This window comes from Granulicatella sp. zg-ZJ (assembly GCF_010892355.1).
Taxonomy (GTDB): domain Bacteria; phylum Bacillota; class Bacilli; order Lactobacillales; family Aerococcaceae; genus WM01.
Genome location: NZ_WNJY01000001.1, coordinates 57,672 through 115,342, shown reverse-complemented (window position 1 = coordinate 115,342; position 57,671 = coordinate 57,672). Strand labels below are relative to the sequence as shown.

Genomic DNA, 57,671 nt, shown 5'->3' with positions numbered 1-57,671 from the left:
TTTCTAAAAATGCTACCGATTTTTCAGATGCATTAGCAGAAAAAGCTATTAAACTTGTTTTTGAATATTTGCCTAAAGCGTATGCAAATGGACATGATGTAGAAGCACGTGAAAAAATGCATGCAGCGTCAACATTGGCTGGTATGGCATTTAATACAGCATCTTTAGGATTAAATCATGGTATTGCTCATGCAGCAGGTGCTAAATTCCATGTGCCACATGGACGTTTAAATAGTATTTTAATGCCACATATTATCCAATATAATGCGAATATGACGAGCGTTGGTAAAATTGGATATGATAAATCAACAGCAATACGCTATCAACAAATTGCAAAATTATTAGGTTGTAATGCCTCTAATCCTGCAATGGCAGTTAGACAATTAGTAAGTGCTATAAAACAATTACAGAAAAAATTGAATATGCCAACAACATTAAGAGAATATGGTGTGGCATCACAAGATTTTCTTGCACATAAAGATGAGATAGCTCTTGCGGCTATTAAAGATCGTTGTACAGATACAAACCCAAGAACACCTTCACCAGAAGATGTGGCTAAAATTTTAGAAAATGCATTTTAGATTGCTAGATATACCATTTTCTAATATAATAGATGAGCTACATAATCTAACAAAATGAAGGGTGTGACAAAATGGAAGAAAAACAAAGAATGATACAGGAATATGTACCTGGTAAACAGGTCACATTAGCGCATTTAATTGCCAATCCTGATCCAGTCATTTATGAAAAGCTTGGTTTAATTACTGAGAAAAAAGGTGCAATAGGTATTTTAACCATAACCCCAAGTGAAGCAGCCATTATTGCAGTAGATATTGCAACAAAAGCTGCAGATGTTCAAGTTGGATTTGTAGATCGCTTTAGCGGTTCTGTTGTGTTAACAGGAGATGTTGCTTCAGTTGAGGCTTCTCTTGTAGCTGTTTTACAAGGCTTAGAAGATATTTTAAGTTTTTCAAGTACAGTTGTAACACGCACATAATTTGAACAAATCTTAAGGAGAGCGTGATGAAGGGTAGAATACTAATTGTTGATGATGAACCTATGGCAAGATTAGACATTAAAGACATTTTGGAAGAAGCGGGATATGAAGTTGTTGGAGAGGCTGCAGATGGCTTTGAAGCAATTGATATGTGTCAAAAGTTTACTCCAGATCTTGTTTTAATGGATATTAAAATGCCGTTATTAGATGGATTAACTGCAAGTAAAAAAATATTAGATGATAAATTAGCATATAGCGTTATTTTGTTATCTGCATATAGTGATGAAGCATATACAAATAAAGCCAAACTATATGGAGCAAGTGCTTATTTAGTGAAACCACTAGATGTAAAATCTTTGGTACCAATGGTTGAAGTTTGTGTTGAAAAAGGAAAAGAGTTAAGAGAACTTTCACAAGATATGGAGAAATTAGCTAAAAAATTGGAAGATCGAATTATTATAGAAAAGGCGAAAGGTCTACTTATGGAGCAAGAGCATTTAAGTGAGCCTGATGCTTTCAAAAAAATTCGAACAATTAGTATGCAAAAGCGTGTTCCAATGGTTGAAATAGCTAAATTGTTAGTGTTACATGATGACTTATAAAGATGATATTATTCGTATTTGTAAAGAGCAAACAACTTTGGATGAGTTTGATATAGAGTGGATTTTATCTCAAGCAGATAGATTGATGCGAAGCTCAATGTATGCATTAGAAGATGTATTCATCGATGTGAAGGATGCTTATTCCGAAAATGCAATCGTTATTTTTCATAAAAAACCGCAAAAAAAACAAAGTTTATATGAAAAAAATGTTGTTGGAAGCATTGCTTATTTACATAATGAACCAGGTGTGATTCGAACATTACAAACGGGTGCAAAAACAAATGGATTGTCGGCCTTATCTCAAGAAGGTGTATCCATTCAGCAAAAAGTATTTCCGATAACAAGAGAAAGTAAAGTCATAGCTGTAATTATTATTGAAACGGATGTGACCGAAAAAATCTTGTCAACTTTTTCGATAGACAATGATAAAAATAGCGTTTATGAATTAACGAATGCTTTGCAAGTTTCTCAACTTGAACAAATTACATTATCAGATTATATAGATGATGCCATTTTAATTTTTGATGGGCAAGGTTATTTAAAATATTATAACCATGCAGCTAATAATTACTATCGTAAAAAATTAGGTTATCGAGATTCAATTACTGGTATGCACTATGATAATTTAGTTTTGGACAGTTTCCAGTTTAAAGCCATTCAAAAGAAAATTCTTAATGGACGTTGGGAAAATAATAAAATAGTAGAAATCAAGTATGGACAATATTATTTTTCAGTAAAACGACACTTTATTCAAGACAGTAATATTTTTGTGATGATTTTTAAAGACATTACAGAAATTAAGCAAAAAGAATCGAGGTTGTTAACTGAAGCAACTGTTATTCGTGAAATTCATCATCGTGTTAAAAATAATTTACAAACCGTTGTGTCATTGCTTCGTCTTCAAGCAAGACGAAGTAAAAATCCTGAAGTGAAAAAGACGTTAAATGATAGTGTAAATCGCGTTTTATCTATTGCGATGACGCATGAATTGTTATCTTCACAAACTGAGGACGAAATTGTACTGGCTAAAGTCTTAGAAGAAACACTTGGAAATATTCAACGTTTCTTCATGGGCCAATCAGATGTTCGATTGACGTATAATATTGATACGAGCATTTTATTGGATAGTAATAGAGCAGTAGCAACTGCTCTTGTTGTGAATGAATTGGTCCAAAATAGTTATGACCATGCTTTTGAAAAAATAAATCGAAAAAATTTATATATTCATTTGCATGTTAGCCTAGAAAATGGTATGATACGTTTAGAAGTTGCCGATAATGGAAAAGGTTACAAAATTCAAGAGCATGAGGAAAGCCGATTAGGTTTAACGATTGTGAATCAATTTGTAAAAAGTAAATTATCGGGTAAAATTTCTGTTCAGTCCGACAGAAATGGAACGGTAACAACTATTACATTTAAAAAATAACAACTAACAATGATGTTAGAATAAAGCAATGACGCTTCAAGGTAAGGTAGTAGACTAGTAGTCTAACTATATGTCTTTGAGTGTCTTTTTTTTGGAGGTGTTACGCACATGTCGGATAAAATTTTAAGTGTAGGGATTGACTTAGGGACAGCAACTACGCAGCTAGTTTTATCAGAGTTAACCATTGAAAATATCGCATCTGTATTTACCATACCGCGTGTGTATATTACAGATAAAAAGGTTCTATATAAAAGCGATATTATTTTTACCCCTATTTCTGAAAATCACTTGATTGAAGCTGAAAAAATTAAGCAGTTCGTGACAAGCGAATATGCAAAAGCAGGCATTGAAAAAAGTGATATTCAAATGGGTGCTGTTATCATTACTGGTGAAACGGCACGAAAAGATAATGCAAGTCATGTGCTTGAGGTTTTAAGTGGTTATGCAGGTGACTTTGTTGTTGCAACCGCCGGTCCTGACTTAGAAAGCATTATCGCAGCTAAAGGTGCATGTAGTCATATTTACTCAGAAGAGCACCATACATCAGTAGCCAATATTGATATTGGTGGTGGGACATCTAATTTAGCTGTTTTTAGAGAAGGTGACTTGATTGATACAGGGTGTTTTGATATAGGTGGCCGTTTAATTAAATTGGATCCTAAAACACATGTGATCAGTTATATCGCACCAAAATTACTTGATATTGTAGCTGAATTAAAATTAGATTTAGCTGTTGGAAAACCGGCTAATCGAAAAGATTTAGATACAATTATTCAAATTATGGTAACCGTTTTAGAACAGTCTGTTGGTATTGAAAACAATAGTCCGTACTACGAAATGTTGCAAACAAATCATGGTTTAAAATTAAACTATGAAATACGTTGCGTATCATTCTCTGGTGGTGTAGCCGATCAGGTTTATGGCACTGATGTTGATGAATTCGCTTACGGTGATATTGGTGTTTTATTAGGACGTGCTTTACAAAAATCTAAAATTTTCACAGAACGTAAAGTAATTGTTTCTGAAGAAACCATTCGTGCAACAGTGGTAGGGGCAGGAAGTCATACAACAGATGTGAGTGGTAGTACAATCACTTATATTTCAAATGTATTGCCAATTAAAAATATTCCTGTTCTAAAATTAGCTGTATCTGATGAAAAAGAATCAGCAATGGAAATGGCACAAATCATTCACGATAAAGTGAATTGGTTTACGTTAGAAAACGAAGTGCAACAAGTTGCTTTAGCTCTTGAAGGAGAGAAAAGTCCGTCATTTACAAGAGTTGTGGACATAGCAAGTGCTATTGTAAAAGGTATGGATGAAAGCATTCGTAAAAACATTCCGTTGATTATTGTTGTTCGTCAAGATATGGCAAAAGCACTGGGACAATGCTTATTTGCTCAGTTGCCAAAAGACTATCCATTTGTATGTATTGACTCTGTTGATGTACAAAATGGAGATTATATCGATATTGGTAATCCGGTCATCGAAGGCTCGGTATTGCCAGTCGTTGTAAAAACGTTAGTATTTAACTAAAAAAAGAAAACCAAGGAGGAATTTCAGATGATTCTGAAAACTAAATTGTTCGGCAGAAGCTATGAATTCAAATCAGTAAAAGAAGTAATGGCTAAAGCTAACGAAGAAAAATCTGGTGACCAATTAGCAGGAGTTGCAGCTCAATCTGCTGAGGAACGTGTTGCGGCTAAAGTTGTTTTAGCACAATTAAAATTATCAGATATATTTAACAATCCAGCTGTTCCATACGAAGAAGACGAAGTAACTCGTATTATCGTTGACGATGTTAACTTACGTACTTATGAAAAAATCAAAAACTGGACAGTTGAAGAATTACGTGAATGGATTTTAGATACAAATACAACAAGTAATGATATTCACTGGTTATCTCGTGGTTTAACTTCAGAAATGGTTGCTGCAGTAACAAAACTAATGTCAAACATGGACTTAGTTGTTGGTGCACAAAAAATTATCATTACAAAAACAGCTAACACAACAGTTGGTGAACCTGGAACATTCTCATCTCGTTTACAACCAAACCATACAACAGATGATCCAGATGGTATCATGGCTTCTACAATGGAAGGTTTTGCTTATGGATGTGGAGATGCGTTATTAGGTTTAAACCCAGTTGACGATTCAACTGAAAGTGTTAAACGTGTTTTACATAAATTCAATGACTTTATTGAAGAATTTAAAATCCCAACACAACACTGTGTATTAGCACATATTACAACACAAATGGAAGCAATGAACCAAGGTGCTCCTTCTGGACTTGTTTTCCAATCTATCGCTGGTTCAGAAAAAGGAAATACAGCATTCGGTTTAGATGGAAAAATTGTTCAAGAAGCATATGATACAGCACTTAAAGTAGGTACTGCTGCTGGTCCTAACGTGATGTACTTTGAAACAGGTCAAGGTTCAGAATTATCTTCTGATGCTCACCACGATGCTGACCAAGTAACAATGGAAGCTCGTTGTTATGGATTTGCAAAACGCTTTGATCCATTCTTAGTAAACACAGTAGTAGGGTTCATCGGACCTGAGTATTTATATGATGCAAAACAAGTTATCCGTGCTGGTTTAGAAGATCACTTCATGGGTAAACTAACAGGTATTTCTATGGGTTGTGACATTTGTTATACAAACCACATGAAAGCTGACCAAAATGATGCTGAAAACTTAACATTATTATTAGGTTTAGCAGGTATCAACTATATCATGGCTATTCCTCATGGTGATGACATCATGTTAAACTACCAAACAACTGGTTACCATGAATCAGCATCAATGCGTGAGTTATTAAACAAACGTCCAATTAAAGAATTTGAAATTTGGATGAAAAACATGGGCTTATTAGATGAAAAAGGTAACATGACTGAATTATTCGGTGATGGATCTGTATTCATGAAGAAAAATATTTAGGAGGTGTCTTTGATGAATGAAGCACAATTAAAAGAAATGATTCGCTCTTTATTAAGTGAAATGTCGTCTGATGATGCTAACACATCTAAAGATACTGTTACATCAGAATCAAATGGTGGTACAGTAGTATTTAAACCTGCTGGGTCTTCACCAGTGAATACTAACGAAAGTGTTATTGAAGAAGGTTGTATTCCTGATATTTCAGAAGTAGATATTCAAACACAATTCTTAATTCCAAATGCTGCAAATAAAGAAGCATACTTAAAAATGAAAAAATTCACGCCTGCTCGTTTAGGATTATGGAGAGCTGGTACTCGTTATAAAACACAATCTGTTTTACGTTTCAGAGCAGACCATGCGGCAGCTCAAGATGCTGTTTTCTCTTATGTTGATGAAGACTTCGTAAAAGAAATGGGATTTGTTCCAACTGAAACAAAATGTACTTCAAAAGATGAATATTTAACACGTCCAGACTTAGGTCGTTTCTTCAATGAAGATCAACAACAATTCATTAAACAAAACTGTGCACTTAACCAAAAAGTACAAGTTGTTGTTGGTGACGGATTAAGTTCTGCTGCTATTGAAGCAAATATTAAAGACTTGTTACCATCATTGAAACAAGGTCTAAAAATGTTTGGTTTAGATTTCAATGAAGTATTATTTGTAAAACATTGTCGTGTTGCTGCAATGGACCAAATTGCTGAATTGACTGGTGCTGAAGTAGTGTGCTTATTGATTGGTGAACGTCCAGGTTTAGTAACTGCTGAGTCAATGAGTGCTTATATCGTTTATAAACCAACTGTTGGTATGCCAGAATCAAGAAGAACAGTTGTATCTAACATTCATAAAGGTGGTACACCTGCTGTTGAAGCGGGGGCTTACATCGCTGAAATTATCAAAAAAATGTTAGAAAATAAAAAATCTGGTATTGAATTAAAATAATTTTTAGGAGGTAAACGTTGTGAAAAACGAACGTCTTGGAGCAAATGTTTTAAGTACACAAATTATTTCTAACGTAGACGCTGGATTGGCTGCATCATTAGACTTAAAGCCACATCACAGAAGTTTAGGGATTGTATCATCTGACTGTGACGATGTAACATACGTTGCATTAGATGAAGCAACAAAAGCAGCAGATGTAGAAGTTGTGTACGCACGTAGTATGTATGCTGGTGCAGGTAATGCATCAACAAAATTAGCAGGGGAAGTTATCGGTATTATTGCTGGTCCTAACCCAGAAGAAGTACGCAGCGGTTTAGATGTTGTTGTGTATGAAATTGAAAATGGTGCAAGTTTCTATAGTGCAAATGACGATAATTCAATTCCTTACTTTGCACATTGTATTTCACGTGCTGGTTCTTACTTATCAGCAGGTGCTAATGCAGAAGAAGGAACAGCAATTGCTTACCTAATTGCACCTCCAGTTGAAGCAATGATTGGATTAGATGCAGCTCTAAAAGCAGCAGATGTACAAGTTGGTGCTTTCTATGGTCCACCAAGTGAAACAAACTTTGCGGGTGGCTTATTAGTAGGATCACAATCAGCATGTCGTGCAGCTTGTGATGCATTCGCAAGAACTGTTCAAACAGTTGCAGACGATCCTAAAAATTATTAAGAGGATGAATTAAATGACAAAAGAAGCTCTAGGGTTAGTTGAGGTTCGTGGCTATATCGGTGCTGTTGTAGCTGCTGACGCAGCATTAAAAGCAGCTAATGTGTCATTATTAAATGTTGAACGTATCAAAGCCGGATTACATACTGTACAATTAGTGGGTGATGTAGGTGCTGTTAAAGCAGCCGTTGATTCAGCTGTTGCATCTATTTCAGACTTAGGTTGTTTGATGAGCAGTCATGTTATTCCTAGACTTGATTCACAGACCGAAATTTTATTTACGGATATTCGTAAAAAAGACATTCAAAAACCAGCTAAGGTTGTTGAAGAAGTTGAAGAAGTTATAGAAGAGGCTGTTGTTGTTTCAGAAGTTGTTGAGGAAAAACCTTTAGTGGTTGAATCAATTTCAGAAGAAGTGATTGTGGCGCAAGAAGCATCTTCAAGCTATTCTTTAGAAGAATTAGAAAAATTAAAAGTTGTTGAATTACGCTCAATAGCATATCGTGAACCTAATATTGGCTTAACTAAAAAACAAATAAAATTTGCAAACAAAAAAACATTGCTAGACGCATTGTTAAAAAAATAGGAAGGGAGTGACATTTAGTGAAACTATTGGATAAAGACTTAGTGTCTATTCAAGAAACACGTGATTTAATTCGTGAAGCAAAACAAGCACAACAAGAATTAGCAAAAATGAGTCAAGAACAAATTGATACTATTGTTAAAGTTGTTGCAAAAGCATGTTATGATGAGCGTGAACGTTTAGCTAAAATGGCGTCAGAAGAAACAGGTTTTGGACGCTGGCAAGATAAAGTATTAAAGAATGCATTGGCTTCTAAAGGCATTCTTGAAGAAATCAAAGATATGAGAACAGTAGGTATCTTGAGTGAAGATAAAGAAAATAAAGTGATGGAAGTGGCTGTACCAGTTGGTGTGGTTGCAGGTTTGATTCCGTCAACAAACCCAACATCTACTGTTATGTATAAAGCGTTGATTTCATTAAAAGCTGGTAACAGTATCGTCTTCTCTCCACATCCAAATGCTTTGAAATCTATTGAAGCGACTGTTGATGTCATCAAACGTGCTGCGAAAAGTGCAGGTTGCCCAGAGGGTGCTATTGGGGTTATCCATAATGTATCATTACAAGCAACAAATGAATTGATGAAAAATAAAGACACTAACTTGATTTTAGCCACTGGTGGTTCAGCAATGGTTAAAGCGGCTTATTCATCAGGGACACCTGCTATTGGTGTAGGTCCTGGTAATGGTCCAGCATTTATCGAAAGAACAGCTGATGTACCAACAGCAATCAGACAAATTCTTGATTCTAAAACATTTGATAATGGTGTTATCTGTGCTTCAGAACAATCTATTATCGTTGAAGAAGATATGAAAGCGACTGTTGTAGCAGAATTCAAAAAACAAGGTGCATACTTTGTTCCAGAAGAAGATGCTAAAAAATTAGGAGCATTCATCATTTTACCAAGTGGTGCAATGAATCCAAAAATGGTAGGTAAATCTCCACAAGTCATTGGTAAATTAGCAGGTATTTATGTACCAGAAGATGCTCGTGTGTTAATTGCAGAAGAAACAGGTGTTGGTAAACACGCACCTTATTCAATGGAAAAATTAGCACCAGTATTAGGCTTCTATACTGTTAAAACTTGGGAAGAAGCATGCGAATTGAGCATGAAAATCTTACACCATGAAGGTGTTGGTCATACAATGACAATTCATACACAAAACGAAAAAATTGTTCGTGAATTTGCATTGAAAAAACCAGTATCAAGATTATTGGTAAATACAGCAGCTGCTTTAGGTGGTGTAGGTGCAACAACTGGATTATTCCCAGCCTTTACTTTAGGTTGTGGTGCTGTTGGAGGAAGTGCTACTTCTGATAACGTAAGTCCATTAAACTTATTTAACGTACGTCGTATTGCTTACGGTACATCTGAATTAGCAGATTTACGTCGTGCTGAAAATCAACAAGTAGAAGTAAACACTACTTCTGTAAGTAATACAGACGAAGAACAACTTATTAACTTACTTGTTCAACGTGTATTATCAAAATTAAACTAGGTTTGTTAAAATAAAAAACAATAACATATTTTAGGAGGAAATTTATTATGGCAAACACAAACGCATTAGGTATGGTAGAAACAAAAGGTTTAGTAGGAGCAATCGAAGCAGCAGATGCAATGGTTAAAGCAGCTAACGTTACTTTAATTGGTAAAGAACAAATCGGTGCTGGATTAGTAACAGTTATGGTTCGTGGTGATGTAGGTGCTGTTAAAGCTGCAACTGATGCAGGTGCTGCAGCTGCTGAAAACGTTGGTGAATTAGTATCTGTTCACGTAATTCCACGTCCACATTCAGAAGTTGAAGTTATCTTACCAAAATAATTGATACGATTATTTGAAAATAAAGGTAAAATAAACAGATAGAACGCAACGAGCGTTTTACTCGTTGCGTTGCCTGTCTGTATGCAAGGATGTGAAAGTGTGTCAGTTTTAACAGAATCCAAAGTTAGAAAAATGCTGAAAGAGTATAACTACTTAGAAAGTGGTATTTTTGAACTCCGTGCAGGAGAAAAATTGACACCGGCTGCAAAAGGCTTTTTGAATGACCGTCACGTCAAAGTTGTAAACTCTAACAAAAGTAGTAGTGCTGCATCGCATACAGCAAATGCTGTTGTGGTCCATAAATCTGTTACATGTGTTGAAGAATCAGCTGTTTTACCACACTTATCAAAATTGATGACTTTGTATCCTTTATTGTTAAAAAATCAACGTGAATTATATCAAGAGTATCAACCAGAAAAGTGTCATCAAATAGGACATTTATTAAATGTTATTGAAAGTATTGTTTCTCATCGTATTCACGATGATATTTGTGAATATCATGAAACATTACCAAATAATGTTGAATTACAAGCTATTCGAGTAGCTAAACAGTTGGACCAAAGAAGTGTTATGTTAAATTACACTGCTGCTAGTTGGCAGCTTAGCTGTTATGAAACATATATTGCTTGTGTGGTGTTACGCAAAGAGTTAGAGGAAGCATTATCATCACAAGATGATTCATTTGCAATTCAAACAATTAACTTGTTAAAAGCTATTGAAGTCTTATTATGGCTTATCACAAGTGAATAAAAATAATGGAGGTATGAGATGTCTTTAAATGGATTAGATCAATTAGTGGATAAAGTTCTAGAATTGGTTCAAACAGAACTCACTGGAACTTTTGAAGTAGAAGCTAGTGGACGCCATGTGCATTTAAGTCAAAAAGATTTAGACGCATTATTTGGACCAGGTTATCAACTGACAAAATTAAAAGACCTTTCTCAACCTGGACAATTTGCATGTAAAGAACGTATTACAGTATTAGGCCCTAAAGGTGCATTACACAATGTTATTATTTTAGGACCAGTTCGTAGTGAATCTCAAGTTGAAGTATCATTAACGGACTGTTTAGCACTAGGTACGCAAGCTCCAGTTCGTGAAAGTGGAGATATTGAAGGTACACCGGGTGTTGTTTTATTAAACGGTACAAAAAATGTTGTTTTAGACAAAGGTTTAATTGTAGCAAAACGTCATATTCACATGACACCAGAAGATGCTGCAAAAGCTAATGTTGAAAATCAAGAAATTGTTCAAGTTAAAGTTGAGGGAACACGTCCACTTATTTTTGATGATGTAGTGGTTCGTGTAAGTCCTAAATTTGCAACATATATGCATATTGACTATGATGAAGCAAATGCGTGTGGCTTTAAAAAAGGTATGAGAGGACGTATTATAAAAAAATAATACGGTCTTGTATTGCAGTGGTGATACAATCATTTTATAAAGAAAGGCTGATGAAGAATGGAAAATTTAGACAAACTTGTTCAGTTAATAACCGATCGTTTGTTAGAAAACCTTCAAAATGAGCCTGAAAAAGAATCCATATTATTGATTGGTAAAGATAGTACGCGTTTAGCGTTAGAAAAAGCAGGTTATGATTTAGTAGATTGTAATAGTGATGTGGTTGACTTGGTTGTGGTAGACGATTTGTCTTTAGACGCTTTTTTAAGAGTAGCGTCTTTATGTCCAACTTCTGAAAAAGAATCAGCATTACTAAAACATTTATTGAATGGTAAAAAAGCTTTTGTATCTAAAGAAGCCTTTAATGTGGAAAACTATAAAGGTTCTGCAAGTAGTTTGTTGTACCGTCAATTAGTGCAACAAAAAGAAAAACTTGAAAAATATGGCGTAACATTTTATCAAGATGAAAACTTGTTGAATTGTCTGTCAAAAACAGATAATCGTCAAGTCGTAAGAGAAACTGTGACAAAACGTTCAGAAACAAGTGGAAATACAAAAACAAAGTTAATTACTGAGAAACGCTTTAAGGAATTAGGATTAACTGAGGGCGATGTGTTCCATATTGAAAAAGGTATGATTGTAACAGCTCTTGCAAAAGATTATGCTAAACGTCATAAAATTATTTTAAATTAAAATTAAGGAGTGGAATGAAAGATGTTTGTTGGGAAAGTTGTAGGTAGTTTATGGGCTACTAGAAAAGATGAGAATTTGAATGGGTTAAAATTATTAGTAATCGAACGTCAACTGAATGAACATCAAGTAGATCCAGCCCTTATTATAGCAGCAGACCGTATCGGTGCAGGTGAAGGTGATTTCGTATTGGTAACAACGGGTAGTTCTGCTCGTGTTAGCTTAAACAATACCGAAGTACCTGTTGATATGGTTGTTGTTGGTATTATTGATAAAGTTGAATATCCAAAAGATGAATAAATAGGAGAATATTGATTTATGAGTATCAATGAAATAATCATTTACATCATGGTTCTATTCATGCTCGTTGGTGCAGTTGATAAATGTATCGGTGGCAAATTAGGCCTAGGTGAAAAATTTGAAGAAGGTATTATGGCAATGGGTGCTTTAGCACTATCAATGGCTGGGATTATGGTTGTAGCACCATTATTGGCTGACTTATTAAAACCAATCATTGTACCATTATATGGTTTGGTTGGTGCTGACCCATCTATTTTTGCGACAACATTTATCGCAAACGATATGGGTGGTGCTCCACTTGCTTTAAAATTAGCTCAAGATCCAGCTGTTGGTAATTTTGCTGCTTATGTATTAGGTTCAATGATGGGACCTACTATTGTATTTACAATTCCAGTTGCATTAGGAATTATTGAAAAAGAAGATCGTCCATTATTAGCACGTGGTATTTTATACGGATTAGTAACAGTACCTATTGGATGTTTCTTAGGTGGATTATTCGTATTACCTTTTGGCACTTTAATTGTAAACTTAATTCCAATTATTATCGTTTCAGGTTTAATTTTTGTAGGTCTATTATTAGCACCAAATGCAATGATTAAAGGATTTGAAGTATTTGGCCAAATTATCGTTGTTATCGCAACTTTAGGGTTAGCATTCGGTGCTGCTCAATTATTAACTGGTAATGAATGGTTGAACAACTTATATCCAGTTGGTGCAGAAACATTACAAGAAGCATTCGGTGTTGTAGGTTCAATTGCTGTAACATTAGCAGGGGCATTTGGTTTAGTTGCTGTGTTTACAAAAGTAGCAAACAAACCATTATCAGCTATCGGTAAATCATTAGGTATGAACGAAGTTGGTGCAGCTGGTTTAGTAGCTTCTTTAGCAAATAATATTGCGATGTTCCAAATGTTAAAAGATATGGACAAACGTGGTAAAATCATCAACGTTGCGTTCGCTGTATCAGCATCATTTGTTATCGGTGACCACTTAGGATTTACTGCTGGGGCAAACTCAGAAATGATCGTGCCAATGATGGTAGGTAAATTAGTTGGTGGTATCACAGCTGTTTTATTAGCATTTGTGTTAACGAAAAAAGAAGCATAATCAATACACTTTGGAGGAATAGATTATGGCAGATGTAAATCGTTCAGAACTAGAAGCATTAGTTCGTAAAATTTTATTAGAAGAATTATTGTCAAAAGACTCAGCTAAAAAAATTAGTAAAGCAGGCGTAGCATCTATTGCTTTACCAACTTTAGATGTTCGTGCTGAAGATCGTTTAGATACAGGTAATCCAAATCACTGTGTATACACACGTGACTTGTTAACATTAGAAGAAAGTCCAAGATTAGGTCTTGGCTTGATGACAATGGAAAAAACAACTTTCCCATGGCATTTAGACTATGATGAAGTGGATTACGTGATCGAGGGTCAATTAGATATTATTACTGGAGATGAAGTAATGAGTGCAGGTCCAGGAGAAATTTTATTTATTCCAAAAGGAAGCGATATTCAATTCTCTGTTAAAGACAAAGCACGTTTTATCTATGTAACATATCCAGCTGACTGGCAAAATCAATAATAAAATGATGAATCGTATTGATGAGTGAAATCATCAATACGATTTTTTTGGTTCTATGTCAAATGGTGTTGGTAGAGAGAAATAATGAGTATATTAGTAGTGAATGGCATAAGCCATTCACTAACTTTTTCACATTCTTTTTCTGCCACTGAGAATGGTGTTATATAATTAAAATACGTAATAAAAAGCTCTTCGTCAATTATAGTTGTAAGCAAAAAAGTAAGTATTCCATTAGTAAGAAATATTGATTATTTTTTATTTTTCCATTAAAAAGTGTGTCAATATTTTTTCTTTTGTAGATACTCTAACAGAAAAATAGAATAAATGATACAATAAATTGATATGTTGATCTTTTAGTTCATTATCTTTCTATTTAATTTAAATAGAAAGATAAAATTTCTTAAAATCAAGTTAGTATATATATTTTTCTTTTGAAAAAATAAAAAGAATTTGTTATACTGGATGTAAGATACTTATTAATAATAAGGAGGCTGACATGCAAAAAGAAATAGAACGAAAGTCACTGAATGTTAATTTTATTATCAATTTTATTGTTGCTCTATCGGGTATTATTGCGTATTTTATGACAGAAATACAAGCCTTATTACTTGATGGATTTTTTTCTTTTATTAGTTTTTTATCGGCCATTATTGGTATTTATGTATCGAGAATAAGCCATAAAAAAACAGATATTTATCCAAATGGTTTACATTTTTTGGAACCTTTGTATGCCATTTTTAAATCTATTTTAATCTTGTTTTTGTTTTTGATTGCTTTTATAAATGCAACAGATAATGCACTTCAGTATGTTTTAAAAGGAGAGGGAGAACCTCTTGATATTGGTCCTATTGTGCCGTATACGATTTTTGTCGTTGTGTTATGCTTTGCATTAAGTTTGTATACACATTACCAAAATAAAAAAATAAATCATATTAGTACGATATTATCCGTTGAAGCAAAGGGTAGTCTTATTGACGGTCTGCAATCGTTAGGAGCTGGATTGGCATTTTGTTTATTATATCTCATTGATATTCAAGGTCCACTCGGTTTTTTACACTATACAGGAGATTTTTTTATTACGACGATTTCTGTTATCCTATTGTTGAAAGAGCCTATTCAAATGCTACGCTCATCCTTTATTGAATTATCTCAAGGATTAGTGACAGATGAAGATATTACGGAACCGATTGATGAATTGATTGTAAAACATTTTTATCCTATTTTACCGGATATGCACTATCAAGTGATCAAAATTGGTATGGCAATTAAAGTAAGACTTTACGTTCAAAAAAATGAATTAAACTATGTAAAAGATTTACTTGATGTAAAGCAAGAATTTTTAAATGATTTACAAACACTTTATCAAACAGCTAGATTAGAGATTATTCATATATAAGTGTTAGAGAAGTTAAACATACTATAATTGTTTAGCTTCTTTTTATTTAGAAAGAAAACTTTGAATAATAGAGAGATTAATATGATTATAGAGAATAAAAAGTTACTCTAAAATTAAATGGATGAAGTTAGTGATGAATAAGAATTTTTTATTAGATAATTTCTATTTATCCTAAAAAATTATAGCCGGTTCCCTGTCGATAGGGAACCGGCGAATTTGTTTATAGTTGATTGCGATATTCAGATGGTGAGTATCCAGTAATTTTTTTAAATAGTTTACAGTAATAACTTGGTTGGCTATAGCCGAGTTCGTTGGCAATCTTTTCAATAGAGCGTTTTTTATCTTTTAGCATAGATAATGAACGTTCAATTTTTTTCTGATTAACATAGTCGATAAAGCTAAATCCGGTTTGTGATTTAAAGAGTTTGCTGAAATAATCAGGATTTAAATAAACATGTTCTGCGACTACTTTTAAATGGATGTTATTGGTTAAATTTTTATCGATATAGCGAATAGCTTTAGCAATATCACTTCTAATTTCTTTGTGTTCGTGGATTTTTCTATTTGCATTGACTAAAGGTTTTTCAATTTCTTCTATGTCTTGAATATCGTACGAGATTTTTGGAGAATGTATTTGTTGACTAGGGAAGTGATATTGTGTCAAAATACGTAAAATTTCGGCGGCACTTTTAACTTGTTGCGCATTTACTTTGCGTATGTTTTTATATGCTTTTAATAATTCAGGATATAAGTGCCAATCGCTTTTTTGATAAATAGGAGGAAATTTTTGATCTGTCGTTAATACTTGTCCACTTAAAATAAAACCGACTAGTTGTTTATCAATAACGACAGGCATTGCTAAATCGGTTAATCCAGCATGACAAGTGTAAGGAATAGGTTTTTGTTCTTTGGCTGCTTCTAACCCTCCATATAAATCACATTTCTCGCAAATTTTTTTATATTCAGGTTTTGTTCGCATAATGGCACAAAATTCACTGAATTGATGCCATTCAGATATTTCTTCTCCATTGATGCCTACTAAAACGGTTGCCAAGCCTGTTGCTTGGGAAAATTCTTGAAGAATTTTGTTAAATTTTATTTTATTTTCTGTATTTTGAAACATAGCCATCAAGCTCCTTCACAAAGATTGTACTCTTTATAACAAATCCGTTAAATTTTAAGGTAGAAATATCAAAAAAATACTAATTTTAAAAAAGGATTTTCTTTGTTAAAATGTCGTTTTTTTAACAGTAATTCCTTTTGAAATACGGATAAAATCAATAAAATATAATTTTTAAGGCGTTTACATTTATTACATTATATCAAAAAAATACTAGTTTGAATACTATAAGGACTTATTTTTTATCCGTAAAATAACTGTTTTGGTGAAAAGGGATACAATATAATATAGATATCAAATGGTCAATATTATATCACTTGATTATTTAGAAAAATTAGGAGGAAAAAACATGCATGCAAGAGCAAATATTACAGAATTTGTAGGAGTAAATCCTATTGGAGAAACAATAGGTCTAGTCATTGCAAATGTAGATCAACAAATTTTAGATGCTATGAAATTGGAGAAAAAATATCGTTCTATCGGTGTTATTGGTGCTAGAACGGGTGCAGGTCCTCATATTTTAGCAGCAGATGAAGCCGTTAAAGCAACAAATACAGAAATCGTGAAAATTGAATTAGCACGTGATACAAAAGGTGGAGCAGGTCACGGAAATTTAATTATTTTTGGTGGCGACGATGTATCTGATGTGAAAAGAGCGGTTGAAGTAACATTACAAGAAGTGACACGTACATTTGGTGATGTGTATGGAAATGATGCAGGACATATTGAATTACAATACACAGCTCGTTCTAGTCAAGCGTGTGAAAAAGCATTTGGTGCACCTATTGGAAAAGCATTTGGTTTAATTGTTGGAGCACCTGCAGCGATTGGTGTTGTTATGGCTGATACAGCTGTTAAAGCTGCAAATGTTGATGTCATTGGTTATGCATCTCCTAGTGATGGCACAAGTTTTTCAAACGAAGTTATCCTATTTATTAGTGGAGATTCTGGAGCTGTTCGTCAAGCAGTTATTTCAGCAAGAGAAGTTGGTAAAACATTATTAGGTACATTGGGAGATGAACCAACAAATTCTCAACCGTCATATATTTAATAAAATGAGCATAGGAGAAAAATCATGAAATCAAAAAGATTTGAAGCATTAAGAAATAGACCTATCAATAAAGATGGTTTTGTGACTGAGTGGATAGAAGAAGGACTTATTGCAATGGAAAGTCCAAATGATCCTATTCCAAGCATAAAAATTGAAAATGGTGTTGTTGTCGAATTAGACGGCAAAAAACAAGCAGATTTTGACTTGATTGACCAGTTCATTGCGACATACGGTATTGATTTGACAAGAGCCGAAGAAGTTATGCGTATGGATTCTAGAGATATTGCCAATAAAATATTAACACCAAGTGTTCCAAGAGAAGAGATTGTACCATTAACAACAGCAATGACACCTGCCAAAATTGTTGAAGTGGTTAGTCATATGAACGTTGTTGAAATGATGATGGCAATGCAAAAAATGCGTACAAGAAAACCAACGGCTACACAATCTCACGTAACAAATGTGAATGATAATCCTGTTCAAATTGCAGCAGATGCTGCTGAAGCTGCTTATCGTGGATTTGCAGAACAAGAAACAACTGTTGCCGTTGCACGTTATGCACCATTTAATGCTATTGGGATTATGATTGGTTCACAAGTTGGTCGTCCTGGTGTACTAACACAATGTGCCCTTGAAGAAGCAACAGAATTAGATTTAGGAATGCGTGGATTTACAGCTTATGCAGAAACAATTTCTGTATATGGAACAGAAGATGTCTTTACTGACGGAGATGATACACCTTGGTCTAAAGCCTTTTTAGCATCAGCTTACGCTTCTCGTGGATTGAAAATGAGATTTACATCTGGTACAGGTTCAGAAGTGCAAATGGGACAAGCAGAAGGAAAATCAATGTTGTACTTAGAAGCACGTTGCTTATATATTACAAAAGGTGCTGGAGTACAAGGTATTCAAAATGGTTCTGTATCTTGTATTGGGGTACCAGCAGCAGTACCGTCTGGTATTCGTGCGGTATTAGCAGAAAACCTAATTGCTACAATGCTTGATTTAGAATGTGCATCTTCTAATGACCAAACATTTACACATTCAGATTTAAGACGTTCTATTCGTACATTGATGCAATTTGCACCAGGAACAGATTTTATTAACTCTGGATATTCTTCTGTACCAAACTATGACAATATGTTTGCTGGTTCTAACTGGGATGCAGAAGACTTCGATGATTATAATATTTTACAACGTGACTTAAAAGTAGACGGTGGATTAAGACCAGTTAAAGAAGAAGATGTTGTTAAAGTAAGACATAAAGCAGCTAGAGTGATGCAAGCACTATTTAAAGGGTTAGGCTTACCAAAAATTACAGATGAAGAAGTGGAAGCAGCAACTTATGCACATGGTTCCTTAGATATGCCTGCACGTGATAAAGTTGAGGATATTAAAGCCGCTGTTAATTTATTAGAACGCGGTTTAACAGGTATTGATTTAATTAAAGCATTGGCAAAAAATGGCTTTAGCGATATTGCTGAAGAAATTTTGAACTTATTTAGACAAAAAACAGCCGGTGACTTTTTACAAACATCTGCTATTTTTGATAGTAAATGGCAAGTTATTTCTGCAATTAACTGTCCAAATGATTATGTTGGTGTTGGAACAGGACATCGTTTAGTTGGAGAAGAGTGGGAAAAAGTTAAAAATATTCCAAATGCCATTGATCCACGTGATATTTAAGGAAAAATAGGAGGAAAAAGATATGGTAGAGGTAAATGAAGCCTTATTAAAATCTGTTATTCGTGATATTTTACAAGATGTATTAAAAGAACAGGCTAATCAAAAACAAGATGTTGTAAAAACACCAGAAAAACCGGCACAAGTACGTTATGAAGATACAGTGTTAAGAACCATTGGAACAGCACAACCAAGTCATTCGGTTGATGAAGTTGTGATTGCTGTAAGTCCTTCTTTTGGACGTGCACAAACAAAAACAATGGTAGATATTCCTCATAAAGAAGTATTAAGACAAGTTATTGCTGGTATTGAAGAGGAAGGATTAAAAGCAAGAATTGTACGTGTTTATCGTTCATCAGACGTTGCTTTTGTGGCTGTTGAAGGAGATCACTTATCAGGTTCTGGTATTTCTATTGGTATACAATCTAAAGGAACAACGGTTATTCATCAGCGTGATTTACCACCTTTAAGCAATTTGGAGTTATTCCCACAAGCGCCATTATTAACAGCTGAAACATATCGTTTAATTGGTAAAAATGCTGCGAAATATGCAAAAGGTGAAACACCTAATCCTGTGCCTACATTAAATGATCAAATGGCACGACCAAAATATCAAGCATATTCTGCATTGCTACATATTAAAGATACAAAATGTGTCGTTAAAGGGAAAGCAGCAGAAGAATGTGAGCTACTTTAATAAAAAAAGAAAAGGAGCAAAGAAACATGTCAGAAATTGATACATTATTAAAAAAATTATTGGACAATGTTCAGAGTGAAGAAGTTGGAGTAGAGGATTATCCTATTGCACAAAAACATCCAGATTGGATAAAAATTGGAAAAGATAAAACGTATGCAGATATTACATTGGAAAATGTTTTAAATGATACAATTACAGCAAAAGAGTTAAGAATTTCTTCTGATATTTTGAAAAAACAAGGGGATATTGCTAAGGCTGGCGGACGTCCAACGATTAAAAATAATTTTTTAAGAGCCGCTGAATTAGTAAGAGTTCCAGATGAACGTGTATTGGAAATGTATAATGCACTTCGTCCATATCGTTCATCAAAAGAAGAATTATTGGCGATTGCTACTGAATTAGAAACAAAATATGATGCACCTATTTGTGCAGGTTTTGTAAAAGAGGCAGCTTTACATTATGAACGTCGTAAAAAATTAAAAGGCGATAATTAGTCAGTTAGGAGAAAACGTATGAAAACAGTTATCGGTATTGATATTGGTAATTCATCAACGGAATCAGCTTTAGCGACTGTTGATGACACAGGAGTCGTACGGTTTGTTTCTTACGGAATTTCTGATACAACAGGTATCAAAGGAACAGTTGACAATGTTCATGGTATTTATCAATCCATTGAAAAAGTATTAAAAGATACACCATATACTTTAGAAGATATTGATTTAATTCGTATCAATGAAGCTACTCCAGTTATTGGTGATGTGGCAATGGAAACCATTACGGAAACGATTATCACTGAATCAAGTATGATTGGACATAATCCAAGAACTCCTGGAGGAATTGGGCTAGGTGTCGGTGAAACAGTGAACATTGTCGATTTGATTTCCAAACCAATGGATAAAGATTATATTGTTATTGCACAAAAAGAAATTGACTTTGATATGGTGTCTGAACTAATCAATGCATACGTGAAACGTGGGTATTCGATTGTTGGGGCTGTTTTACAAGCAGATGATGGTGTTTTAGTGAATAATCGTTTGCATAAAAAAATACCAATTGTTGATGAAATTGCGTTTATTGATAAAGTGCCTGTTGGTATGCTTGCTGCACTAGAAGTTGTTGAAAAAGGAAAAGTTATTTCTGAGTTATCAAACCCTTATGGGATTGCAACGGTTTTTCAGTTGAACTCAGAAGAAACAAAACATATTGTACCGATCGCAAGAGCATTGATTGGGAATCGTTCAGCAGTTGTTATTAAAACACCTGAAGGAGATGTTCAATCAAGAGTTATTCCAGCGGGAAATATTCAGATTATTGGAGAACATCGCAATTCTCAAGTGAATGTATCTAAAGGTGCACAATGTATCATGGAACATATTGTCGAAGTAGGTACGATTAAAAACGTCACTGGAGAATCTGGGACAAATGTTGGTGGTATGTTAGAAAAAGTTCGACAAACAATGTCTGAATTGACTGGGAAAAATTCTCAAGATATTTATATTAAAGATATTTTAGCAGTTGATACAGTTGTACCAATTGATGTTAAAGGCGGTTTAGCAGGAGAATTTTCAATGGAGCAAGCTGTCGGTATTGCTTCAATGGTTGAGTCTGACAAGTTACAGATGTCTTTGATTGCACGTGAAGTATCCGATACGTTAAAAATCCCAGTAGATATTGGTGGATTAGAAGCAGAATCTGCGATTTTAGGGGCATTAACGACACCAGGAACAAATAAACCATTAGCTATCTTAGATTTAGGAGCAGGGTCAACTGATGCGTCTATTATCAATGAAAAAGAAGAAATGGTATCGGTGCACCTAGCCGGTGCAGGTGATATGGTAACAATGCTTATTAATTCAGAACTAGGTTTGAATAATAAGCATTTAGCTGAAGATATTAAAAAATATCCATTAGCAAAAGTGGAAAGTTTATTCCATATACGTCATGAGGACGGTACCGTTGAATTTTTTGAACATCCGTTATCAGCAGATTTATTTGCACGTGTGATTATTGTAAAAGATAATAAAGAGTTTGTACCATTGATGCAAGATGATGTATCTATTGAGAAAATTAAGCTAGTTAGACAAAGTGCTAAACAAAGAGTTTTTGTAACAAATACTATTCGTGCGTTAAAAACAGTAAGTCCAACAAGCAGTATTCGAGATATTCCATTTGTTGTTATTGTAGGGGGTTCAGCCCTTGATTTTGAAATTCCTCAATTTGTAACAGATGCTTTATCACATTATGCTATTGTTGCTGGACGAGGTAATGTTAGAGGTATCTGTGGTCCAAGAAATGCTGTAGCAACAGGTCTTGTTCTAGCGTATGCCAAAGAATTGATGAAAAAATGAGAGGGTGATATTGATGAGTATTTATGCACAGAAAAAACCCACAATCAATATTTGGCTTGATGATAAAATTGATGAAAAAGATATTCAAGAGATTTGTTATGGCATTGAAGAAGAGGGCATTCCTTTTTCCGTTGCTTATAAATCATCGAATCATAATGCTGTGACATTGAGCTATCAAGCTGCTTTAGAATCTGATTTATTAGTCGGTATTGGTGGAACAGCAACAGAATTTGTTCTGCATTATAAGCATTTACCAACAGAGCGATTTTTGTATCGGTTAAATCGAAAACAAGAAACAACGCCTCGAGAGTTGAGAATTTTAGGAAGTAATGCAGCAAAATTAGTAAAAGGTGAACCTTTTATTGTATCAAGTGTTTTTGAAAAATCATTCTAACGTAAAGGAGATGACAATATGAATAACTTAAAAAGTAAGCAACTTTTGAAGCTATTGGTGATTTGTTTTAATCAATTATGCGATGAAGTGCATACGTCGTTTGGAAAAATAAGTTTGAAAAAAATTGCATCTACTTTGCAAAATGTCACGATTGATAATGTTGTTTCTGCCAGTGATGCTGCTTATTTGCATAAGATTCATTCAGAGTTATCGGTAAATTGCTGGCAAGAGATAACTGTATCAGGTGAAACGCTCTTGATGATAAAAGAACTTGTGGAAATCTTAGTACATGACTATAAAGACGATATATCGAATGATTTGTGTGATTATATACAAAAAGTTTATGAAGTTGCGGTGTTGTCTGAAAAAATAGATTATCAAGAGCATATTTATGAAAAAGTATTGCAAGAAGTTTGTCATACACAAACAAGACAAAGTATTGATTTGCATGAAAAAGCGACTGGGCTATTACGTAAGAGTATTGAGGTTGCGCATGAACTAGGTGTATTGATTGTTTTTAGTTTAGTGGATGCACATGGGCATGTGATTTTAACATATTGTATGGAAAATGCTCTTTTAGTCAGTCAAGAAATGGCTTATAAAAAAGCATATTCAGCCGTTGCGATGAAAATGCCAACAAGACAGTTAGCACAGTTAACAAAAATAGGAGAACCTTTATATCAATTAGAAACGATGTCTGATAATACGCTTGTTAGTTTAGCGGGGGGAGAACCTATTTATTCAAATGGTCTGCTAATTGGTGGATTAGGAATTAGCGGTGGTTCATTGGAGCAAGACCAATATATTGCGGAGAAAGTGTTAACTTATTTGTATACAGAGTAATCATAACGTTGGAGGAGAGAATATGACGAAAAAAATATGTGCCATAAATGCTGGGAGTTCTTCGTTAAAATGCCAGTTATTTGAGATGCCAGAAGAAAAACTTATTATGAAATGTTTGTTTGAAAAAATCGGACAAGAACATTCTAGTTTGACTTTGACGTATGACAATCAAGTATTTAAAGAAGAACATACTTTTAATACACATCAAGATGCGATTAGTTGTTTGTTACAGTTGATGATAAAATTGGGTATTGTTAACAATTTATCTGAAATAAGTGGAATTGGACATCGAGTTGCACATGGTGGAGAGTTTTTCAAAGCCTCAGCTATTGTTGATGATCGAGCGTTAGAAGAAATAGAAGCTTTAGGTGCTTTAGCACCTAGTCATAACCCAGTAAATGCCAAGGGTATTCGTATTTGTCGTGAGTTGTTGCCTAATTCACTTCAAGTAGCTGTTTTTGATACAGCATTTCATCAAACATTGGAAAAGGAACATTTTTTATATCCTATTCCATATGAGTACTATAAAGATTTTAGCATTCGTAAATATGGGTTTCATGGAACCAGTCATCAATATATTTATCAAGTATTAAAACAACAAAAGGCGTATAAAACAGTGCCTTTAAAAGTGATAAATTGCCATTTAGGTAATGGATGTAGTTTATGTGCTATAAAAGATGGTAAATCTGTGAATACGTCCATGGGATTTACACCACTAGCTGGTGTAATGATGGGTAGTAGAAGTGGTGATATTGATGTTAGTATTCTACCGTTTTTACAAGAAAAAACCAATATGACACCACAAGATATGTTACAGATGCTTAATCAACAATCAGGTTTATTAGGTATTTCTACTGTGTCAAACGATATACGTGATATTTTAGCATTGGTCGAACAAGGAGATGAACAAGCTTGTTTAGCTATTGAGATGTTTACGAATCGTATTGCACAAACGATTGCTAGCTATATTGTTGACTTAGGTGGAGTAGATGTGATTTCTTTTACAGCTGGTATTGGAGAAAATGCAGCCTATATTCGTGAAAAAATCATTCAAAAATTAGCTTGCTTTTCTATTTTTGTAGATAAAGTGGCGAATGAAAAAAATAAATTATTTATTCACGCTGCAAAATCAAAAGTAAAAATTGCGATAGTACCAACAAATGAAGAACTAATGATTGTGAAAGATACTTATGCATTATTATGCAATGTGGATAAATAATCTAATTTATTAAACTAAAATGCTTACATTCTTTTGACAGTTTGAACATTTTGTAGTAGAATTTATTCGACACGACGATGTGTACTCGATTTTTTATGTTAGCAATGGAGCTACAAGAAACAGATAGAAAATGTTTTTTGTGGCTCTTTTTATTTTTTAAAAAGAGTATTTTTGCGTTGTGAACAAAAAAACATAAGGACTGATTGCATGAAACAATTTATGTTAGCAGGTGTATCAAGTGGTGTTGGAAAAACGACCATTACACTAGGTATTCTAAAAGCTTTAGCAAATAGAAACTTAGTCGTTCAACCTTATAAAGTCGGACCAGATTATATTGATACAGCCTATCATACACGTATTGCCAAACGACCTTCACGCAATTTGGATAGTTTCATGATTCCAGATGAAGATCGCTTGAAATGGTCTTATTCTAAATGGCATCAACAAGCAGATGTTGCTGTCATTGAAGGGGTTATGGGATTTTATGACGGTTTAGGCACTGATAAAGATTGTGCTTCATCGGCTGAAATTGCTAAAAAAATGGGTGTGCCCGTTATTTTAATTGTAGACGGAAAAGCGACTTCAACGTCTGCAGCAGCCATTGTACACGGTTTTGCTTCTTTTGATAAAGATGTCAATATCGCAGGTGTCATTATCAATCGTGTGGCCTCTCAAAATCACTACGAACTGATCAAAGGTGCTATTGAGCGTTATACAAATGTTGAAGTCTTAGGGTATTTCCCTAAAAACATCAATGTTGAATTACCATCAAGACATCTTGGATTAATTCCAGATGTTGAAATGGAAAATTTAGATAAAACATTTGATACATTAGGTGAATTAGCAGAACAATATATCCAATTAGATAGATTGTTAGAAATTGCTGATTTACCTAGAGTAGAACAAGTAAGCCCTTTTAAAACAAAAGATTATACTGGTTTAAAAATGGCTTATGCTTTAGACGATGCTTTTCATTTTTACTATGAAGATAATCTTGATCTGTTAAAAGATTTAGGTGTGGAACTTATTCCATTCAGCCCATTAAAAGATAAAAGCCTTCCTAAAGCAGATGTGTATTATTTTGGTGGAGGATTTCCTGAAATTTATGCAAAAGAATTGGCAGAAAATCAATCCTTTAGACAGTCTGTTTATCAAGCCTCTATAAATGGTGCCCCTATCTATGCTGAATGCGGTGGGTTGATGTATTTAGGTAAATATTTAGAAACAGACGGTCAAATATTTGATATGGTTGGTGTATTTGACGGAAAAAGCGTCATGACACCAAGACTTAAAAAATTCGGCTATTGCCAAGCAACAACGAAAGTAGATAGCTTATTTGGAAAAGCGGGTACACAAGTACGTGGACACGAATTTCATCATTCAACATTTGAAACAAATGAACCAACTGTTTTAGATATGGAAAAAACACGTGATGGAGAAGTTGTTTCTCGTTGGGATGGTGGCTACAAAGTACGTCGTACATTTGCAAGTTATCTACATGTTCATTTCTACCAAAATGAAGAATTATTGTTTAATTGGTTAGATGATGTGAAAGAGGCAACGAACAAATGATTGCCATTATATCAATTTTTATTGCAGTCATATTGGACTGGTTAATTGGAGATCCATATCATTGGCCACATCCAATTAAATGGATTGGTAACTACATTTATTTTTGTTTAAAACAACAAGAAAAATGGAAATTAAATGGCTATTTATTTGGGGCACTTTTATGGATAACAACCGTATCGTTAACCGGAGGTATAAGTTATGGTGTTCTATGGAGTGTACAGCAATTACATAGTATTGTTTATTGGATAGTGTGGACATATTTGGCTTATACGACACTAGCTGCTAAAAGTCTTGCTTTTGAAGCAATGAAAGTTTATCGAACATTGGTTTATGGAACGATTGAAGAAGCACGATATCAAGTTGGTATGATTGTTGGAAGAGATACAACTGAATTAACGAAAGAAGAAATTCGAAATGCTACCATTGAAACAGTGGCAGAAAATACGAGTGACGGTGTTATAGGACCACTTCTTTGCCTATTTATTGGCGGACCGGTATTGGCAATGATTTATAAAGCCATTAACACATTAGATTCTATGGTGGGATACAAAACAGAAAAATACAAACAAATGGGATTTGTATCTGCCAAAATAGATGATATTGTCAATTTAATACCGGCACGTTTGACATGGCTTTTGCTTATGCTTGCCAGTGTTGTGTGTCAATTAAATGTGAAGCAAGCAATAATGATTGGCATTAGAGATCGTTACCAACATGCCAGCCCAAATAGTGCTTTTCCAGAATCTGTTGTTGCAGGTGCTTTAGGCATCCAATTAGGCGGAACACATGTATATCATGGACAAGTCATTGAAAAACCAATGATTGGAGAAAAACAAAGAGAAGTCGACAATCAAGATATTTTATCAACCATACAATTATTATTTATCAGTAATGCACTTGCTTTAATGTTATTTACAGTAACGGCATTATCAATCTATATTTTTTAACATTAGGAGATTAACAAAATGAGTTATATTAAAGACCCAAGTTCAATCGAAGCAAAAAGCTTCCAAATTATTCAATCTATTATTGACGAAGAACATGCAGGATATACATTTAAAGATGGTATGGAAGAAAGTATTATAAAACGTGCTATCCATACATCTGCTGACTTTGATTATTTATATAATTTAAAATTTTCAAATGATGGCGTTCAAAATATTATTCGTGCTTTAGAAGAAAAAGGAACGATTTTCACAGATACAAATATGGCATTAAGCGGTATTAACAAACGTATTTTAGATGAATTAGGCGTGAAATACAGCTGCTTAGTCAACGATGAAAATGTTGCGAAATATGCAAAAGAACATGGTATTACACGTTCAATGGCAGCTATTGAATATGCTGCTACAGTTGAAGGGCCAAAAGTCTTTGTATTAGGAAATGCACCAACGGCTGTTTATAAAGTGATTGATATGGTTAATGAAGGTAAACTTGTTGCTGATGCTGTTGTTGGTGTACCAGTAGGATTTGTTGGTGCTGCTGAATCGAAACAAGCATTACACGACAGTGATATTCCAGCTATTTCAGCTTTAGGTAGAAAAGGTGGAAGCAATGTTGCGGCAGCTATTATCAATGCGATTTTATATCAATTACAATATAAAACAGAAGACTATCAACGCTACTATACACCAGACAAGAAAGACTAGTAGTTTTAGAAAGAAGGCTTTATCAAAGTGGAAGAGTATGCTTACGTTAATGGTAAGAAATTAAAAAAAGGGTATACAACAGGAACGTGTGCAACAGCTGCAACGGTTGCTGCCCTTTATATGATATACAATCAAGAAATTGAAGATAAAGTAACGGTTCATACAGCTTCTGGTGTAAAAGTAACCGTGTCTTTACATGATCAATCATTTGGAGAAAACACAGCAACAGCAGCCGTTGAAAAAGACGGTGGTGATGATGCAGACGCAACACATGGTATGTTGATTTACTCAACTGTTACTTTATTACCAGACCAAAAAGAGATTATCATTGATGGTGGTGAAGGTGTTGGTCGAGTGACTAAAAAAGGTTTGGCAATCAGCGTTGGAGAAGCTGCTATCAATCCAACACCAAGACGTGTCATAGAAGAAGCAGCAAGAGAGATTATTGGTGAAAACTGTGGTGCAAAAATTGTTATTTGGGCACCAGAAGGTGAAAAACGTGCTTTATTAACGTACAATCCAAGATTAGGTATTGTTGGCGGTATTTCTATTTTAGGAACAACAGGAATTGTTAATCCAATGTCAGAAGATAGTTGGAAAGCAGCTATTACAGTGGAATTAACAATGCTGTATAAAACAGGCGCAACAAGTGTTGTTCTAGCACCGGGAAATTATGGTGAAGATTTTGCGACAGGTACAATTGGTATTAATAAAGAACGTATTGTGAATATGAGTAATTTTATTGGGCATGTTCTAAAAGAAGTACAACGTATTGGCTTTACAAAAGTATTGATGATTGGGCATATGGGCAAACTTGTAAAAGTTGCAGCAGGTATTTTCTCAACGCATAGTAAAGATGCTGATGCACGTATGGAAACATTGATTGCTAATTTAGCATTATTAGGTGCACCAATCGAGTTATTACAAGAAGTTGATAAATGTTTAACAACAGAATCAGCAGGCGAAGCTATAGAAAGATATGGATATACGCATGTGTATCAAGTGATTGCCGATAAAATTAAAGGACGCAGTGAACGTTTATTAAAATATAAAGAACCAAAAGTCGAAGTGGATGTTGTGATTTTTTCTTCTGATACAGGCTATTTAGCATCAACAAAACCATTAGAAGATATTAAGGAGGAATGGGTATGATTTATGTCATTGGTATAGGTCCTGGAGATACACGTTATGGATTATTAGGACATGAAAATTTATTTAAAAAGGCTGATTACATTATTGGAAGTGATCGTCATTTAGAAATTTTACCTGAAGAATATGCACACAAAGGTGTTGTACCTCCTAAAAAATTATTGGCATTAGAAGAATTATTACGTAGTTATGATGAAGATAAAACACTTGTGTATTTAGCTTCAGGAGATCCTTTAATTTATGGATTAGGAAAATGGTTATCCGAGAAATTTAAAGGTCAAGTAGAAATTATGCCTGGTGTTAGTGCTATGCAATATTTGGCAAGTAAAGCATTTATTCCAATGAATGATGCCTATTTGACAAGTAGTCATGCCAAAATCCCTAATTTTGATTTGATTATGAGTTTATCAAAAGTGTTTATGGTTACAGATGATCATGTTGGTCCGTATCAAATTGCTCAAGAAGCTGTACAACGTGGTTTAAACAAACGTGTGATTATAGGTGAAAATTTAAGTTATGACGATGAAAAAATAACATCATGTCTTGCACAAGATGTTGAAGATAGAGAATATAAAATGAATGTGGTGGTGATCATGGATGAGAGATAATGAATTTATTCGTACAAAAGTACCTATGACAAAAGAAGAAATTCGAGCTATTAGCATAGATAAATTACAATTACACCGTGCAAAAAGAATGCTAGATGTTGGTTCAGGTACAGGAAGCGTGACTATTCAAGCAGCACATACATATCCAGAGTTAGATGTTGTTGCCATTGAAAGAAATCCAGATGCCGTAGCATTAACATTAGAAAATATTGAAAAATTCAACTGTAAAAATGTTACCTTACATGAAGGGCTTGCCCCTATCTCATTAGAAGGGCAGTTTGATGCTATTTTTGTAGGTGGTACAGGTGGCAATATGCGTGAAATTTTTGACTGGTGTCATGAATTACTCGTGCCGGGTGGACGTTTAGTCTTAAACTTTATCTTATTAGAAAATGCCATTGAAGCAGCAGAAATCGCTGAAGAAATGGACTGGCAAGAATTGGAAGTAACAAGCATTCAAGCAGGTCGTTGGACAGGTTTAGGCAAAGGTCATTATTTTAAACCACAAAATCCAACGATTATCGTATCATGTGAAAAGGCATTAGAAAATCAAGAAGCACAAGAGAGTGCACAAGCATAAACGGATTAAAGAGGAGAAAAATTATGTCAAAAGTACATTTTGTTGGTGCAGGACCAGGAGATGTGGATTTAATCACATTAAAAGGATATAAACAATTATCACAAGCGGATATTGTTATTTATGCCGGTTCATTAGTTAATCCAGCATTATTAGAATACTGTAAAGAAGGCGCAGAAATTTATGATAGTGCGAGCATGCATTTAATGGAAATCATTGATGTCATGGAAGCAGGTGTTAAAGCAGGAAAAGATGTTGTGCGCTTACAAACAGGAGATTTTTCTATTTATGGTTCTATTCGTGAACAAACAGAGGAAATGAAAAAACGTGGTATTGAATTTGACTGCACACCAGGTGTTAGTTCATTCTTAGGAGCAGCCTCAAGTATTGGAACTGAATATACAGTACCAGAAGTATCACAAAGTGTCATCATTACACGTATGGCAGGTAGAACACCAGTACCAGATCGTGAATCATTAAGAAGTTTTGCACAGCATAGAACATCTATGGCGATTTTCTTATCTATTCATGGTGTTGAAAAAGTTGTTGAAGAATTAGTAGAAGGTGGGTATCCAGTAACGACACCGGCAGCTGTTATTTACAAAGCAACATGGCCTGAGGAAAGAAAAGTATTTGGTACATTAGAAACAATAGCAGACAAAGTAAAAGAAGCAGGTATTACAAAAACAGCTTTGATTTTAGTTGGTGATTTCCTAGGAGAAGAATTCTATTATTCAAAACTATATCATGAGGAATTTGAACATGAATTCCGTCACGGGAAAAGTAGCCATGCAAAATAATCATCAATCAACCTATGCTATTGTTGCTTTAACAGAGGTTGGGAAAAAAACCGCACTCACATTACAAGAAAAATTAGATAAAAAAAGTACGGTCTATACAATGCCTAAAATTTCTGATGAAAGAACGGTTGCTCTACAAGGAAGTCCTGTTAAAGCTATCGCAACACTTTTTACAGAAGTTGATGTATTAATTTGTATTATGGCGACAGGTATTGTCGTGCGTTCTATTGCACCAGTAGTTGCTGATAAAGCAGCCGATCCAGCTGTTATTGTCATGGATGAAAAAGCAACAAATGTTATCAGCTTATTAAGTGGTCATTTAGGAGGAGCAAATACGATTGCTACACAAATTGCTGAATTATTAGGTGGTAATCCGGTGATTACAACAGCAACTGATGTTCAAAATGTGGCAGCATTAGATACTTTAGCTCAATCTGTTAATGGTTGGCGTAGTGAATTACGTCCATTCATTAAACCGTTTAATAGTTATTTAGGTAGTAAAAAAACCGTTTATTTCTATCAGGAAAAACCATGGGTTAGTGATTTTCGTGGTCTAACAGTCATTGGAAAAGATGATTTAGAAAATGTGTTACAAGGAAGCGATCCTATTATTGTGATGACAACAGAACAGATGGATGTTTTTAGAGATGATGTAGCCGTTATTTATCCTAAACCATATATTTTAGGTGTTGGTGCTAGAAAAGATGTAGCTGCAGATGTTTTTGCACAAGGATTTCATCTATTCTGTCAGCAAGAAGGCATTCATCCAAATGAGATTGCTAAAATTGTGAGCATTGATGTAAAAAAAGAAGAGCATGCCATTTTAGAACTTGCTAAAACATTGTCATGTCCTTTTGAAACATTTACAAAAGAACAATTATTAGTCGTAGCAGACAAATACCCACAATCTGAATTTGTGAAAAAAACAGTGGGTGTTGGAAGTGTTGCTTTAGCAAGCGCTGATGTTGCAAGTGGTGGTCAAGTATTAACCGATCGCTTTGCAAAAGACGGATGTACGTATGCTTTAGCAAAATATCCAGTACAAAGATAAAAAAGATGCACATATGAAGGAGAAAAATATGTTATACGTTATTGGCTTAGGACCAGGTAAAGAAGAATTGATGTCACGTGAGGCATTACAAGCTATTGAGGATTGTGAAATTATTGTTGGTTATTCAACATATATGCGTTTAATCCGTGATTTAGTAAAAGATAAAGAGCATGTTGCAACAGGTATGCGTCAAGAAATCGATCGTTGCCAAAAAGCGATTGATTTAGCGATTGAAACAGGTAAAAATGTTGGTGTTGTATCAAGTGGAGATGCCGGTGTATACGGTATGGCTGGATTGATCTTAGAATTAATTGGTGAAGATTCTGATTTAGAAGTAAAAGTTGTTCCTGGTATTACAGCAAGTTTAGGTGCTGCTGCGGTAATGGGTGCTCCATTGATGAATGACTTCTGTCATATTAGTTTAAGTGACTTGATGACACCAATGCCTATTATTGAAAAACGTCTACATGCAGCTGCACAAGGAGATTTTGTTATTTGCTTGTACAACCCAAGAAGTAAAGGTAGACCAGATCATTTATCAAAAGCATTATCTATTATTTCTCAATATAAATCTGAAGATACTATTGTTGGTATTGGTAAAGATATTGGTCGTAAAAAAGAAGAGTATGTTTTAACAACAATTAAAGACTTAGATGAGTCATTAGTAGATATGACAACTATTGTTATCATTGGAAATAAAGAAACATACATTAAAAATGGTCGTATGGTGACACCAAGAGGATACACATTATGATGAAGTTATTATTTGGTGGAACATCAGATAGTACTGCTATCTTAGGATTATTAAATGAATTAAATATTTCGGTTACCACATCAGTGGTAACCGACTATGGTAAGCATTTAGCTTCTAAATATGGACAACCCGTTATCCAAGGAAGATTGACTGCTGAGGATATGGTGTCTTTTATTAAAGAAAATAATGTCGATGAAATCATTGATTCGACACATCCATTTGCCGATATTGTATCAAGGGAAGCAATGCGTGCTGCAGAAATGGCTGGTGTAAAATATATGCGTTTTGAACGTGTTGCAACATCAGATTTAAGTGGTGCGATTGTTGTTTATTCAACACAAGAGGCGATTGAGGTTATCAAAGATTTAGGACATGTCGTTTATTTAGGCACGGGAAGTAAAACATTGCCTTTATTCGTTGATGGTTTACCAGATAAACGCATTATTGCTCGTGTGTTACCAACATCAGAGGTATTACTTGCTTGCGAAAAAATCGGTATGGTAGCCGATCAAATTGATGCTATCAAAGCACCATTTACAAAAGAATGTAATAAAGAATTATTAAAACGTGCGAATGCCAATGTTTTTGTCACAAAAGAAAGTGGCGATGTTGGTGGGGTGCGTGACAAGATTGATGCATGTTTAGAATTGGGTATTGATTGTGTGGTTATTTCACGTCCAAAAGTTGAATATCCAGCGATGGTATCAACAATTGATGAATTACGTGATTATTTGGTAAAACAATAATCAAAAGGAGAATAAAATGTCTGGATTAGTAACATTACTAGGAGCAGGTCCTGGAGATGAAGAATTAGTAACTGTCAAAGGACTTAGACGATTAAAAGAAGCAGATGTTGTTGTGTATGATAGATTAGTCAATCAAGCACTTCTACAACACGTAAAACCTACAAGTGAAAAAATTGATGTTGGTAAAGCACCAAACATGCCTTGTGTGAAACAACGTGATATTGAAGCAATTTTAATCGAAAAAGCAAAAGAAGGAAAACATGTTGTCCGTTTAAAGAGTGGCGATCCTTATGTTTTTGGTAGAGGTGGAGAAGAAGGCATTGCTTTAAAAGAGGCAGGTATTCCTTTTGAAGTTGTACCAGGTGTGACATCTGCTATTGCAGGATTAACATACGCAGGTATTCCAATTACTTATCGTGATATAGCAACAAGTTTCCACATAATTACAGGTCATTTACAAGATGAAAATGAAGCATTGAACTGGGATGCTATTTCTCAATTAAAAGGAACACTCGTCTTTTTAATGGGAATGAAAAATTTAAACAATATTGTAACAGAACTTGTGACAAGAGGATTTGATAAAGAAACGCCTGTTGGTATTGTTGAATGGGGGACACACCCACAACAACGTTCTATTAAAGGAACGCTGGAAACAATTGTATCCCTTGTATCAGAGCATCAATTTAAAGCACCAAGTGTTATTGTGATTGGTCAAGTTGTTGCGTTTAAAGATGATTTGAATTTCCATGAAGCACTCGCTTTATTTGGTAAACGTGTGTTAATTCAACAATCTGAAACAGGTAAATTGCCAAAATTATTAAAAGATGCAGGTGCTAGTGTTTATACGTTCCCAGCAAGAAATACGTTCTTAAAACAACACTTTACATTACCTGATTTAGACAAAGTTAATGGTTTATTTGTCACAGACGCACATAGTTGGAAATATTTCTTGGCTGAATTAGTATCGCAAGGTAAGGATATTCGTTCATTACAAGACAAACATATTTATACATTAGGACATCATACATTAAAAGCTGTCAAAGAAACAGGTGTTTTAGTGGACTTATCTGTTAATCAGTTTGATGATGCAATGCTAGTGGATGCTCTAAACAATAAACAAGAACAATTTATTGCACTTGTTGATAAAGAAAAACATGAAGCAATGACTGAAGTATTCAAAGACATTATAGCTTTAGAAACACATGATGTGACATTTGATCATGCCGTTCTATCTGATAATTGGCAAGACCTTGATGTTATTTGTTTACCAAATTCAGTTGCAGCACAAACATTGGTTGCTGTAAGTGAACAAGTTGATGTTTCTTTAAAAGAAAAACCAGTGATTGTTATGGGAGAAATGACAAGAAAAGTGGTTGAGAAAGTAGGATTTACAACAATTGTTGAAACAGATGAACCGACTATTTTATCTATTGTCAAAACATGTGAACGTATTTTAAATTAGGGAGGGATAGACATGACTAAAGCCATTTTAGTTGTGAGTTTTGGGACAACATTCCCAGAAACAAGAAAAAAAACAATTGAAGCTTGTGAAAATGCCATTCAACATCAATTTTCTGAATATAAAGTATATCGTGCATTCACATCAAATATTGTTATTAGACGTATTTTAAAACAAGAAGATTTGCACATTGATACAGTGGCACAAGCATTGGAAAGAATGTATCAAGAAGGTGTTACGGAAGTTTATGTACAACCATTGCATATGATTTTAGGTGATGAATATGAAAAAGTATTGGTACAAGCGATTCAATTTGAAGATAAATTTGATGTATTAAAAATTGCCAAACCTTTATTAAGCAGTATTGAAGATTATGAAGCTATCAAACGTATTTTATTAGATAAATATGGTCAATTTGGAGAAGAAACGGCAACGGTGTTAATGGGACACGGAAGTCAACACTATGCTTTCACATCTTATGCTGCCATCGATCACATGTTAATGAATGAACCTGTTTATGTAGGAGCTGTCGAAAGTTATCCTGATGTTGAATTGATTGAAGAACGATTAAGACAAACAAATGTAAAACACGTTCATTTAGCACCATTTATGTTAGTTGCTGGGGATCATGCAACAAATGATATGGCTTCTGATGAAGAAGATTCATGGTATACATATTTTAGTAAAAAAGGATATACAGTCACAGCCCACTTGATTGGTTTAGGTGAATATAAAGAAATACAACAATTATATATTCAACATTTATTAGATGTGATTGCATAATAGGAGAAAATATGGCGAAATTTTACGGAATTGGTGTTGGACCAGGAGATAGTGAATTAGTGACAATAAAAGCAAGTCGCTTAATTCATGATTTAGATATTTTATACACACCTGAAGCAAAAAAAGGTGCAAAAAGTTTAGCATTAACAATAGCTGAACCATATATTAAAAGTGATTTAGAAATTAAACAAAGACATTTTCCAATGGTTCGAGCAAAAGAAGAAAAACAAGGGCAGTGGGAACAAATTGCCCAAGAAATTGTGGAAGATGTGAAAGCCGGTAAAAATGTAGGTTTCATTACATTGGGTGATCCAATGGTATACAGCACATACAGTTATTTATTGGATATTGTCAAAGATGATATTGATACACAAACGATACCTGGAATTACGTCTTTTTCAAGTATTGCGTCATTCTTAGGGCAACCATTAACAATGGATGAAGAATCTTTTGCCGTTGTTCCAGCAACAGCAGGACATGACAAAATAGAAGCCGCATTACGTCATCATGAAACGATTGTTTTGATGAAAGTGGCAAATCATTTATCCGTAGTTTTACCATTATTGGAAAAATATGAGTTATTGGATAATACATTTTTAGTAAGCAACGCAACAATGGATAAACAAACAGAGTTAAAAGGTGTTAGAAATCTTTCTGTGGATGAAAAACTAAGTTACTTTACAACAATGATTGTAAAGAAAAATCCACTTTAATGATATATACAAAAGAATAGATAGGTCATTTATCTATTCTTTTGTTCCATGTGTTTATTATTTAACACATTATGTGTTAAACATAAAAAAAGTTGTGGGATGTTTCAATTTTTTCAAGAAAGGAGTGTAACCGTTTTTTTAGAAATGTTCTGTGACAAACAAAGGAGAAGAAGTATGAAAAAATCAGTAAAAAACATTGTGATGTTTTCCGCCTTGATTGTTTTATTTATGTTGATTTCATCACAATCAGCTCATGCAATGCATATTATGGAAGGCTATTTACCACCTTTATGGGCAGGTATTTGGTTTATTGTATTTATTCCATTTTTCATTTTAGGTTTAGTTCAAATGAAAAAAATTGTAGCAGAAAATCCGAAAAATAAAACAATGTTGGCATTATCTGGAGCATTTATTTTTATTTTATCAGCCTTAAAAATTCCCTCTGTTACAGGCTCAACGTCACATCCAACTGGTGTTGGATTAGGAACAGCGATGTTTGGACCTAGTGTTATTAGTGTTTTAGGAACGATTTGTTTATTATTCCAAGCGCTATTGCTTGCTCATGGTGGGTTAACGACATTAGGTGCAAATGCATTTTCAATGGCGATTGTAGGACCTTTTGTTGGTTATGCTGTCTATAAATTAGCGTTAAAAATGAATGTATCAACACGTATATCTTTATTTTTATGTGCGTTTGTTGCAGACATCGCAACATATTTTGTTACATCTGTTCAATTAGGATTAGTTTTCCCTGATGCAGAAACAGGTGTTGTTGGTGCTATTGTGAAATTTATGGCAGTCTTTTTGACAACACAAATTCCAATTGCGATTGTTGAAGGTTTATTAACAGTTGTCCTATACAACTTAATTACATCAGCCGATGTTGAAAAAGCGGGGGTATTCAAATGAAAAAACAAAACATTCTTTTACTTTTAGCTGCCGTTTGCGTAATGTTAGGTGCTTTTGTGTTTGCACCTAAAGATGCTGAATATGGTGGTACCGATGATGCAGCAGAAACAGCCATTAAAGAAGTTCAACCAGACTATGAGCCATGGTTTGAATCTTTATATGAGCCAGCTGGTGAAGTTGAAAGCTTATTATTTACATTACAAGGAAGTATTGGTGCAGGGATTATCTTCTATGTGATTGGTTACAATAGAGGAAAATCTAAAAATGCTAACGCTTGATAAATACGCACATGAAAATCGTTTAAAACATGTGTCGCCAGAAAAGAAATTGTGCATCTATATTGGATTATTACTACTCAGTTTTTCTGGTATAGCGTGGGTTCAATTAGCTGTTATAGGAGTAATTGCTCCTATAACAGTCTATATTGCCCGTGTGAAGTGGACAGTTTATGCCAAATGGCAACTTGTTATTATTCCTTTTATTTTTATTAGTTTATTGACATTTGTTTTAACGTACGGAAAAAATATGCATACTTTTGTTTTCTCTATCCCTGCGTTTCATGGATACATTGGTATGACTGAAAAAAGTATTCGTTTAGCTTTGGAGATTTTATTACGTGTGTATAGTTCCTGTGTGTCAACTTATTTTTTCGTGTTGACCGTTCCCTTTTCTCAACTCATTCAGTTGATGAAAAAATGTAAAGTGCCCACATTTTTATTGGACATTATTGTCTTAATGTATCGCTTTATTTTTTTAGTTTTATATGAATTTATCACAATGAGAGATACGCTAGATCTGAAATTTTCGTTTAAAGGCTTTAAAAATAATTATCGTGCATGGGGGATACTATGTAATACTTTGTTTATAAAGTTATTACATGATAATGATGTATTAAATGATGTATTGGCGTTGAAATTTGAACAGGAGTAATACAGAAAGGATTGACAATCATGTTGCAACTAAATGATGTTACATTTGCTTATGATAAAGTTCCAACCATTCACCATGTGTCTATGGCATTCCAAGAAGGTAAAATAACAGGTATTTTAGGCATGAATGGAAGTGGTAAATCAACGATTATGAAATTGATTATGGGACTACTCAAAGCCGAATCAGGAGAAATCATTTTTGATAATCAACCCATTACAATAAATAAAAAGGCATTGTACGATTATCGTCAAAAAGTGAATATGGTTTTCCAAAACCCTGAACAACAAATTTTTTATACGATTGTTAAAGAAGATATAGCAATGGCATTAAAAAATTTAGGATATGACAAACAGGTCATTGATGAACGTGTTTCTAAAGTGCTTGATATAATGGATATTACGCATTTACAAGATAAACCAGTTCAATATTTAAGTTATGGACAAAAAAAACGGGTTGCGATTGCAGGGATGCTTGCTTTACAACCAAGATTTTTACTATTGGATGAACCAACAGCTGGATTAGATCCAAAAGGACGTGACAAAATGAATGAAACAATGCAGCGATTAGTTCAAGCAGGAACAAGTATTATTTTATCCAGTCACGATATGGATTTAATGTATGATTGCTGTGATTATGCCTATGTGATTAAAAAAGGCTCGGTTCTTACTCAAGGAGAAAAATATCAAGTATTTCAAGAAGCAACGTTATTAAAAGAAGCAGGTTTGTCTGTTCCATGGATTGTGAAATTACATCAAACTATTGGAACGCCACTTGCAAAAAATGAAGCATTGTTCTTTGAACATTTTGCACAAAAATAGTAAAATAAAAGAATATGTATTGAAAATAAAGGAGAACATCATGGCAAAATCAATTATGGTTCAAGGGACAGCATCTGATGCAGGAAAAAGTATTATTGTTGCTGGATTATGTCGTATTTTTAAACAAGATGGTTTATCTGTTGTTCCGTTTAAATCTCAAAATATGGCATTGAATTCATTTATTACAAAAAAAGGTGCTGAAATGGGAAGAGCACAAGTGTTTCAATCTGAAGCGGCAGGTGTTGACCCAGATGTACGTATGAATCCTGTTTTATTGAAACCAACATCTGATAGAAAATCCCAAATTGTCTTTATGGGTGAAGTATTAACAGATATGGACGCTGTGGAATATCATGAATTTAAGCAACAACTATTACCAAAAATCAAAGAAGTTTATGAACAATTAAGTGATGAAAATGATGTCATTGTTTTAGAAGGTGCAGGTAGTCCGGCTGAAATCAATTTGAATGACAGAGATATTGTGAATATGGGTATGGCAAAATTAGTAGATGCTCCTGTTATCTTAGTTGCGGATATTGATAAAGGCGGTGTGTTTGCCTCTATTTATGGAACCATTCAACTTATGCCAGAAGAAGATAGAAAACGTGTCAAAGGTGTCATTATCAATAAATTTAGAGGAGATGTTGCCTTACTTCAATCAGGTATTGATATGATTGAATCTTTAACAAATGTAAAAGTATTAGGTGTTGTACCATATGCACATCTAGATATTGATAGTGAAGATAGTGTTGCATTGGTGCAAAAAAGTAGACGTTTTGATACGAAAAAAGATTTAGATGTTGCGATTGTTGGATTAAAACGTATGTCTAATTTTACAGATTTCCATAGCTTAGAAATTCAACCAGACGTATCTGTACGTTATGTGATGCCAGGAGATGCCATTGGTTTGCCTGATTTATTGATTTTACCGGGTAGTAAAAATACGATTGAAGATATGCATTATTTAAGAGAATCCGGTTTAGAAAAAGAAATTTTACATTGTTTAGAAAAAGATGTGCATATTTTTGGCATTTGTGGTGGTTATCAATTACTAGGTAAAAAAATGACAGATCCTCTACATGTTGAATCCTCTATTGAAGAAATTGAAGGATTAGGATTATTAGACGCATGTACCACTTTTAAATCTGTGAAACGTACAACACAAGTTAAAGCAGACCACGATGGACATGTATTAGAAGGATACGAAATACACATGGGTGAAACGACGATTGCAGATGGTGTCACACCATTTTCAACAATCACTGTCCAAAATGGTGAAGAAACAAGTCGACTAGATGGCGCAATTGGGCATAATGGGCAAGTGCAAGGAACATATTTACATGGTGTATTTGATAATTTAGATTGGACAAGAGATTATTTGAATGGTATTCGTGTAAAAAAAGGTTTAGAGCCAATTACAGAAAAACCAGTGACGATAAAAGAATTTAAAGATAGAGAATATGATAAACTTGCCACTATTTTGCGTAATAGTTTAGATATGGAACAAATTTATAAGATTTTAAATAAGGAAGATTAGCATGAGAATTTATACAAAATACGGAGATAAAGGTTTTACAAGATTATATGGAGGCGACCGTGTGTCTAAAACACATATTCGTGTTGAAGCATATGGAACTATGGATGAATTATGTTCCTTTTTAGGTTATTTAACAGCAGAAATGAAACAATACGAAGTGTTGAATGACTTAACAGAAGAATGTGAAGAAATTCAACAACATTTATTCGACTGTGGAAGTGATTTAGCCACTCCTCGTGAATTACGACCATATAAACAAAAAATAGAAGATGTTACCTTTTTAGAAGAAAAAATTGATGCTTATATGGGTATTCCTCCTAAATTGGAACATTTCATTATTCCAGGAGGACATTCTTTAGCAGGTTTATTCCATATGGCAAGAACGATGACAAGACGTTTAGAAAGATGTATTGTTGCTGTTATTGAAGCCGATGAAGCGGTAAACGAGATTGGATTACAATATATCAACCGTTTATCAGATTATTTCTTTGTAATTGCACGTTTAGTAAATTACAGATTAGGAGTAGCTGATAAAAATTATATACGTAGTGCTAAAATTTTCCGTAGTAAAAAACAGGAGGAAGACAAAGATGTATCCAGTCATGATGAACATTAAAAATAAACGTGTTGTAATGATTGGAGGGGGCAATGTCGCAGCTAGAAAATTAAAAAAATTATTACAAGAAGGGGCACATGTCACGATTGTTAGTCCTACATTGCATGAAAGTATTCCAAAGGAATGCATTACATGGATTGAACGTCGTTATGAAACAGGGGATTTAAACGGTGCAAAATTAGTTTTTGCGTGTACAGATGATCAAGAAGTTAATGTACAAATTATGAGAGATGCCGATACGTGTCAATTAGTGAATAATACAGGGGATAAACATTTTTCAGACTTCTATAATGTATCTATCGTTGAGAAAAAAGATTTTTCTATCAATATTTCAACCAATGGTGTTTCTCCTATGAGAGCAAAAGAAATCAGACAAAAATTAGAAAAACTATTAGACGAAATATAAGAGGAAAGCATTATGTATTTATTGTATGTTGGGTTAACACATAAAAATACGCCTATTCATATTCGTGAGGCGATTCATTTCTCTGATGACACATTAGAGAAAGCATTAAAAACATTATACAAAGAAAAAAGTATTTTAGAAGATTGCATTGTATCCACATGTAATCGTACAGAATTATATCTTGTCGTTGACCAATTACATACAGGACGTTATTATGCAAAACATTTTTTAGCAGATTGGTTCCAAGTAGATGTAGCAGAATTGGAAAAATATTTAGTTATGAAAGAAGCCGATGAAGCATTGCGACATCTTTTAAAAGTATCTGTTGGTTTAGAGTCTAGAATACTAGGTGAAACTCAAATTTTAGGACAACTCAAAAAGGCTTTTGAAAAAGCCAATGTAGTTGGAACAACAGGAATTATATTAAATAATGCATTTCGTCAAGCTGTTTCATTTGCTAAACGTATGCATGAGCAATATAAAATCAATGAACGTCCAACATCAGTAAGTTTTGCAGCCATACAACTCTTAGATGCCTTAAATTTAGAAACATCAAACAAAACGGTTGCGTTAATTGGATTAGGTGAGATTGGACAATTATTAGCTAATTATTTATTAGAACGTTCTTTTAAAGAAATTCTCTTTTTTAATCGTACACTTGAAAAAGCAGAAAAATATAATAGACATGAGCATATTTGTATTTGTCCGATTGATGCCTTAGAAAAAGAGTTACCAAGAGCGGATATTGTCTTTTCTGCTGTTAGTACACAAACGTATTTAGTACATCCAACAATGTTAAAAGAACAAGCGATTGTTTTTGATTTAGGGGTACCAAGAACGGTGCATCCAACATCCAAGGTAGATTTGTATGATATTGATACACTGACACAAAAATTAGATAGTTATCAAGCACAAAGAGAACAAATTGCACATCAAATTGTATTAAAGATTGATGACGAACTAGTAGCTTTTGATGAATGGCGTAAAAATTTAGGGATTGTACCTCTTATTAAGCAATTAAGAGAAAATGCTCTGAATGCACAAGCCTCTGCTTTAGACAGTTTGGAAAGAAAATTACCACATTTATCAGAAAGAGAACACAAACTTATTCAAAAACACATGAAGAGTATTGTCAATCAACTATTAAAAAATCCGATTTTACAATTAAAAGAAATGTCTGTTGGAGAAAATTCGGAGTATGACATTGCACTTGTTGCAAAGATTTTTGGATTAGATTTAACACAGGAGTAATATATGATTATTAAAGTAGGAACACGTAAAAGTCAATTAGCGTTAACACAAACAAAACAAGTGATTTCTTTATTAGAAAAAGCAAATCCTGATGTGACGTTTGAATTAGTGACCTACCAGACAACAGGCGATAAATTAGTACATGCCAGTTTACAAGAAATTGGTGGAAAAGGTGTCTTTGTCAAAGATATTGAAGTGGGGTTACTAAACAAAAAAATTGATATAGCTATTCACAGTTTAAAAGATGTACCGTCTATTTTGCCAAATGGCTGTGTTATAGGCGCTATTCCAAAACGTGAAGATGTAAGAGATTGTATGATTTTTCATCAGCCAAATATGACATTAGATACATTACCGCAAGGTGCAAAAGTTGGTACAAGTAGTTTAAGACGTCAAGCACAATTATTAAAATTAAGACCTGATTTAAACATTGTTGCATTAAGAGGAAATATTGATACACGTATTCAAAAAGTGTTAGACGGAGAATATGATGCCATTGTTTTAGCAATGGCAGGTTTATCGCGTATGGGGTGGTTAGAAAAAGAAACTTTATCCTTACAACCACTAGATACAAAAGTATTTTTACCTGCTATTTCACAAGGTGCTTTAGCGATTGAATGTCGTGAAGAAGATACGCATGTTTTAGACATTATTCAACGTATACACGATGAAAAAACGGCACAAGAAGTAACCATTGAGCGTGACTTTTTAAAACAAATGGATGGTGATTGTACTTTTCCTATTGGTGCCTATGCCACTGTACAAGATAATATATATACACTACAAACGATGTTGGCAACAGAAGAAACAATGACATGTGTATATGCAACTGTTTCTGATGAACAAGCACATACATTAGCAAAAAACGCGGCAGATTGTTTAGAGGCACAAGGTGCTTTTGGTCGGAAAAAGTAGTTAAGAACAAGAGATAGTAGAACATGAGATATGATGATAAAACATACGGTATCGTCATTATAAAATAAGGAGTGATGCCAATGGGAAAAATTGTATTTACAAGAGAGCATCCTTTAGAAAAAGATTGGACAAATACATTAAACACATTGGGATTAGATATTGTTCATGCACCATTGATACATTGTACAGCAAATGATATGCCAAAGATGATTTTAAATAATTTGCATAAAGCCGACTGGGTTTTCTTTACGAGTGCAGTGGCGGCAGAGTGCTTTGCACCTTATATGCGTGATTTAAATGTCCGTATTGCAACGATTGGACATAAAACAACACAAAGTGTAGAGGATTTAGGTCATACAGTTGATTTTGAAAGTGTTAGTCAATACGGTGTTGATTTTGTAGGAGAGTGGTTGACACTTGGTCTGTCACATCAAACAGTATTATTGCCACAAAGTAGTTTATCTAATCTAATTATTGCACAAACACTAAAAGATAATGGGCATACAGCATTAGCTTGGGCAATGTATGATACAAAACCAAATAAAAAAGGACAATCTATGATTGAGGCATTGTGTCAAGAAAAAGATGTGATTTGGACATTTGCTAGTCCATCTGCTTGGGAAAGTTTGATACAGGTTAGAGAACAATTACCAAAACATCATCAAGTTGCTGTTATTGGTACGACAACACAACAAGCTGTGATGAACAGTCATCAAATTGTTGATTTTATGCCAGATACACCGGCCATTGATAATATGATTGAAACCATTATTCAAAATAGAGAAAGAGGTGAATGACATGTTTGCCAGACATAGACGTTTAAGACAAACAAAGGCATTTAGAGATTTAGTAAGAGAAACAAGTTTGTCTGTTAATGATTTTATTCAACCAATTTTTGTAAAAGAAGATTTACAAGAACCAAAAGAAATTCTGTCAATGCCTAATGTATATCAATTACCATTAACGCATGTGTTAGATGAAGTCAAAGAGATTGTTTCTTTAGGTATACAAGCTATTATTATTTTTGGTATTCCAAAGCATAAAGATGAGATTGGTTCAGCCGCATGGGACGATGATGGGATTGTGCAACAAGCTATTCGTTTAATCAAAAAACATTATCCAGACTTAATTGTAATTGCTGATACATGTTTATGTGAATTTACAAGTCATGGACATTGCGGTTTATTAGATAGAGGTCATGTTTGTAATGATATATCTCTTGAGAAATTAACCCAAGTAGCTATTTCACAAGCAAAAGCAGGTGCAGATATTATCGCTCCGTCAAATGCAATGGACGGGTATGTCATGTCTATTCGCAAAGGATTAGATGAAGCAGGTTTTGCTTATACACCAATTATGTCGTATTCTGTGAAATTCGCTTCTAGCTTTTATGGACCATTTAGAGATGCGGGAGAAAGTGCACCAGCTTTTGGCGATAGAAAAACATATCAAATGGATCCTGCTAATCGTTTAGAAGCACTAAGAGAAGCAAAAAGTGATGAAGAAGAAGGTGCAGACTTTTTAATGGTTAAACCTGCACTTGCCTTTTTAGATATTTTAAGAGATGTAAAAGAAAGAACGCATTTACCAGTTGTTGCGTATAATGTAAGTGGTGAATATGCCATGGTGAAAGCAGCCGCACAAAATGGTTGGATTGATGAAAAATTAGTCGTTCTAGAAATGTTAACAGGTATGAAGCGTGCTGGAGCAGATTTAATTTTAACATACTTTGCCAAAGATGCCGCAACATATCTTCAGCAGTAAGGAGTAAACAATGAAAATAGAACAGTCAGTAAAATCTTTTGAGGCATCTCAAAACGTATTTCCAGGTGGAGTAAATAGTCCAGTAAGAGCATTTAAAGCTGTGGGAGGTATACCTTTATTCATTGATAAAGCAAAAGGAGCCTATCTTTATGATGTTGACGGTAATCAATACATTGATTATGTGTTGTCATGGGGACCAATGATTTTAGGCCATGCACAAGATGATGTGATTGATGCTGTTCAAAAAGCTGTGTTAAAAGGAACAAGTTATGGTGCTCCAAGTCCAACAGAAACACGATTGGGTGAATTATTACAAAAACGAGTACCTTATTTGGAAAAATTACGTATGGTTAGCTCAGGAACAGAGGCAACTATGAGTGCCATTCGTGTGGCACGTGGTGTAACAAAACGTGATAAAATTATTAAATTTATTGGCTGTTATCATGGGCATAGTGATGCGTTTTTAGTTCAAGCGGGTTCGGGTGTGGCGACATTTGGATTGCCTAATTCTCCGGGTGTACCGGCTTCTACGGCACAAGATACACTAACATTACCTTATAACGATATAGAGGCATTAAACGCATGTTTTGAACAATGTGGAGATGATATTGCATGTGTCATTATCGAAGCAGTTGCAGGCAATATGGGTTTGATTAAAGCCGATGAAGCATTTATACAAGCCATTCGTTCATTGACAAAAAAACACGGCGCATTGTTTATTATTGATGAAGTGATGACAGGTTTTAGAGCAAGTTATACAGGCGCAACAGGATTATATGATGTTGAACCAGATTTAATTTGTCTTGGTAAAGTCGTGGGTGGTGGTTTCCCAGTTGCTGTTTTTGGTGGTAAAAAAGAATATATGGACGAAGTAGCCCCTTTAGGTAGCATCTATCAAGCAGGGACATTATCTGGTAACCCGATTGCCATGACGGCAGGTTATGAAACAGTTAACCGTTTAACACCCGATTTATTTAAACAAATGGAAAAACATGTTGATATGCTGTGTACAGGATTGAAAGAGTTGGCAAACAAATACACTATACCTTTACAAGTCGTGAGTGCAGGGACAATGTTTGGATTCTTCTTTAACGAAAATGCAGTAAAAAACTTTGAAGATTCTAAATCAAGTGATCAAGATTTATTTGCTAAAGTGCATCGTTTATTACTTGAAAAAGGGGTGTATATTGCACCTTCTCAATATGAATCGAATTTCATGTCAACAGCACATACGACAGAAGATATTGAACGTACATTGAATGTATTTGACGATGTATTTGGTGAGCTATATGGGTAAGATTGTATTAGTCACGGGAGGTGCTAGAAGTGGCAAATCTTCCTTTACCGAAGAACAGCTGTGGGATAAAGACAATGTTTGCTATATTGCCACAGGGGTGATGAAACAACCGGATGCAGAATGGCAAGAGCGTGTACGGTTGCATCAAGAACGTCGACCAAAATCATGGGGAAACCATGAACAATACGATCATATTGGTGCATGGATACAGACACAATCGTACGATTATTATTTATTAGATTGTGCCACGATGTTAACGACGAATGTTTTGTTTGATACGGTAGAAACATTATTTCCTGAGAAAATTATGATGGAAGATACGAATTTTTTAACGAAAGAACAACAAAGTATTGTGACAGCACATATTCAAAAAGAATGGCAAGCCGTGATGGATGCTGTTAGAGAAAAAGATACAACAATGTATATTGTGACGAATGAAATCGGATTGGGTATTGTCCCTGATACAGCATTAGGGCGCTATTTTAGAGATGTTCTAGGCAATATCAATCAACATTTAGCAAAGGAGGCAAGTGAAGTCTACTTAGTCATTTGTGGACTATCACAACGATTAAAATGATAAAAGCATTGATTATTTACACACAATTTTTTAGTCGCATTGCTATTCCTAAAACGATAGATATATCTTATGTGCGAAAAGGAATTCCATTTATTACATTATTTGGTTTTTTGATTGGTCTTATATCTGGAGCATTTTACTTTATTACCCAATTATTTTTACCAAAGCTAATTGCATGGATACTTACCTTTCTGTTTGATGTTTTATTAACAGGAGGATTTCACTTAGACGGTTTGGCAGATATGGCAGACGGCTTGTTTTCCTCACGAAAAAAAGAACGTATGTTAGAAATCATGAAAGACAGTCGCATTGGTAGTAATGGTGTGCTCGCCTTAATTTTGTATTATAGTGTAATGTTTGTATCTTTTTCGTATTTACCAGAACCTAAATGGTTTATTGTTGTTTGTCTATCCATGATAGGTAAAGCCGGCTTATCGTTACAACTTTATGAAATGACTTATGCACGAGCAACAGGAGGTTCTGGCCAATTTTTCTCAGGAACGACTTTAACCCAAATTGCTTTGGCACAAATACTACCGATTATATCGTTAACGTTGGTATTTGGTATAAAAGGCTTTGTAGGATATATGCTTGTGTTATTAGGAGCAGTGGGATATAGATGGTTTGTCTACAAAAAAATAGATGGGCATACAGGAGATACATTAGGAGCATTTGTTGAAATTGCTCATATCTTATTATTGTTAGGACTGATGATATGAAAGTTTATATGATGCGACATGGCGAAACGGATTATAATAAAGCAAGATGTTTTTACGGGAGTGCAGATGTGTCTATCAATGACACAGGTAAACAACAAGCACATCGCATAAAAGACATTATGGCAGATTATCCAGTCGATAAAATTTACATCAGTACATTAAAAAGAACTTATGAAACAGCCAGTATCATTTTTGAAAATCAAGTATTTGATACAGTAAAAGGCTTTGATGAAAAAGGATTTGGTCAGTGGGAAGGGTTAAATGCTGATCAAATTCAAGCAACATATCCTGAGGAATGGCAAGCGTGGTTGGAGGCACCTTTTGAGGTAACTCCACCACTAGCTGAACCATTTACTCAGTTTCAACATCGTGTTTGGGAAGCATTTGACAGAATTTTGAAAGCCCATCAAAACGACAGTATTGCGATTGTGGCACATTTAGGCGTGTTACGGTTGCTCTATCAATCAGTGATTGATAAAGATGCTGTTTTTTGGAACATTGATTTTCCACAAGGTACTGTCACATGCTTTGAAAACACCCATTCTAATGAATGGGAAAGCTATTTAATAACTAGGAAGGAGGCATAAAATGGGGAAACATATTCAAGATAAAGTAATATTTGAAAATGGGGTAGAATTAAGAAATAGAGTTGTCATGGCCCCTATGACCATTAGTGCATGTGAACCAGGAGGCTATGTGTCACAAGCAGATATTGATTATTATAAACAACGTGCAAAAGGAGTAGGTATGATTGTCACAGGTTGTGCTTATATTGATCCTTTAGGACAAGCATTTGAAAACAGTTTTAGCGTCGCTGAAGACGATAAAATTGAAGGATTAAGCCGATTAGCAAAAGCCATTCAAGAAGAAGGTAGTTTGGCAATTTTACAAATTTATCATGGAGGTAGAATGGTCTTTCCTGATGTGATAGGTGGCAAACAGCCTGTTGCACCAAGTGCTGTCAATGCGATTAGAAGTTTTACGGTTACACCAAGAGCACTAACAGCACCCGAAGTAAATGAGATGATGGATCTGTTTTTACGTGCAATTGAACGTGCAATGGAAGCAGGATTTGATGGGGTTGAATTGCATGGTGCAAATACTTATTTACTACAACAATTCTATTCACCACATTCAAATATTCGTCGTGATAAATGGGGTGGAACACCAAATAATCGAATGCGTTTTTCAAAAACATTAGTGAAAAAGGCGAAACAGCTTATTAAAGAAAAAGCAACAAAACCATTTTTACTAGGCTATCGCTTTTCTCCAGAAGAAATTGAAAATCCAGGTATTACACTGTTTGATACATTACAGTTGATTGAGCAACTCATTCGTAATGGTATAGATTATTTGCATACTTCAGTATCAAATGTATGGCGTTCATCTCTTAGAGAAACCAATCAAACAGAACCAATTATGCATAAAATTGTTGAGAAAATTGACAATCGAGTACCTTTTATTGCTGTTGGAAATATTCGAACAGGTGAAGATGCTCAAAAAGTATTGGATGCCAATATTCCATTGTTTGCATTGGGAAAACCATTATTACTAGATCCTGAATGGACCCAAAAAGTTGCTCAAGGAAGAGAAAACGAAATTATCACTGTTTATAAAGACGAGTTACAAAATATTTTAAAACTGCCAACAACGTTTGTTGAAGAGTTAAGAGATTATTTAGAAGGAAAATATTAAATTCAAGGGAGATTTTATTATTATGAAAAAAAGCAAATTATGGCTTGGCTTAGCAGGATCAGTGCTGATGTTAGCAGCTTGTCAACAAAAACAAGACGCAACATCAGAAAATAAAATGGATAAAACAGAAATGGCGTCCGATAAAGAAAAATTAACAATTGCATGGAGTCAAGATGTTGGAGATTTAAATCCGCATCGCTACAATCCGGATCAATTTGTGACACAAGATATGGTCTATGAGGGCTTAGTACGTTATGGGGACAACGGTGTTATCGAACCTGTTTTAGCAGAATCGTGGAAAATTAGTGAAGACGGTAAAACATACACATTTAAATTAAGACATGCTAAATTCTCAGATGGATCTGAATTTAATGCTAAAAACGTTAAGCGTAATTTCGATACAATTTTTTCAGAAGCAAATAAATCAAATCATTCATGGTTTAATTTCACACAACAATTAGACACATATAAAGTTGTTGATGACTACACATTTGAATTAACATTAAAACAACCTTACAGTGCAACATTGTATGATTTAGCCATGATTCGCCCAATTCGTTTCTTAGGAGATGCAGGATTTCCAGAGGGTGATGATACAACCAAAGACAATGTAAAAATGTCTGTTGGAACAGGACAATGGGTTTTAAAAGAAAAGAAAAAAGACGAGTATGCAACTTTTGTTCGTAATGAAAATTATTGGGGAGAAAAACCAAAATTAAAAGAAGTGACGATTAAAATCATTGCAGACCCACAAACGAGAGTATTAGAGTTTGAGTCTGGTAATTTAGACTTATTATACGGAAATGGATTGATTAGTTTAGATACTTTTGCACAATATGCAAAAGATAGTAAATATAAAACAGGGGTATCTGACCCACTATCTACACGTTTATTATTATTGAATGCTAAACAGCCTGTTTTCCAAGATAGAGTCGTTCGTAAAGCAATGAATCATGCGATGAATAAAAAAGAAATTTCAGAGAACTTATTTAGAGGAACAGAAAAACCAGCAGACACTATTTTCTCTAAAAAAACACCTCACTCTGACGCAGGATTAACACCTTATGAATATGATGTCAAAAAAGCAGAATCACTATTAGATGAAGCCGGATGGAAAAAAGGTGCAGACGGCGTTCGTGAAAAAGACGGTAAAAAATTAACAATCAACATGCCATATATTTCAACTAATGCCGCAGATAAAGATTTAGGTGAATATTTCCAAGGTGAATGGAAAAAATTAGGAATTGATGTGCAATTACAAGCAATGGAAGAAAATGGATACTGGACAAATGCAAAATCAGGTAATTTTGACATGATGCTAACGTATTCATGGGGAGCACCATGGGATCCACACGCATGGATGACAGCACTTGCTGAAACAGCAGAACATGGACATCCTGAAAGTATTTCTTTAGAAGCATTGGCGGTTAAACCTGAATTAGACAAAGTCATAAGAGAAACATTGGTAGAACCAGATGAAGCAAAAGTTGATGCAGGTTATAAAAAAGCACTGACAATCTTACACGAAGAAGCAGTGTATATTCCAATTACGTATCAATCTGTTGTATCTGTTTATCGTGCAGGTGAATTAGAAGGTGTACGTTTTGCACCTGAAGAAAATTCTCTACCACTACGCTACATTAGTAAAGCAAAATAGTACATTTATAAAAGAGAAGAGGCCCCACACGCATAAGTGGGGCTTTCATTTAGAAAAGGATGAAGAAGATATGTTAAAAAAATGCCTATCATTTTTTGTTGCTTTATTACTAATCTCGATATTGACCTTTTTGCTAACAAAACTATCCTCTCAAGATCCCGCTGAAAGTTACTTACGCATTTCCAAAATTGGTATTACAGCAGAATCTTTAGCCAATGCAAGAGAGTATTTAGGCTTAAATAAATCATGGCTTGAACAATATTTAGATTGGTTATCTAAAGCGATTGTTGGTAATTTTGGTAACTCCTATTTATTAAAATTACCCGTTTTACCACTTGTAGCGACAAGTTTTTTATCGACTTTATATTTAGGATCTATTTCATTTATATTAGTTATTGTCATATCGTTACCATTAGGTGTACTAACAGGTATACGCAAACACTCTATTTTGGATAGAGTAATACAATTTTTCTGTTTTTCAAGTGTTTCCGTGCCTACGTTTTGGTTAGGTTATCTATTGATTATTCTTTTTGCCGTTCAATTAAAATGGCTACCCGTTTCCGGTAAAGGAGATATAACAAGTGTTATTTTACCAAGTGTTACATTGAGTATTCCAATTATTGGGCAATATATAGCACTCATTCGTAAAGTGATTAGTGAACAAATGGACAGTGTCCACGTCCAAAATGCAATGTTACGTGGTGTCAAAATGTCTTATATCATTAAACATCACTTATTACGAAATGCTCTACCAGCTATTGTAACAGGACTTAGTTTGACCTTTATTTATTTAATTACAGGATCATTGATTATTGAAGAAGTATTTGCATTTAATGGTATCGGAGGATTATTTGTTCACGCTTTACAATCAACAGATATTCCGATTATTCAAGCGTGCATGCTCTTATTTGGTTCCTTATTTTTAGTCAATAATTTAGTGGTACACGATATTACATTATGGATTGACCCACGTATTAGAAAAAGAGGTGAAACCAAACATGTCTAAACGTTTTATTTTTTCACTGACCATTTTATCTATTTTACTTATTTGTGCGATTTTTGCCTCTATGATTGCTCCATTTGATCCGCAATATGTGGATATTACGCATAAATTACTTGCACCCGAGCAATCTCATTTATTAGGAACAGATCAATTAGGTAGAGATGTTTTGTCTAGATTGTTGTATGGGGCTAGATTTTCTTTATTTTTAGCATTTTTAATTACCGTACTAGAAGTAACAATAGGGGTTACTATTGGTTTAATCATTGGCTGGTATCAAGGAAAAGTGGAACAAACATTTTTATGGTTTGCCAATGTCATTTCTGCTTTCCCAAGTTTCTTGTTGTCTTTGGCAACCATTGGTATTTTAGGGCAAGGAATGAGTAATATGGTCATTGCGGTTGTCATTGTAGAGTGGGTTTATTATGCTCGTTTAGTTATCAATCTTGTAAAAAGTGCCAAAGAAGAATCATTTGTAACAGCTTCACTCACAATGGGAATGCCTATTATACACGTGCTAAAAGTACATATTTTGCCATTTATTTATAAACCTATTTTAGTTGTAGCTTTAATGAATATCGGGAATATTATTTTAATGATTTCAGGATTTTCATTTTTAGGTATTGGTGTTCAACCCAATGTGTCAGAATGGGGCATGATGTTACACGACGCACGTCCATATTTCAGAACAGCTGTTTGGACGATGATGTCCCCTGGTCTTGCCATTTTCTTAACAGTTATTTCTTTTAATTTATTAGGAGAACATTTTGATGAGAAAGGGTGGAAACAATTATGGAAAAATTAGTTGTAGATGCTCTATCTGTTCAAATTGGTGATACTGTTTTGCTCAACCATATTGATATTGACTTAACAATAGGTAAGTCTTTAATCATTATTGGGGAAAGTGGTTCTGGTAAGACTCTTTTAACCAAAATGATTATTGGACAAGTACCAAAACAAGCAATCATTAGTGGAAAGATATTGTATAAAGGCCTATCATTATTGGATTTGTCAAAAAAAGAATGGCAAGTACTTCGTGGTACACAAATTGCTTATATGGTACAAAATCCAATGGCAATGTTCAATCCATTCCAAAAAATAAAAGTACACTTTTTAGAAACCATTTTAAGTCACGACAAAATGTCTAAAGAGGCTTGTTTGGACAAAGCCATTCAAGCTATGAAAGATGTTCGCCTAGGACATCCACAAGACGTATTAGAAAAGTATCCATTTGAGTTAAGTGGAGGAATGCTTCAACGTGTCATGTTAGCTATTTTGTTATGTTTAAATACGGATACAATTATTTTAGATGAACCGACCTCTGCATTAGACGCTTATAACCGAGATAATATCGTGCGCCTATTGAAAATGTTACTTGAAAAAGGAAAAACATTGATTACTGTCACGCATGATTACGACTTAGCACATGCATTAGGTGGCGAAATGTTAGTCATGTACAAAGGCGATATTGTCGAGAGGGGCTTTGTAGAAGACGTATTAGAAAATCCTCAACATCCTTATACACAAGAATTGGTATTAGGCAATCCTTATGAACGGTTGGTGAATGAACATGATTGAATGTCAGCATATTTATAAAAGTTTTCAAGGCAAAGAGATATTAAAAGACTGTCATTTTCATATCAAAAAAGGTGAAATTATTGGTATTATGGGTGAGAGTGGCAGTGGTAAAAGTACACTGGCAAAAATTCTTATTGGACTTGAAAAAGCAACAAAAGGACAAGTATTATTAGACGGAAAACCATACTGTGTTAAAAAAGATGGAGTTCGTATTCTTCTTGTGTTTCAAGATGCATTTCATGCGGTTAATCCATTATTTACTGTAAAGCAAATTTTATGTGAAGCATTAAAAGAAACCATTCAAATGGAAGAAATTAGTGCTATTTTAAAAGATGTAGGATTGGATGATACTTATTTGGAAAAAACGTCTAAAGAACTAAGTGGAGGTCAACTACAAAGAATTTGTATTGCTAGAGCATTATTACTAAAACCAGATGTCATTATTTTTGATGAAGCATTAAGTGGATTAGACCCTTTAATTCAAGGACAACTCTTAAAACTTTTATATGACTTAAAAGCAAGATACAATCAAACCTATGTGTTTATTTCACATGATTTTAATTTATGCTATGCAATATGTCATCGTGTATTAGTGATGTTTGAAGGAGAAATTGTTGATGAAATCAATGATTTCAATATACCAATGAACGTGACACATCCCGTGACACAAAATTTATTAAAAGAATCTCAAAATCCAAAATATTCTAAGTGCCAATTACGAAAAATTGTTGTAAAATTAGAAAGTCAAAGACAAAATATGAATGGAGAATAAAAAAGTGAAAAAAACATTTGAAACAAGAAAATTATACTTTGGATTTCCTGTTTTCTTTTTAGGATACAAAGACGATGTTCACGGATACAATATCTCAACATCTAGTTCAGCTTATTCTTTAGGGAGTATGATGGTTATTGCCATGAGAACAAAAGGCAATGCCATTACAGAAATTACAAAACACCGTCAATTTACAGTAAATATTCCAACACAAGAACTAACAAAAGAATCTGAATTAGCTGGTTTTAATAGCCGTAAAGACAAATTTGCTATTACTGGCTTAACCTATACACTAGGTGAAACAGTAGATGCACCACTAGTAGATGCTTGCCCTGTTTCTATTGAATGTGAAGTGATTGAAATGGTTGAATGTGGCGCATTAACAAATGTTATTGCTCGTGTGACAAGACGTGTCGTTGACGACTCTTTAATTGACGAAAATGAAGCATTCAGAAGTGAAATCTTTTCTCCAATTAGTTATATCGGTGACGGTGCTGCACGTCAATACCGTTATTATAATGATGAAGCAATCAAAATGGGAAGTATCATCAAAAAAATTAGAGAAGAACAAGAAAATATTGAAAAATAGAAACAACCTAGCGAATGAAAACAGTCATTCGCTAGGTTTTTATAATACATCACTATGAATTATAGAAGAAACGTGAATACAACATAAAAAGATAGACATTTCACTCATTTTAAGCTATTCTAAAATGGGTGTTTTTGTCATTTAGACAAAAATAAGAAATTTGCGAATGAGAGATAGTAGATACGTTTTAAGGAGAATGAAACATGAAAAAAATTGTTGTTCACGGGGGCAAAAAACTATTTGGGGAAGTGACAATAAATGGTGCAAAAAATAGTGTTGTAGCACTTATTCCAGCTGCCATTTTAGCGGATAGCCCAGTAACTTTAGAAGGTGTACCAGATATTAAAGATGTACATGCATTGATTGAGATATTACATGATTTTAATGTAAAGGCAGTATTTGATAATGGCGTGTTAACAATAGATCCAACACATATAAAATCTGTTCCAATGCCAAGTGGTAAAATTCAAAGTTTACGTGCTTCTTATTACTTTATGGGTGCAACATTGGCTCGTTTTCATGAAGGAGTTATTGGATTACCTGGAGGATGTTTTTTAGGTCCTCGTCCAATTGATCAGCATATTAAAGCTTTTGAAAAATTAGGTGCAACCGTGACGAATGAACAAGGTGCTATTTCTTTAGATGCTAAAAAACACGGGATACATGGCACACGTATTTACTTTGATGTTGTGTCTATTGGTGCCACAATTAACTGTATTCTTGCAGCGGTGAAAGCAAAAGGTAGAACCATTATAGAAAACGCTGCAAAAGAGCCTGAAATTGTTGATGTGGTAACATTATTGAATAAAATGGGTGCTAATATTCGTGGTGCAGGTACAGCCACTATTCGTATTGATGGTGTGGAACACTTACATGGCTGTACACATGCCGTTATACCAGATCGTATTGAAGCAGGAACGTATTTGTCATTGGCAGCCGCTTGCGGTGAGGGTATTTTAGTCAAAAATGTCATAGCCGAACATATTGAAAGTTTTTTGGCGAAATTAGACGAAATGGGTGTTGATTTTGTTGTTGGAGAAGAAGATATTTTAGTAAAACCAACGAAAGAATTAAATATGGTATCAATTAAAACGCAACCTTATCCGGGATTTGCGACTGATTTACAACAACCGATTACACCATTATTATTAAAAGCAACAGGAACGGGAACGGTTTTAGATACGATTTATCCAAAACGTGTGAAACACATTGCTGAATTGGTGAGAATGGGTGCAAATGTCAAAGTAGAAGGAGATACGATTCGTTTCAATGGGCCTTCTGAACGCCTTATGGGTGCACAAGTCACAGCTAGCGACTTAAGAGCAGGGGCATGTTTATTAATTGCCGGTTTAATGGCAGAGGGAACAACAGAAATTTATGGTGTAGAGCATATTTTAAGAGGATATGCCCATATTATCGATAATTTACGTGCATTAGGGGCGGATATTGAAATGGTTGAAATTGGAGGCGACTAATGGAAAATATTTGGACTTTAGAAACACTTGAGCAAGAAACGTTAAAAGAAATTTATAAATATGCTAGAGAATTAAATATTCCCTCATATAGTCAAATGAATAAAAAGGAATTGTGCATGGCTGTCATTCGTGCACAAGAAGAAACACAAGGTTTCTTTACAGTTGAAGGTGTTTTAGACGTTGTTTATAACGGACAAGATAGCTACGGTTTTTTACGTCCAATAAACTATACCCCAAGTCAAGAAGATATTTATATTTCTAATTCACAAATGCGTCGCTTTGATTTAAGAAGAGGCGATTTAGTGACAGGAACAGCTCGTCCACCAAAACAAAGTGAACGTCGCAATGGGTTAATGCATGTGTTAAAAGTCAATGGACAAGATCCAGAAAAAGCTAAAGAAAGAGAGCATTTTCCAGCTTTAGTCCCACTTTATCCAGACACACAAATTGTTTTGGAACATAAAACAAATGATATTGCTGCACGTGTGATTGACTGGGTAGCACCAATTGGGTTTGGACAGCGTGGGTTAATTGTTGCACCTCCAAAAGCAGGTAAAACATCATTGATTAAAACGATTGCCAAAGGAATTACACAAAAT

General features: G+C 34.3%; 64 protein-coding genes (2 of these 64 cut by a window edge). 63 read left to right on the top strand and 1 reads right to left on the bottom strand.

Going from position 1 to position 57,671, the window contains the following annotated elements; all coding sequences use genetic code 11:
- From GMA11_RS00575 to GMA11_RS00490, 18 genes are all read left to right on the top strand, one after another.
- Nucleotides 1-581 carry the 3' portion of a 1-propanol dehydrogenase PduQ gene (locus tag GMA11_RS00575; RefSeq protein ID WP_163545260.1) on the top strand. The gene continues 556 nt to the left of window position 1, outside the view, so the window shows 581 of its 1,137 coding nt (coding positions 557-1,137); its start codon lies off the left edge, out of view; the stop codon is at nucleotides 579-581.
- Between the two features lie 71 nt (nucleotides 582-652).
- The gene (locus tag GMA11_RS00570; RefSeq protein ID WP_163545259.1) at nucleotides 653-997 is read left to right on the top strand and encodes a BMC domain-containing protein; all 345 of its coding nucleotides are present in this window, start codon (nucleotides 653-655) and stop codon (nucleotides 995-997) included.
- 26 nt (nucleotides 998-1,023) lie between these two features.
- Entirely contained in the window at nucleotides 1,024-1,599 is a 576-nt protein-coding gene (locus GMA11_RS00565) for an ANTAR domain-containing response regulator (RefSeq protein ID WP_163545258.1), read from the top strand.
- Nucleotides 1,589-3,025: a sensor histidine kinase gene (locus GMA11_RS00560; RefSeq protein ID WP_163545257.1), complete on the top strand. Its 1,437-nt coding sequence runs from the start codon at nucleotides 1,589-1,591 to the stop codon at nucleotides 3,023-3,025. The genes GMA11_RS00565 and GMA11_RS00560 overlap by 11 nt, the downstream gene beginning before the upstream one ends.
- 108 nt (nucleotides 3,026-3,133) lie before the next feature.
- Nucleotides 3,134-4,561, top strand: coding sequence for an ethanolamine ammonia-lyase reactivating factor EutA (gene eutA / locus GMA11_RS00555; protein ID WP_163545256.1), 1,428 nt, complete (start codon nucleotides 3,134-3,136; stop codon nucleotides 4,559-4,561).
- Nucleotides 4,562-4,588: 27 nt separating this feature from the next.
- Nucleotides 4,589-5,965, top strand: coding sequence for an ethanolamine ammonia-lyase subunit EutB (locus GMA11_RS00550; protein ID WP_163545255.1), 1,377 nt, complete (start codon nucleotides 4,589-4,591; stop codon nucleotides 5,963-5,965).
- Between the two features lie 12 nt (nucleotides 5,966-5,977).
- Complete coding sequence (gene eutC / locus GMA11_RS00545) at nucleotides 5,978-6,907, top strand: ethanolamine ammonia-lyase subunit EutC (RefSeq protein ID WP_163545254.1); 930 nt, start codon at nucleotides 5,978-5,980, stop codon at nucleotides 6,905-6,907.
- A 19-nt stretch (nucleotides 6,908-6,926) separates the two neighbouring features.
- Nucleotides 6,927-7,580: an ethanolamine utilization microcompartment protein EutL gene (gene eutL / locus GMA11_RS00540; RefSeq protein WP_163545253.1), complete on the top strand. Its 654-nt coding sequence runs from the start codon at nucleotides 6,927-6,929 to the stop codon at nucleotides 7,578-7,580.
- Nucleotides 7,581-7,593: 13 nt separating this feature from the next.
- Nucleotides 7,594-8,163 (top strand): BMC domain-containing protein, encoded by a 570-nt coding sequence (locus GMA11_RS00535; RefSeq protein ID WP_163545252.1) that lies wholly within the window; start codon nucleotides 7,594-7,596, stop codon nucleotides 8,161-8,163.
- A 17-nt stretch (nucleotides 8,164-8,180) separates the two neighbouring features.
- The gene (locus GMA11_RS00530) at nucleotides 8,181-9,656 is read left to right on the top strand and encodes an acetaldehyde dehydrogenase (acetylating) (RefSeq protein WP_163545251.1); all 1,476 of its coding nucleotides are present in this window, start codon (nucleotides 8,181-8,183) and stop codon (nucleotides 9,654-9,656) included.
- 47 nt (nucleotides 9,657-9,703) lie between these two features.
- Entirely contained in the window at nucleotides 9,704-9,979 is a 276-nt protein-coding gene (gene pduA, locus GMA11_RS00525) for a propanediol utilization microcompartment protein PduA (RefSeq protein WP_163545250.1), read from the top strand.
- Between the two features lie 99 nt (nucleotides 9,980-10,078).
- Nucleotides 10,079-10,729: a hypothetical protein gene (locus GMA11_RS00520; RefSeq protein ID WP_163545249.1), complete on the top strand. Its 651-nt coding sequence runs from the start codon at nucleotides 10,079-10,081 to the stop codon at nucleotides 10,727-10,729.
- 18 nt (nucleotides 10,730-10,747) lie between these two features.
- The gene (gene eutD / locus GMA11_RS00515) at nucleotides 10,748-11,383 is read left to right on the top strand and encodes an ethanolamine utilization phosphate acetyltransferase EutD (protein WP_163545248.1); all 636 of its coding nucleotides are present in this window, start codon (nucleotides 10,748-10,750) and stop codon (nucleotides 11,381-11,383) included.
- A gap of 57 nt (nucleotides 11,384-11,440) precedes the next feature.
- The gene (locus tag GMA11_RS00510) at nucleotides 11,441-12,073 is read left to right on the top strand and encodes an ethanolamine utilization protein (protein WP_163545247.1); all 633 of its coding nucleotides are present in this window, start codon (nucleotides 11,441-11,443) and stop codon (nucleotides 12,071-12,073) included.
- Between the two features lie 21 nt (nucleotides 12,074-12,094).
- Nucleotides 12,095-12,370, top strand: a complete 276-nt coding sequence (locus tag GMA11_RS00505; protein WP_163545246.1) for a EutN/CcmL family microcompartment protein — start codon at nucleotides 12,095-12,097, stop codon at nucleotides 12,368-12,370.
- 18 nt (nucleotides 12,371-12,388) lie between these two features.
- Nucleotides 12,389-13,477 carry an ethanolamine utilization protein EutH gene (locus GMA11_RS00500; RefSeq protein ID WP_163545245.1) on the top strand — a complete coding sequence of 363 codons (1,089 nt, stop codon included), beginning with the start codon at nucleotides 12,389-12,391 and terminating at the stop codon, nucleotides 13,475-13,477.
- A gap of 25 nt (nucleotides 13,478-13,502) precedes the next feature.
- Nucleotides 13,503-13,955: a cupin domain-containing protein gene (locus GMA11_RS00495; protein WP_163545244.1), complete on the top strand. Its 453-nt coding sequence runs from the start codon at nucleotides 13,503-13,505 to the stop codon at nucleotides 13,953-13,955.
- A 496-nt stretch (nucleotides 13,956-14,451) separates the two neighbouring features.
- Nucleotides 14,452-15,351: a cation transporter gene (locus GMA11_RS00490; RefSeq protein WP_163545243.1), complete on the top strand. Its 900-nt coding sequence runs from the start codon at nucleotides 14,452-14,454 to the stop codon at nucleotides 15,349-15,351.
- 220 nt (nucleotides 15,352-15,571) lie between these two features.
- Here GMA11_RS00490 and GMA11_RS00485 read toward each other — a convergent pair whose 3' ends face one another.
- Nucleotides 15,572-16,474 carry a PocR ligand-binding domain-containing protein gene (locus GMA11_RS00485; RefSeq protein ID WP_163545242.1) on the bottom strand — a complete coding sequence of 301 codons (903 nt, stop codon included), beginning with the start codon at nucleotides 16,472-16,474 and terminating at the stop codon, nucleotides 15,572-15,574.
- 346 nt (nucleotides 16,475-16,820) lie between these two features.
- Between GMA11_RS00485 and pduB the strand changes: the two genes are divergently transcribed.
- The 45 genes from pduB to rho all read left to right on the top strand — a co-directional run.
- Nucleotides 16,821-17,522 carry a propanediol utilization microcompartment protein PduB gene (gene pduB / locus GMA11_RS00480; protein WP_163545285.1) on the top strand — a complete coding sequence of 234 codons (702 nt, stop codon included), beginning with the start codon at nucleotides 16,821-16,823 and terminating at the stop codon, nucleotides 17,520-17,522.
- Between the two features lie 24 nt (nucleotides 17,523-17,546).
- Complete coding sequence (locus GMA11_RS00475; RefSeq protein ID WP_163545241.1) at nucleotides 17,547-19,208, top strand: propanediol/glycerol family dehydratase large subunit; 1,662 nt, start codon at nucleotides 17,547-17,549, stop codon at nucleotides 19,206-19,208.
- Nucleotides 19,209-19,230: 22 nt separating this feature from the next.
- On the top strand, nucleotides 19,231-19,902 hold the full coding sequence (locus tag GMA11_RS00470) for a propanediol/glycerol family dehydratase medium subunit (RefSeq protein WP_163545240.1): 672 nt from the start codon (nucleotides 19,231-19,233) through the stop codon (nucleotides 19,900-19,902).
- A 26-nt stretch (nucleotides 19,903-19,928) separates the two neighbouring features.
- Nucleotides 19,929-20,396 (top strand): diol dehydratase small subunit, encoded by a 468-nt coding sequence (locus GMA11_RS00465; protein ID WP_163545239.1) that lies wholly within the window; start codon nucleotides 19,929-19,931, stop codon nucleotides 20,394-20,396.
- 18 nt (nucleotides 20,397-20,414) lie between these two features.
- Nucleotides 20,415-22,250, top strand: coding sequence for a diol dehydratase reactivase subunit alpha (locus tag GMA11_RS00460; protein WP_163545238.1), 1,836 nt, complete (start codon nucleotides 20,415-20,417; stop codon nucleotides 22,248-22,250).
- A gap of 13 nt (nucleotides 22,251-22,263) precedes the next feature.
- A complete protein-coding gene (locus GMA11_RS00455; RefSeq protein WP_163545237.1) occupies nucleotides 22,264-22,644 on the top strand; it encodes a glycerol dehydratase reactivase beta/small subunit family protein in 381 nt (126 codons plus the stop codon).
- Between the two features lie 18 nt (nucleotides 22,645-22,662).
- On the top strand, nucleotides 22,663-23,487 hold the full coding sequence (locus GMA11_RS00450) for a heme-binding protein (RefSeq protein ID WP_163545236.1): 825 nt from the start codon (nucleotides 22,663-22,665) through the stop codon (nucleotides 23,485-23,487).
- A 22-nt stretch (nucleotides 23,488-23,509) separates the two neighbouring features.
- Nucleotides 23,510-24,706, top strand: coding sequence for an acetate/propionate family kinase (locus GMA11_RS00445; RefSeq protein ID WP_163545235.1), 1,197 nt, complete (start codon nucleotides 23,510-23,512; stop codon nucleotides 24,704-24,706).
- A gap of 207 nt (nucleotides 24,707-24,913) precedes the next feature.
- On the top strand, nucleotides 24,914-26,278 hold the full coding sequence (locus GMA11_RS00440; RefSeq protein WP_163545234.1) for a cobyrinate a,c-diamide synthase: 1,365 nt from the start codon (nucleotides 24,914-24,916) through the stop codon (nucleotides 26,276-26,278).
- Entirely contained in the window at nucleotides 26,278-27,225 is a 948-nt protein-coding gene (gene cbiB / locus GMA11_RS00435) for an adenosylcobinamide-phosphate synthase CbiB (protein WP_163545284.1), read from the top strand. Before GMA11_RS00440 ends, cbiB begins: the two co-directional genes overlap by 1 nt.
- An 18-nt stretch (nucleotides 27,226-27,243) precedes the next feature.
- On the top strand, nucleotides 27,244-27,927 hold the full coding sequence (locus tag GMA11_RS00430; RefSeq protein ID WP_163545233.1) for a cobalt-precorrin-8 methylmutase: 684 nt from the start codon (nucleotides 27,244-27,246) through the stop codon (nucleotides 27,925-27,927).
- A gap of 27 nt (nucleotides 27,928-27,954) precedes the next feature.
- The gene (gene cbiD, locus GMA11_RS00425; protein WP_163545232.1) at nucleotides 27,955-29,079 is read left to right on the top strand and encodes a cobalt-precorrin-5B (C(1))-methyltransferase CbiD; all 1,125 of its coding nucleotides are present in this window, start codon (nucleotides 27,955-27,957) and stop codon (nucleotides 29,077-29,079) included.
- Entirely contained in the window at nucleotides 29,070-29,684 is a 615-nt protein-coding gene (locus GMA11_RS00420) for a cobalt-precorrin-7 (C(5))-methyltransferase (protein WP_163545231.1), read from the top strand. Before cbiD ends, GMA11_RS00420 begins: the two co-directional genes overlap by 10 nt.
- Nucleotides 29,674-30,264, top strand: coding sequence for a decarboxylating cobalt-precorrin-6B (C(15))-methyltransferase (locus tag GMA11_RS00415; protein ID WP_163545230.1), 591 nt, complete (start codon nucleotides 29,674-29,676; stop codon nucleotides 30,262-30,264). The genes GMA11_RS00420 and GMA11_RS00415 overlap by 11 nt, the downstream gene beginning before the upstream one ends.
- 23 nt (nucleotides 30,265-30,287) lie before the next feature.
- Nucleotides 30,288-31,061: a cobalt-precorrin-4 methyltransferase gene (locus GMA11_RS00410; protein ID WP_163545229.1), complete on the top strand. Its 774-nt coding sequence runs from the start codon at nucleotides 30,288-30,290 to the stop codon at nucleotides 31,059-31,061.
- Nucleotides 31,051-32,112, top strand: a complete 1,062-nt coding sequence (locus tag GMA11_RS00405; protein WP_163545283.1) for a cobalt-precorrin 5A hydrolase — start codon at nucleotides 31,051-31,053, stop codon at nucleotides 32,110-32,112. Before GMA11_RS00410 ends, GMA11_RS00405 begins: the two co-directional genes overlap by 11 nt.
- Nucleotides 32,113-32,140: 28 nt before the next feature.
- Nucleotides 32,141-32,866, top strand: coding sequence for a precorrin-3B C(17)-methyltransferase (gene cobJ, locus GMA11_RS00400; RefSeq protein ID WP_163545228.1), 726 nt, complete (start codon nucleotides 32,141-32,143; stop codon nucleotides 32,864-32,866).
- Nucleotides 32,863-33,612 carry a precorrin-6A reductase gene (gene cobK, locus GMA11_RS00395; protein WP_163545227.1) on the top strand — a complete coding sequence of 250 codons (750 nt, stop codon included), beginning with the start codon at nucleotides 32,863-32,865 and terminating at the stop codon, nucleotides 33,610-33,612. Before cobJ ends, cobK begins: the two co-directional genes overlap by 4 nt.
- Nucleotides 33,613-33,628: 16 nt before the next feature.
- Entirely contained in the window at nucleotides 33,629-35,074 is a 1,446-nt protein-coding gene (gene cobA, locus GMA11_RS00390) for a uroporphyrinogen-III C-methyltransferase (RefSeq protein WP_163545226.1), read from the top strand.
- 12 nt (nucleotides 35,075-35,086) lie between these two features.
- Nucleotides 35,087-35,854 carry a sirohydrochlorin cobaltochelatase gene (locus tag GMA11_RS00385; RefSeq protein WP_163545225.1) on the top strand — a complete coding sequence of 256 codons (768 nt, stop codon included), beginning with the start codon at nucleotides 35,087-35,089 and terminating at the stop codon, nucleotides 35,852-35,854.
- 11 nt (nucleotides 35,855-35,865) lie between these two features.
- Nucleotides 35,866-36,567, top strand: coding sequence for a cobalt-factor II C(20)-methyltransferase (locus tag GMA11_RS00380; protein ID WP_163545224.1), 702 nt, complete (start codon nucleotides 35,866-35,868; stop codon nucleotides 36,565-36,567).
- A gap of 174 nt (nucleotides 36,568-36,741) precedes the next feature.
- On the top strand, nucleotides 36,742-37,476 hold the full coding sequence (locus tag GMA11_RS00375) for an energy-coupling factor ABC transporter permease (protein ID WP_163545223.1): 735 nt from the start codon (nucleotides 36,742-36,744) through the stop codon (nucleotides 37,474-37,476).
- Complete coding sequence (locus GMA11_RS00370) at nucleotides 37,473-37,754, top strand: energy-coupling factor ABC transporter substrate-binding protein (RefSeq protein ID WP_163545222.1); 282 nt, start codon at nucleotides 37,473-37,475, stop codon at nucleotides 37,752-37,754. The genes GMA11_RS00375 and GMA11_RS00370 overlap by 4 nt, the downstream gene beginning before the upstream one ends.
- Nucleotides 37,741-38,406 (top strand): cobalt ECF transporter T component CbiQ, encoded by a 666-nt coding sequence (gene cbiQ / locus GMA11_RS00365; RefSeq protein ID WP_163545221.1) that lies wholly within the window; start codon nucleotides 37,741-37,743, stop codon nucleotides 38,404-38,406. Before GMA11_RS00370 ends, cbiQ begins: the two co-directional genes overlap by 14 nt.
- Before the next feature lie 20 nt (nucleotides 38,407-38,426).
- Nucleotides 38,427-39,224 carry an energy-coupling factor ABC transporter ATP-binding protein gene (locus tag GMA11_RS00360; RefSeq protein ID WP_163545220.1) on the top strand — a complete coding sequence of 266 codons (798 nt, stop codon included), beginning with the start codon at nucleotides 38,427-38,429 and terminating at the stop codon, nucleotides 39,222-39,224.
- A 40-nt stretch (nucleotides 39,225-39,264) separates the two neighbouring features.
- Complete coding sequence (locus GMA11_RS00355; protein WP_163545219.1) at nucleotides 39,265-40,761, top strand: cobyric acid synthase; 1,497 nt, start codon at nucleotides 39,265-39,267, stop codon at nucleotides 40,759-40,761.
- A gap of 1 nt (nucleotide 40,762) precedes the next feature.
- On the top strand, nucleotides 40,763-41,377 hold the full coding sequence (locus tag GMA11_RS00350; protein ID WP_163545218.1) for a cob(I)yrinic acid a,c-diamide adenosyltransferase: 615 nt from the start codon (nucleotides 40,763-40,765) through the stop codon (nucleotides 41,375-41,377).
- The gene (locus GMA11_RS00345) at nucleotides 41,352-41,783 is read left to right on the top strand and encodes a bifunctional precorrin-2 dehydrogenase/sirohydrochlorin ferrochelatase (RefSeq protein WP_163545217.1); all 432 of its coding nucleotides are present in this window, start codon (nucleotides 41,352-41,354) and stop codon (nucleotides 41,781-41,783) included. Before GMA11_RS00350 ends, GMA11_RS00345 begins: the two co-directional genes overlap by 26 nt.
- A gap of 12 nt (nucleotides 41,784-41,795) precedes the next feature.
- Nucleotides 41,796-43,034 (top strand): glutamyl-tRNA reductase, encoded by a 1,239-nt coding sequence (hemA, locus tag GMA11_RS00340; protein WP_163545216.1) that lies wholly within the window; start codon nucleotides 41,796-41,798, stop codon nucleotides 43,032-43,034.
- Nucleotides 43,035-43,037: 3 nt separating this feature from the next.
- Nucleotides 43,038-43,949: a hydroxymethylbilane synthase gene (gene hemC / locus GMA11_RS00335; protein ID WP_163545215.1), complete on the top strand. Its 912-nt coding sequence runs from the start codon at nucleotides 43,038-43,040 to the stop codon at nucleotides 43,947-43,949.
- 80 nt (nucleotides 43,950-44,029) lie between these two features.
- Nucleotides 44,030-44,746, top strand: a complete 717-nt coding sequence (locus GMA11_RS00330; RefSeq protein ID WP_163545214.1) for a uroporphyrinogen-III synthase — start codon at nucleotides 44,030-44,032, stop codon at nucleotides 44,744-44,746.
- A 1-nt stretch (nucleotide 44,747) separates the two neighbouring features.
- Nucleotides 44,748-45,713 (top strand): porphobilinogen synthase, encoded by a 966-nt coding sequence (hemB, locus tag GMA11_RS00325; protein ID WP_163545213.1) that lies wholly within the window; start codon nucleotides 44,748-44,750, stop codon nucleotides 45,711-45,713.
- A 10-nt stretch (nucleotides 45,714-45,723) separates the two neighbouring features.
- On the top strand, nucleotides 45,724-47,010 hold the full coding sequence (hemL, locus tag GMA11_RS00320; protein ID WP_163545212.1) for a glutamate-1-semialdehyde 2,1-aminomutase: 1,287 nt from the start codon (nucleotides 45,724-45,726) through the stop codon (nucleotides 47,008-47,010).
- Nucleotides 47,003-47,587 carry a bifunctional adenosylcobinamide kinase/adenosylcobinamide-phosphate guanylyltransferase gene (gene cobU, locus GMA11_RS00315; protein ID WP_163545211.1) on the top strand — a complete coding sequence of 195 codons (585 nt, stop codon included), beginning with the start codon at nucleotides 47,003-47,005 and terminating at the stop codon, nucleotides 47,585-47,587. Before hemL ends, cobU begins: the two co-directional genes overlap by 8 nt.
- Nucleotides 47,584-48,306 (top strand): adenosylcobinamide-GDP ribazoletransferase, encoded by a 723-nt coding sequence (cobS, locus tag GMA11_RS00310; protein ID WP_163545210.1) that lies wholly within the window; start codon nucleotides 47,584-47,586, stop codon nucleotides 48,304-48,306. The genes cobU and cobS overlap by 4 nt, the downstream gene beginning before the upstream one ends.
- Nucleotides 48,303-48,893 carry a histidine phosphatase family protein gene (locus GMA11_RS00305; protein WP_163545209.1) on the top strand — a complete coding sequence of 197 codons (591 nt, stop codon included), beginning with the start codon at nucleotides 48,303-48,305 and terminating at the stop codon, nucleotides 48,891-48,893. The genes cobS and GMA11_RS00305 overlap by 4 nt, the downstream gene beginning before the upstream one ends.
- A 1-nt stretch (nucleotide 48,894) precedes the next feature.
- Nucleotides 48,895-50,001 carry an NADH-dependent flavin oxidoreductase gene (locus tag GMA11_RS00300; RefSeq protein ID WP_163545208.1) on the top strand — a complete coding sequence of 369 codons (1,107 nt, stop codon included), beginning with the start codon at nucleotides 48,895-48,897 and terminating at the stop codon, nucleotides 49,999-50,001.
- 22 nt (nucleotides 50,002-50,023) lie between these two features.
- Entirely contained in the window at nucleotides 50,024-51,658 is a 1,635-nt protein-coding gene (gene nikA / locus GMA11_RS00295) for a nickel ABC transporter substrate-binding protein (RefSeq protein WP_163545207.1), read from the top strand.
- A 70-nt stretch (nucleotides 51,659-51,728) separates the two neighbouring features.
- Nucleotides 51,729-52,664 carry an ABC transporter permease gene (locus GMA11_RS00290; protein ID WP_163545206.1) on the top strand — a complete coding sequence of 312 codons (936 nt, stop codon included), beginning with the start codon at nucleotides 51,729-51,731 and terminating at the stop codon, nucleotides 52,662-52,664.
- The gene (locus GMA11_RS00285; RefSeq protein WP_163545205.1) at nucleotides 52,657-53,463 is read left to right on the top strand and encodes an ABC transporter permease; all 807 of its coding nucleotides are present in this window, start codon (nucleotides 52,657-52,659) and stop codon (nucleotides 53,461-53,463) included. Before GMA11_RS00290 ends, GMA11_RS00285 begins: the two co-directional genes overlap by 8 nt.
- Entirely contained in the window at nucleotides 53,451-54,236 is a 786-nt protein-coding gene (locus GMA11_RS00280; RefSeq protein WP_163545204.1) for an ABC transporter ATP-binding protein, read from the top strand. The genes GMA11_RS00285 and GMA11_RS00280 overlap by 13 nt, the downstream gene beginning before the upstream one ends.
- The gene (locus GMA11_RS00275; protein ID WP_163545203.1) at nucleotides 54,229-55,008 is read left to right on the top strand and encodes an ABC transporter ATP-binding protein; all 780 of its coding nucleotides are present in this window, start codon (nucleotides 54,229-54,231) and stop codon (nucleotides 55,006-55,008) included. The genes GMA11_RS00280 and GMA11_RS00275 overlap by 8 nt, the downstream gene beginning before the upstream one ends.
- 4 nt (nucleotides 55,009-55,012) lie before the next feature.
- Nucleotides 55,013-55,597: a flavin reductase family protein gene (locus GMA11_RS00270; protein WP_163545202.1), complete on the top strand. Its 585-nt coding sequence runs from the start codon at nucleotides 55,013-55,015 to the stop codon at nucleotides 55,595-55,597.
- Between the two features lie 203 nt (nucleotides 55,598-55,800).
- Nucleotides 55,801-57,072, top strand: coding sequence for a UDP-N-acetylglucosamine 1-carboxyvinyltransferase (locus GMA11_RS00265; RefSeq protein ID WP_163545201.1), 1,272 nt, complete (start codon nucleotides 55,801-55,803; stop codon nucleotides 57,070-57,072).
- A protein-coding gene (gene rho / locus GMA11_RS00260; protein WP_163545200.1) for a transcription termination factor Rho crosses the window boundary here: on the top strand, nucleotides 57,072-57,671 show its start. It continues 657 nt past the right edge of the window; 600 of the gene's 1,257 nt are visible here — the first part of the coding sequence; the start codon lies at nucleotides 57,072-57,074; the stop codon falls past the right edge of the window. The genes GMA11_RS00265 and rho overlap by 1 nt, the downstream gene beginning before the upstream one ends.

Excerpts from the sequence above, each read along its gene's own strand:
- pduA (WP_163545250.1), top strand. The coding sequence starts at position 9,704 with ATGGCAAACACAAACGCATTAGGTATGGTAGAAACAAAAGGTTTAGTA.
- GMA11_RS00380 (WP_163545224.1), top strand. The coding sequence starts at position 35,866 with ATGGCGAAATTTTACGGAATTGGTGTTGGACCAGGAGATAGTGAATTA.
- GMA11_RS00415 (WP_163545230.1), top strand. The coding sequence starts at position 29,674 with ATGAGAGATAATGAATTTATTCGTACAAAAGTACCTATGACAAAAGAA.
- GMA11_RS00470 (WP_163545240.1), top strand. The coding sequence starts at position 19,231 with ATGGTAGAGGTAAATGAAGCCTTATTAAAATCTGTTATTCGTGATATT.
- GMA11_RS00330 (WP_163545214.1), top strand. The coding sequence starts at position 44,030 with ATGGGAAAAATTGTATTTACAAGAGAGCATCCTTTAGAAAAAGATTGG.
- GMA11_RS00495 (WP_163545244.1), top strand. The coding sequence starts at position 13,503 with ATGGCAGATGTAAATCGTTCAGAACTAGAAGCATTAGTTCGTAAAATT.
- GMA11_RS00360 (WP_163545220.1), top strand. The coding sequence starts at position 38,427 with ATGTTGCAACTAAATGATGTTACATTTGCTTATGATAAAGTTCCAACC.
- GMA11_RS00535 (WP_163545252.1), top strand. The coding sequence starts at position 7,594 with ATGACAAAAGAAGCTCTAGGGTTAGTTGAGGTTCGTGGCTATATCGGT.
- GMA11_RS00450 (WP_163545236.1), top strand. The coding sequence starts at position 22,663 with ATGAATAACTTAAAAAGTAAGCAACTTTTGAAGCTATTGGTGATTTGT.
- GMA11_RS00440 (WP_163545234.1), top strand. The coding sequence starts at position 24,914 with ATGAAACAATTTATGTTAGCAGGTGTATCAAGTGGTGTTGGAAAAACG.
- GMA11_RS00385 (WP_163545225.1), top strand. The coding sequence starts at position 35,087 with ATGACTAAAGCCATTTTAGTTGTGAGTTTTGGGACAACATTCCCAGAA.
- GMA11_RS00565 (WP_163545258.1), top strand. The coding sequence starts at position 1,024 with ATGAAGGGTAGAATACTAATTGTTGATGATGAACCTATGGCAAGATTA.
- GMA11_RS00350 (WP_163545218.1), top strand. The coding sequence starts at position 40,763 with ATGAGAATTTATACAAAATACGGAGATAAAGGTTTTACAAGATTATAT.
- GMA11_RS00285 (WP_163545205.1), top strand. The coding sequence starts at position 52,657 with ATGTCTAAACGTTTTATTTTTTCACTGACCATTTTATCTATTTTACTT.
- cobK (WP_163545227.1), top strand. The coding sequence starts at position 32,863 with ATGATGAAGTTATTATTTGGTGGAACATCAGATAGTACTGCTATCTTA.
- GMA11_RS00485 (WP_163545242.1), bottom strand. The coding sequence starts at position 16,474 with ATGTTTCAAAATACAGAAAATAAAATAAAATTTAACAAAATTCTTCAA.
- GMA11_RS00505 (WP_163545246.1), top strand. The coding sequence starts at position 12,095 with ATGTTTGTTGGGAAAGTTGTAGGTAGTTTATGGGCTACTAGAAAAGAT.
- eutC (WP_163545254.1), top strand. The coding sequence starts at position 5,978 with ATGAATGAAGCACAATTAAAAGAAATGATTCGCTCTTTATTAAGTGAA.
- GMA11_RS00410 (WP_163545229.1), top strand. The coding sequence starts at position 30,288 with ATGTCAAAAGTACATTTTGTTGGTGCAGGACCAGGAGATGTGGATTTA.
- pduB (WP_163545285.1), top strand. The coding sequence starts at position 16,821 with ATGCATGCAAGAGCAAATATTACAGAATTTGTAGGAGTAAATCCTATT.
- GMA11_RS00290 (WP_163545206.1), top strand. The coding sequence starts at position 51,729 with ATGTTAAAAAAATGCCTATCATTTTTTGTTGCTTTATTACTAATCTCG.
- GMA11_RS00300 (WP_163545208.1), top strand. The coding sequence starts at position 48,895 with ATGGGGAAACATATTCAAGATAAAGTAATATTTGAAAATGGGGTAGAA.
- hemL (WP_163545212.1), top strand. The coding sequence starts at position 45,724 with ATGAAAATAGAACAGTCAGTAAAATCTTTTGAGGCATCTCAAAACGTA.
- hemB (WP_163545213.1), top strand. The coding sequence starts at position 44,748 with ATGTTTGCCAGACATAGACGTTTAAGACAAACAAAGGCATTTAGAGAT.
- GMA11_RS00455 (WP_163545237.1), top strand. The coding sequence starts at position 22,264 with ATGAGTATTTATGCACAGAAAAAACCCACAATCAATATTTGGCTTGAT.
- GMA11_RS00550 (WP_163545255.1), top strand. The coding sequence starts at position 4,589 with ATGATTCTGAAAACTAAATTGTTCGGCAGAAGCTATGAATTCAAATCA.
- GMA11_RS00370 (WP_163545222.1), top strand. The coding sequence starts at position 37,473 with ATGAAAAAACAAAACATTCTTTTACTTTTAGCTGCCGTTTGCGTAATG.
- GMA11_RS00355 (WP_163545219.1), top strand. The coding sequence starts at position 39,265 with ATGGCAAAATCAATTATGGTTCAAGGGACAGCATCTGATGCAGGAAAA.
- GMA11_RS00465 (WP_163545239.1), top strand. The coding sequence starts at position 19,929 with ATGTCAGAAATTGATACATTATTAAAAAAATTATTGGACAATGTTCAG.
- cobJ (WP_163545228.1), top strand. The coding sequence starts at position 32,141 with ATGTTATACGTTATTGGCTTAGGACCAGGTAAAGAAGAATTGATGTCA.
- cbiQ (WP_163545221.1), top strand. The coding sequence starts at position 37,741 with ATGCTAACGCTTGATAAATACGCACATGAAAATCGTTTAAAACATGTG.
- GMA11_RS00305 (WP_163545209.1), top strand. The coding sequence starts at position 48,303 with ATGAAAGTTTATATGATGCGACATGGCGAAACGGATTATAATAAAGCA.
- GMA11_RS00420 (WP_163545231.1), top strand. The coding sequence starts at position 29,070 with ATGGGTATGATTTATGTCATTGGTATAGGTCCTGGAGATACACGTTAT.
- GMA11_RS00560 (WP_163545257.1), top strand. The coding sequence starts at position 1,589 with ATGACTTATAAAGATGATATTATTCGTATTTGTAAAGAGCAAACAACT.
- cobS (WP_163545210.1), top strand. The coding sequence starts at position 47,584 with ATGATAAAAGCATTGATTATTTACACACAATTTTTTAGTCGCATTGCT.
- cobA (WP_163545226.1), top strand. The coding sequence starts at position 33,629 with ATGTCTGGATTAGTAACATTACTAGGAGCAGGTCCTGGAGATGAAGAA.
- GMA11_RS00490 (WP_163545243.1), top strand. The coding sequence starts at position 14,452 with ATGCAAAAAGAAATAGAACGAAAGTCACTGAATGTTAATTTTATTATC.
- GMA11_RS00500 (WP_163545245.1), top strand. The coding sequence starts at position 12,389 with ATGAGTATCAATGAAATAATCATTTACATCATGGTTCTATTCATGCTC.
- hemC (WP_163545215.1), top strand. The coding sequence starts at position 43,038 with ATGATTATTAAAGTAGGAACACGTAAAAGTCAATTAGCGTTAACACAA.
- GMA11_RS00405 (WP_163545283.1), top strand. The coding sequence starts at position 31,051 with ATGCAAAATAATCATCAATCAACCTATGCTATTGTTGCTTTAACAGAG.
- GMA11_RS00265 (WP_163545201.1), top strand. The coding sequence starts at position 55,801 with ATGAAAAAAATTGTTGTTCACGGGGGCAAAAAACTATTTGGGGAAGTG.
- eutD (WP_163545248.1), top strand. The coding sequence starts at position 10,748 with ATGTCTTTAAATGGATTAGATCAATTAGTGGATAAAGTTCTAGAATTG.
- GMA11_RS00345 (WP_163545217.1), top strand. The coding sequence starts at position 41,352 with ATGTATCCAGTCATGATGAACATTAAAAATAAACGTGTTGTAATGATT.
- GMA11_RS00280 (WP_163545204.1), top strand. The coding sequence starts at position 53,451 with ATGGAAAAATTAGTTGTAGATGCTCTATCTGTTCAAATTGGTGATACT.
- nikA (WP_163545207.1), top strand. The coding sequence starts at position 50,024 with ATGAAAAAAAGCAAATTATGGCTTGGCTTAGCAGGATCAGTGCTGATG.
- cobU (WP_163545211.1), top strand. The coding sequence starts at position 47,003 with ATGGGTAAGATTGTATTAGTCACGGGAGGTGCTAGAAGTGGCAAATCT.
- GMA11_RS00275 (WP_163545203.1), top strand. The coding sequence starts at position 54,229 with ATGATTGAATGTCAGCATATTTATAAAAGTTTTCAAGGCAAAGAGATA.
- GMA11_RS00570 (WP_163545259.1), top strand. The coding sequence starts at position 653 with ATGGAAGAAAAACAAAGAATGATACAGGAATATGTACCTGGTAAACAG.
- GMA11_RS00430 (WP_163545233.1), top strand. The coding sequence starts at position 27,244 with ATGAGTTATATTAAAGACCCAAGTTCAATCGAAGCAAAAAGCTTCCAA.
- GMA11_RS00475 (WP_163545241.1), top strand. The coding sequence starts at position 17,547 with ATGAAATCAAAAAGATTTGAAGCATTAAGAAATAGACCTATCAATAAA.
- GMA11_RS00510 (WP_163545247.1), top strand. The coding sequence starts at position 11,441 with ATGGAAAATTTAGACAAACTTGTTCAGTTAATAACCGATCGTTTGTTA.
- GMA11_RS00375 (WP_163545223.1), top strand. The coding sequence starts at position 36,742 with ATGAAAAAATCAGTAAAAAACATTGTGATGTTTTCCGCCTTGATTGTT.
- GMA11_RS00445 (WP_163545235.1), top strand. The coding sequence starts at position 23,510 with ATGACGAAAAAAATATGTGCCATAAATGCTGGGAGTTCTTCGTTAAAA.
- eutA (WP_163545256.1), top strand. The coding sequence starts at position 3,134 with ATGTCGGATAAAATTTTAAGTGTAGGGATTGACTTAGGGACAGCAACT.
- GMA11_RS00460 (WP_163545238.1), top strand. The coding sequence starts at position 20,415 with ATGAAAACAGTTATCGGTATTGATATTGGTAATTCATCAACGGAATCA.
- hemA (WP_163545216.1), top strand. The coding sequence starts at position 41,796 with ATGTATTTATTGTATGTTGGGTTAACACATAAAAATACGCCTATTCAT.